General features: G+C 70.4%; 47 protein-coding genes and 2 pseudogenes. 27 read left to right on the top strand and 22 right to left on the bottom strand.

Annotated elements, in window-relative coordinates; translation table 11 throughout:
• Both ACFVW8_RS15810 and ACFVW8_RS15805 read right to left on the bottom strand, forming a co-directional pair.
• The coding region (locus tag ACFVW8_RS15810) for a heavy metal translocating P-type ATPase (protein WP_389690164.1) at positions 1–1,400 on the bottom strand (1,400 nt) is incomplete at its 3' end.
• Between the two features lie 103 nt (positions 1,401–1,503).
• Positions 1,504–1,812 carry a heavy-metal-associated domain-containing protein gene (locus ACFVW8_RS15805; RefSeq protein ID WP_389690162.1) on the bottom strand — a complete coding sequence of 103 codons (309 nt, stop codon included), beginning with the start codon at positions 1,810–1,812 and terminating at the stop codon, positions 1,504–1,506.
• A 219-nt stretch (positions 1,813–2,031) separates the two neighbouring features.
• Between ACFVW8_RS15805 and ACFVW8_RS15800 the strand changes: the two genes are divergently transcribed.
• Positions 2,032–3,078: a zinc-dependent alcohol dehydrogenase family protein gene (locus tag ACFVW8_RS15800; protein WP_389690160.1), complete on the top strand. Its 1,047-nt coding sequence runs from the start codon at positions 2,032–2,034 to the stop codon at positions 3,076–3,078.
• A 97-nt stretch (positions 3,079–3,175) separates the two neighbouring features.
• On the opposite strand, the gene ACFVW8_RS15795 is transcribed toward ACFVW8_RS15800, so the two are convergent.
• Positions 3,176–3,373 carry a helix-turn-helix transcriptional regulator gene (locus ACFVW8_RS15795; RefSeq protein WP_389690158.1) on the bottom strand — a complete coding sequence of 66 codons (198 nt, stop codon included), beginning with the start codon at positions 3,371–3,373 and terminating at the stop codon, positions 3,176–3,178.
• A 320-nt stretch (positions 3,374–3,693) separates the two neighbouring features.
• On the opposite strand from ACFVW8_RS15795, the gene ACFVW8_RS15790 reads away from it, so the two are divergent.
• Positions 3,694–4,044, top strand: coding sequence for a hypothetical protein (locus tag ACFVW8_RS15790; RefSeq protein WP_389690156.1), 351 nt, complete (start codon positions 3,694–3,696; stop codon positions 4,042–4,044).
• Positions 4,045–4,120: 76 nt separating this feature from the next.
• The gene (locus ACFVW8_RS15785; protein ID WP_389690168.1) at positions 4,121–4,996 is read left to right on the top strand and encodes a DUF3626 domain-containing protein; all 876 of its coding nucleotides are present in this window, start codon (positions 4,121–4,123) and stop codon (positions 4,994–4,996) included.
• 89 nt (positions 4,997–5,085) lie between these two features.
• Here the strand turns inward: ACFVW8_RS15785 and ACFVW8_RS15780 are convergent, their stop codons facing one another.
• Together ACFVW8_RS15780 and ACFVW8_RS15775 are read right to left on the bottom strand one after the other, a co-directional pair.
• Positions 5,086–5,457 (bottom strand): peptidoglycan-binding protein, encoded by a 372-nt coding sequence (locus ACFVW8_RS15780; RefSeq protein ID WP_389690154.1) that lies wholly within the window; start codon positions 5,455–5,457, stop codon positions 5,086–5,088.
• Between the two features lie 124 nt (positions 5,458–5,581).
• Positions 5,582–6,508, bottom strand: a complete 927-nt coding sequence (locus tag ACFVW8_RS15775; protein ID WP_389690152.1) for a sugar phosphate isomerase/epimerase family protein — start codon at positions 6,506–6,508, stop codon at positions 5,582–5,584.
• Positions 6,509–6,655: 147 nt separating this feature from the next.
• On the opposite strand from ACFVW8_RS15775, the gene iolC reads away from it, so the two are divergent.
• From iolC to ACFVW8_RS15750, 5 genes are read left to right on the top strand one after another with little or no spacing between them, the layout of a single operon-like run.
• Positions 6,656–7,771, top strand: coding sequence for a 5-dehydro-2-deoxygluconokinase (gene iolC / locus ACFVW8_RS15770; RefSeq protein ID WP_389690150.1), 1,116 nt, complete (start codon positions 6,656–6,658; stop codon positions 7,769–7,771).
• Complete coding sequence (locus ACFVW8_RS15765; RefSeq protein WP_389690148.1) at positions 7,768–8,697, top strand: deoxyribose-phosphate aldolase; 930 nt, start codon at positions 7,768–7,770, stop codon at positions 8,695–8,697. Before iolC ends, ACFVW8_RS15765 begins: the two co-directional genes overlap by 4 nt.
• Positions 8,694–9,725, top strand: coding sequence for a 5-deoxy-glucuronate isomerase (gene iolB, locus ACFVW8_RS15760; protein ID WP_389690146.1), 1,032 nt, complete (start codon positions 8,694–8,696; stop codon positions 9,723–9,725). The genes ACFVW8_RS15765 and iolB overlap by 4 nt, the downstream gene beginning before the upstream one ends.
• A 2-nt stretch (positions 9,726–9,727) precedes the next feature.
• Positions 9,728–11,620, top strand: coding sequence for a 3D-(3,5/4)-trihydroxycyclohexane-1,2-dione acylhydrolase (decyclizing) (iolD, locus tag ACFVW8_RS15755; RefSeq protein WP_389690166.1), 1,893 nt, complete (start codon positions 9,728–9,730; stop codon positions 11,618–11,620).
• A 12-nt stretch (positions 11,621–11,632) separates the two neighbouring features.
• Complete coding sequence (locus tag ACFVW8_RS15750) at positions 11,633–13,132, top strand: CoA-acylating methylmalonate-semialdehyde dehydrogenase (protein ID WP_389690144.1); 1,500 nt, start codon at positions 11,633–11,635, stop codon at positions 13,130–13,132.
• A gap of 67 nt (positions 13,133–13,199) precedes the next feature.
• On the opposite strand, the gene ACFVW8_RS15745 is transcribed toward ACFVW8_RS15750, so the two are convergent.
• Positions 13,200–13,916: a VC0807 family protein gene (locus ACFVW8_RS15745; protein ID WP_389690142.1), complete on the bottom strand. Its 717-nt coding sequence runs from the start codon at positions 13,914–13,916 to the stop codon at positions 13,200–13,202.
• A gap of 222 nt (positions 13,917–14,138) precedes the next feature.
• On the opposite strand from ACFVW8_RS15745, the gene ACFVW8_RS15740 reads away from it, so the two are divergent.
• Positions 14,139–14,759 (top strand): DUF4291 domain-containing protein, encoded by a 621-nt coding sequence (locus tag ACFVW8_RS15740; protein ID WP_389690140.1) that lies wholly within the window; start codon positions 14,139–14,141, stop codon positions 14,757–14,759.
• Positions 14,760–14,933: 174 nt separating this feature from the next.
• Here the strand turns inward: ACFVW8_RS15740 and ACFVW8_RS15735 are convergent, their stop codons facing one another.
• From ACFVW8_RS15735 to ACFVW8_RS15720, 4 genes are all read right to left on the bottom strand, one after another.
• Positions 14,934–15,923: a hypothetical protein gene (locus ACFVW8_RS15735; protein WP_389690138.1), complete on the bottom strand. Its 990-nt coding sequence runs from the start codon at positions 15,921–15,923 to the stop codon at positions 14,934–14,936.
• 2 nt (positions 15,924–15,925) lie between these two features.
• Positions 15,926–17,269, bottom strand: a complete 1,344-nt coding sequence (locus ACFVW8_RS15730) for a VWA domain-containing protein (RefSeq protein WP_389690137.1) — start codon at positions 17,267–17,269, stop codon at positions 15,926–15,928.
• 123 nt (positions 17,270–17,392) lie between these two features.
• Entirely contained in the window at positions 17,393–17,845 is a 453-nt protein-coding gene (locus ACFVW8_RS15725; RefSeq protein WP_389690135.1) for a hypothetical protein, read from the bottom strand.
• Entirely contained in the window at positions 17,835–18,149 is a 315-nt protein-coding gene (locus tag ACFVW8_RS15720; RefSeq protein WP_389690133.1) for a hypothetical protein, read from the bottom strand. The genes ACFVW8_RS15725 and ACFVW8_RS15720 overlap by 11 nt, the downstream gene beginning before the upstream one ends.
• A 1,365-nt stretch (positions 18,150–19,514) precedes the next feature.
• On the opposite strand from ACFVW8_RS15720, the gene ACFVW8_RS15715 reads away from it, so the two are divergent.
• The 6 genes and pseudogenes from ACFVW8_RS15715 (at position 19,515) to ACFVW8_RS15690 (ending at position 28,069) form a co-directional block, all read left to right on the top strand.
• Positions 19,515–19,694, top strand: a complete 180-nt coding sequence (locus tag ACFVW8_RS15715; RefSeq protein ID WP_389690131.1) for a hypothetical protein — start codon at positions 19,515–19,517, stop codon at positions 19,692–19,694.
• 233 nt (positions 19,695–19,927) lie between these two features.
• Positions 19,928–20,228 (top strand): annotated as a pseudogene (locus tag ACFVW8_RS15710) (DUF4291 family protein); the annotation flags it as partial.
• Between the two features lie 187 nt (positions 20,229–20,415).
• Entirely contained in the window at positions 20,416–25,620 is a 5,205-nt protein-coding gene (locus ACFVW8_RS15705) for a DUF6531 domain-containing protein (protein ID WP_389690129.1), read from the top strand.
• Between the two features lie 4 nt (positions 25,621–25,624).
• Positions 25,625–26,011 carry a hypothetical protein gene (locus tag ACFVW8_RS15700; RefSeq protein ID WP_389690128.1) on the top strand — a complete coding sequence of 129 codons (387 nt, stop codon included), beginning with the start codon at positions 25,625–25,627 and terminating at the stop codon, positions 26,009–26,011.
• Positions 26,012–26,364: 353 nt separating this feature from the next.
• Positions 26,365–27,081, top strand: coding sequence for a DUF6193 family natural product biosynthesis protein (locus ACFVW8_RS15695; protein ID WP_389690126.1), 717 nt, complete (start codon positions 26,365–26,367; stop codon positions 27,079–27,081).
• Between the two features lie 262 nt (positions 27,082–27,343).
• The gene (locus ACFVW8_RS15690; RefSeq protein WP_389690125.1) at positions 27,344–28,069 is read left to right on the top strand and encodes a dienelactone hydrolase family protein; all 726 of its coding nucleotides are present in this window, start codon (positions 27,344–27,346) and stop codon (positions 28,067–28,069) included.
• Positions 28,070–28,344: 275 nt separating this feature from the next.
• Here the strand turns inward: ACFVW8_RS15690 and ACFVW8_RS15685 are convergent, their stop codons facing one another.
• Complete coding sequence (locus tag ACFVW8_RS15685) at positions 28,345–28,938, bottom strand: TetR/AcrR family transcriptional regulator (RefSeq protein WP_389690123.1); 594 nt, start codon at positions 28,936–28,938, stop codon at positions 28,345–28,347.
• Positions 28,939–29,029: 91 nt separating this feature from the next.
• The gene (locus ACFVW8_RS15680; protein WP_389690121.1) at positions 29,030–30,349 is read right to left on the bottom strand and encodes an MFS transporter; all 1,320 of its coding nucleotides are present in this window, start codon (positions 30,347–30,349) and stop codon (positions 29,030–29,032) included.
• Positions 30,350–30,619: 270 nt separating this feature from the next.
• Between ACFVW8_RS15680 and ACFVW8_RS15675 the strand changes: the two genes are divergently transcribed.
• Together ACFVW8_RS15675 and ACFVW8_RS15670 are read left to right on the top strand one after the other, a co-directional pair.
• Entirely contained in the window at positions 30,620–30,871 is a 252-nt protein-coding gene (locus ACFVW8_RS15675) for a hypothetical protein (RefSeq protein WP_389690120.1), read from the top strand.
• A 173-nt stretch (positions 30,872–31,044) separates the two neighbouring features.
• A complete protein-coding gene (locus ACFVW8_RS15670; RefSeq protein WP_389690118.1) occupies positions 31,045–31,461 on the top strand; it encodes a hypothetical protein in 417 nt (138 codons plus the stop codon).
• A gap of 93 nt (positions 31,462–31,554) precedes the next feature.
• On the opposite strand, the gene ACFVW8_RS15665 is transcribed toward ACFVW8_RS15670, so the two are convergent.
• Positions 31,555–31,947, bottom strand: a complete 393-nt coding sequence (locus tag ACFVW8_RS15665; RefSeq protein ID WP_389690116.1) for a group 1 truncated hemoglobin — start codon at positions 31,945–31,947, stop codon at positions 31,555–31,557.
• A 188-nt stretch (positions 31,948–32,135) separates the two neighbouring features.
• Positions 32,136–32,425: pseudogene (locus tag ACFVW8_RS15660) on the bottom strand (hypothetical protein); the annotation flags it as partial.
• Between the two features lie 174 nt (positions 32,426–32,599).
• Here ACFVW8_RS15660 and ACFVW8_RS15655 point away from each other — a divergent pair.
• The 3 genes from ACFVW8_RS15655 to ACFVW8_RS15645 all read left to right on the top strand — a co-directional run bounded on the left by ACFVW8_RS15655 (position 32,600) and on the right by ACFVW8_RS15645 (position 37,240).
• Complete coding sequence (locus tag ACFVW8_RS15655; protein WP_389690115.1) at positions 32,600–33,376, top strand: alpha/beta fold hydrolase; 777 nt, start codon at positions 32,600–32,602, stop codon at positions 33,374–33,376.
• A 322-nt stretch (positions 33,377–33,698) separates the two neighbouring features.
• Entirely contained in the window at positions 33,699–36,365 is a 2,667-nt protein-coding gene (locus ACFVW8_RS15650; protein ID WP_389690114.1) for an alpha/beta fold hydrolase, read from the top strand.
• On the top strand, positions 36,362–37,240 hold the full coding sequence (locus tag ACFVW8_RS15645; protein ID WP_389690113.1) for an ABC transporter permease: 879 nt from the start codon (positions 36,362–36,364) through the stop codon (positions 37,238–37,240). The genes ACFVW8_RS15650 and ACFVW8_RS15645 overlap by 4 nt, the downstream gene beginning before the upstream one ends.
• 12 nt (positions 37,241–37,252) lie before the next feature.
• On the opposite strand, the gene hisG is transcribed toward ACFVW8_RS15645, so the two are convergent.
• The 7 genes from hisG to ACFVW8_RS15610 form a co-directional block, all read right to left on the bottom strand.
• On the bottom strand, positions 37,253–38,101 hold the full coding sequence (gene hisG, locus ACFVW8_RS15640; protein WP_389690112.1) for an ATP phosphoribosyltransferase: 849 nt from the start codon (positions 38,099–38,101) through the stop codon (positions 37,253–37,255).
• A gap of 5 nt (positions 38,102–38,106) precedes the next feature.
• Entirely contained in the window at positions 38,107–39,456 is a 1,350-nt protein-coding gene (locus ACFVW8_RS15635) for a hypothetical protein (RefSeq protein ID WP_389690111.1), read from the bottom strand.
• Positions 39,453–40,436, bottom strand: a complete 984-nt coding sequence (locus tag ACFVW8_RS15630; protein ID WP_389690109.1) for a RimK family alpha-L-glutamate ligase — start codon at positions 40,434–40,436, stop codon at positions 39,453–39,455. Before ACFVW8_RS15630 ends, ACFVW8_RS15635 begins: the two co-directional genes overlap by 4 nt.
• A 77-nt stretch (positions 40,437–40,513) precedes the next feature.
• Positions 40,514–41,734, bottom strand: coding sequence for an ATP-grasp domain-containing protein (locus tag ACFVW8_RS15625; protein WP_389690107.1), 1,221 nt, complete (start codon positions 41,732–41,734; stop codon positions 40,514–40,516).
• Positions 41,727–42,923: an MFS transporter gene (locus tag ACFVW8_RS15620; RefSeq protein WP_389690105.1), complete on the bottom strand. Its 1,197-nt coding sequence runs from the start codon at positions 42,921–42,923 to the stop codon at positions 41,727–41,729. Before ACFVW8_RS15620 ends, ACFVW8_RS15625 begins: the two co-directional genes overlap by 8 nt.
• A complete protein-coding gene (locus ACFVW8_RS15615) occupies positions 42,920–44,122 on the bottom strand; it encodes an acetyl-CoA carboxylase biotin carboxylase subunit family protein (protein ID WP_389690103.1) in 1,203 nt (400 codons plus the stop codon). Before ACFVW8_RS15615 ends, ACFVW8_RS15620 begins: the two co-directional genes overlap by 4 nt.
• Before the next feature lie 47 nt (positions 44,123–44,169).
• Positions 44,170–45,210: a pyridoxal-phosphate dependent enzyme gene (locus ACFVW8_RS15610; protein WP_389690101.1), complete on the bottom strand. Its 1,041-nt coding sequence runs from the start codon at positions 45,208–45,210 to the stop codon at positions 44,170–44,172.
• Between the two features lie 168 nt (positions 45,211–45,378).
• On the opposite strand from ACFVW8_RS15610, the gene ACFVW8_RS15605 reads away from it, so the two are divergent.
• The 5 genes from ACFVW8_RS15605 (at position 45,379) to ACFVW8_RS15585 (ending at position 50,476) form a co-directional block, all read left to right on the top strand.
• Positions 45,379–47,127: a non-ribosomal peptide synthetase gene (locus ACFVW8_RS15605; protein ID WP_389690099.1), complete on the top strand. Its 1,749-nt coding sequence runs from the start codon at positions 45,379–45,381 to the stop codon at positions 47,125–47,127.
• Positions 47,128–47,215: 88 nt separating this feature from the next.
• Positions 47,216–47,983 (top strand): thioesterase II family protein, encoded by a 768-nt coding sequence (locus ACFVW8_RS15600; protein WP_389690097.1) that lies wholly within the window; start codon positions 47,216–47,218, stop codon positions 47,981–47,983.
• A complete protein-coding gene (locus ACFVW8_RS15595; RefSeq protein WP_389690095.1) occupies positions 47,980–49,197 on the top strand; it encodes a cytochrome P450 in 1,218 nt (405 codons plus the stop codon). Before ACFVW8_RS15600 ends, ACFVW8_RS15595 begins: the two co-directional genes overlap by 4 nt.
• 37 nt (positions 49,198–49,234) lie before the next feature.
• Complete coding sequence (locus tag ACFVW8_RS15590) at positions 49,235–50,170, top strand: hydroxyacid dehydrogenase (RefSeq protein ID WP_389690093.1); 936 nt, start codon at positions 49,235–49,237, stop codon at positions 50,168–50,170.
• 111 nt (positions 50,171–50,281) lie between these two features.
• The gene (locus tag ACFVW8_RS15585; protein WP_389690092.1) at positions 50,282–50,476 is read left to right on the top strand and encodes a hypothetical protein; all 195 of its coding nucleotides are present in this window, start codon (positions 50,282–50,284) and stop codon (positions 50,474–50,476) included.
• Positions 50,477–50,530: 54 nt separating this feature from the next.
• Here ACFVW8_RS15585 and ACFVW8_RS15580 read toward each other — a convergent pair whose 3' ends face one another.
• A complete protein-coding gene (locus tag ACFVW8_RS15580) occupies positions 50,531–53,566 on the bottom strand; it encodes a BTAD domain-containing putative transcriptional regulator (protein WP_389690090.1) in 3,036 nt (1,011 codons plus the stop codon).
• A 250-nt stretch (positions 53,567–53,816) separates the two neighbouring features.
• Here ACFVW8_RS15580 and ACFVW8_RS15575 point away from each other — a divergent pair, with 250 nt between their 5' ends.
• A complete protein-coding gene (locus ACFVW8_RS15575; RefSeq protein ID WP_389690088.1) occupies positions 53,817–55,418 on the top strand; it encodes a von Willebrand factor type A domain-containing protein in 1,602 nt (533 codons plus the stop codon).
• 102 nt (positions 55,419–55,520) lie between these two features.
• Positions 55,521–56,036 (top strand): DUF1772 domain-containing protein, encoded by a 516-nt coding sequence (locus ACFVW8_RS15570; RefSeq protein WP_389690086.1) that lies wholly within the window; start codon positions 55,521–55,523, stop codon positions 56,034–56,036.
• The last annotated feature ends 48 nt before the right edge of the window (positions 56,037–56,084 follow it).

Here is a 56,084-nt window from a genome sequence, read left to right as displayed (position 1 = left end):
ATGCCGAGCTGGGCGCCGCGTCCGGTGCCGACCATGAGGGCGGTGGGTGTGGCGAGGCCGAGGGCGCAGGGGCAGGCGATGATCAGTACGGCGACAGCCGCGGTGAAGGCGGCCGTCACGTCGTCCGTGACCAGCAGCCAGGCGACCAGAGTGGCCAGGGCGATCAGCAGGACCACCGGGACGAACACCGCCGAGATCCGGTCGGCGAGGCGCTGCACCTCCGCCTTGCCGTTCTGTGCGTCCTCGACGAGCCGGGCCATCCGGGACAGCTGGGTGTCGGCGCCGACCCGGGTGGCCTCGACGACGAGCCGGCCGGAGGTGTTCACGGTGGCGCCGGTGACGGCGTCGCCGGCACCCACATCGACCGGGAGGGACTCGCCGGTGAGCATGGACGCGTCCAAGGCCGACGATCCCTCGACGACCCTGCCGTCGGTGGCGATCTTCTCGCCCGGCCGGACCACGAAGTGCTCGCCGACGGCGAGCCGGGCGACAGGGATACGTACTTCGGCGCCGTTCCGCAGCACCGCGACGTCCTTGGCGCCCAGATGCATCAGCGCCCGCAGGGCGGAACCGGCCTTCCGTTTGGACTTCGCCTCCAGGTAGCGGCCCAGCAGGATGAACGTGACGACTCCGGCGGCCACCTCCAGATAGATCGTGGAGGAGCCTTCCGTGCGCGAGACCGTGAGGTCGAAGCCGTGCCGCATGCCGGGCATTCCGGCGTCCCCGAGGAACAGTGCCCAGAGGGACCAGCCGAAGGCGGCGAGGGTGCCGACCGAGACGAGGGTGTCCATGGTGGCCGCACCGTGCCGGAGGTTGGTCCAGGTGGCCCGGTGGAAGGGCAGTCCGCCCCAGATGACGACGGGGGCGGCCAGGGTGAGCGAGAGCCACTGCCAGTTGTCGAACTGGAGCGCCGGGATCATCGCGAGTACGACGACGGGGGCGGCGAGGACGGCCGAGACGATGAGCCGCTGTCGCAGGGAGTCGAGGGCGGCGAGCGCGCCGGGGCTGTCCTGGCTGCTCTCCGGAGTGTCGGGGGCGGCCGGTGCGGTGGATGTGACGGGGCTGTCAGCGGTGGCATGTGCGGCCGGGGTGCCGACGGGGCCCGGGGCCTCCGTGGCCGGCACCGGCGGCACCGGTGGCGTCGGTGCGGGGCGGGGCACCGGCTCTGCCGTGTAGCCCGTCTTCTGGACGGTGGCGATCAGGTCGGCGAGGCCGGTCCCCGGGCCGAAGGCGACCCGGGCCTTCTCGGTGGCGTAGTTGACGGTGGCGGTCACCCCGTCCATCCGGTTCAGCTTCTTCTCGACGCGGGCCGCGCAGGAGGCGCAGGTCATCCCGCCGATGACGAGCTCGGCCTCCGAGCTCTCCGCTGCCGGGGTCTCGGTCTCTGTCGCGCTGTGCATGTCCGAACTCCTGAAACGCCGACCGGGCCGTACCCCACCAGTATCTGCTGGTCGGCCCGGCCCGGCGGCGAAGGGGTGGTGCGGGGGAGTGGATCCCGGGCGTTCAGGCCTGGCCGGTGAGCTCGTAACCGGCCTCGTCGACGGCGGCGCGCACGGCTTCCTCGTCCAGCGGCGCCCGGGAGGTCACCGTCACCTGTCCGGTGGACGCCACGGCCTGCACCGAGGTGACACCGTCGATCTCGGAGATCTCCGTGGACACGGCACCTTCGCAGTGGCCGCAGGTCATGCCGGTCACCTGGTAGACCGTGGTCACGCCGCCCTGCTTCGCGTCGGCGCTCGCACCGTCGTGGCAGGAGCCGCTGGGCGAGCAGCAGGAGCCGGTCGCCTGGGGAAGCTGGGTCTCGGCGGTCATCGTGTTCTCCTCTTCGACGAGCACAAATGGGTGTGAAGGCAGTGGCCCAGGAGGGTCCCGGGAAGGCCGGTGCGCCTCCACGCTCACCACACTATACCCCTAGGGGGTATAAATGCGAACGATCCCCATCCGCTGTCGGCCATTCGGGGGACCTGGAGGGGCGGGGCGTAGATTCGATCCGGCCGGAGACGGGCCGGGCGCGGGCGAAGGGCGGGGCACATGAGAGCAGTGGTGTTCGAGGAGTTCGGGAAGGAAGCCCGGGTCCAGGACGTGGCGGATCCCAGCCCCTCGCGCCGGGGAGCGGTGGTCCGGGTCGGGGCGACCGGGCTGTGCCGCAGCGACTGGCACGGCTGGATGGGCCACGACCCCGGCATCGCCCTGCCGCATGTGCCCGGTCATGAACTGGCCGGCGTGGTCGAAGCAGTCGGCAAGGACGTCATGAACCACCGCCCCGGCGACCGGGTCACCGTGCCCTTCGTCTGCGCCTGCGGCCGCTGTCCGGCCTGCGCCGCCGGGGCCCAGCAGGTGTGCGAGAGGCAGACCCAGCCGGGGTTCACCCACTGGGGATCGTTCGCCGAGCTCGTCGCGCTGGACGAGGCGGACGTCAATCTGGTCCCCGTCCCCGACGGGATGGCATTCGGTACGGCCGCCGGTCTGGGGTGCCGGTTCGCCACGGCGTTCCGCGCCGTGGTGGCCCGGGGCCGGGTGGCGCCGGGCGAATGGGTCGCGGTGCACGGCTGCGGCGGGGTCGGACTCTCGGCGGTGATGATCGCGGTGGCCTGCGGGGCCCGGGTGGTCGCGGTCGACGTCTCGCCCGAAGCCCTGCGGCTGGCCCGGACGTTCGGCGCGGTGGAGTGCGTGGACGCCTCCGCACACCCGGAAGGCGCCGGCGAGGCGGTACGTGAACTCACGGGCGGCGGGGCCCAGCTCTCCCTCGACGCCCTCGGGGCGCCGCTCACCTGCGCCGCCTCGGTCGGGAGCCTGCGCCGGCAGGGCCGCCATGTGCAGATCGGGCTGCTCCCGTCGGCGGCCGGTGACCCCGTCGTGCCGATGGCGAGGGTGATCGGTCTGGAACTGGAGCTCCTCGGCAGTCACGGCATGGCCGCGCACGCCTACCCGCAGATGATGGACATGGTCCGCTCCGGCAGCCTGCGCCCCGATCTGCTGGTGACCTCCACCATCGGACTGGACGCCGCCCCGGCGGCCCTCGCGGCGATGGGTGCGGCGCGGGGAGCCGGAGTGACGGTCATCGAGCCCGCACGCTGACCGCCCAGGGTGCCGGAAGGACGGAGCCCCGCGCCGCGACGGGTGGGACCTGTCGCAGCGCGGGGCCGGGGCCGGGGTGCGGTGGAGGCGGGGCGGGTCAGTCCCGGCGGCCCCGGTTGCCGGGACGGGCGGCGACCCAGGCCCGGATGGTGTCCGCGTACCAGTAGGGCTTGCCGCCCTCGACATGGTCCGGAGGCGGAAGGAGACCGTGTTTGCGGTAGGAGCGCACGGTGTCCGGCTGCACCCGGATGTGCGCGGCAATGTCCTTGTAGGACCAGAGCCTTCTGTCCGTCATAAGTGACACCTCTCTGCACCGCAGCGGCAGCCTGGGAGCCGTCGGGGGAGCTGCGGCACGGACGCTGACGATCACTCAGCCTTTGTCCGGTGAACGACGGCGGCGAGGTGCGGAGAGGGGCTGTCGAGCGCCTGTGACGGAAAACCCGCGTAACGGAGATATGTGTGACGAGGGGGTGATCTCTGTGACAGAAAGCATGCATTGAGGTCAAAGGGGTTGAGGTGCATACAGTGCGGACCCGTGGCGCTCGGCAGCGATCCGCACCTCAGATGTGTCTCAACTCCGGTGATACGGGCGTCGGCTCCGGGCATGATCACTTCATGACCGTTTTCGGGAAGCAGGACATGGCCGTGCTCGTACTGCGTGAGGCGGACGACATCAGCACCGCGCTCCGGCGGGCCCTGGACACCGCACCGGCAGAGGAACGCCCCGGCCTGGAAAGGGCCCTGGCGCTCACGGCCGAGGCCGGCGATGTCCCGGACGCCGAACTGCGCGGTCGCTGGGCCCTGCGGCGGATGGCGTCGGCGGGCTACGAAGGACCGGCCCGCGCCGTGGCCGGGGTCAAGGCGCTGCGCACGGCCGAGCGGGGACTGAGCCTGCTCCAGGCGGTGAACCTGTCGAAGGACGCCGAGGCGGTCCAGGATGCGGAGCCGGAGCCGGGTGCCCGGTAAACCGGGGGCGAAGACGGCGGCGTTCGGCCAGAATGCGCCGGTGACCGCCGATACGCCGCCGCCCTCGAAGCCGCCCATGTCTCCGCCGCCCTCGGCGATGGAGCGGGCGCTGAGCCACGTTGCCGCCCTCTCCTCCGGGCAGCCGCTGGACCGCTCCCTGCCGCTGACGCTGAACTTCCACCCGGACCGGGTGGTGGGCGGCCGCCCGATCCTGGACGAGCTCGCCCGGGACGGCGTCTACCGGTCGCAGTTCGTCACCGGAACCAGCAATGGCGGGCTGACGGCGCATCCGGGCGGCGACCGCTGGCGCTGGGAGAGCCGGATCTTCGGTGGCGCGTACGACGGTGTACCCGGCGAGCAGCGGCCCGTGTACGGGGCGTTGAACTTCCGGCGCCAGGAGGCCGGGGCGGCGCCGCGGTTCGGCTCGGCGCACTTCCGGCTGACCGCGCAGGCGCTGGAGCGTGCCACGTTCTGCTACCCGGACAGCGCGGCCGAGCCCTCGGACTTCGGCGTCGCCGACCGGATGGCCCTCGTCGAACTGGCGGACGCCGACACCCGGGACGCGCTCGACGACTACATCGAGGCACAGGTGCACGGACCGGTCCTGCTCGACCGCCATCTGGACGCGCTGGTCCTCGACCCGAGCTATCGCGGCACCGATGTGGAGGAGGCCGCCCGCCGGCTGCCCTGCCGCACGGAATGGCATGCCGGATTCCGGCTGACGGTGGCGGAGCTGCGCCGCCACGCGGACTACCGCGGGCAGGAGTTCGTCGACCTCGGCGCGGAGATCTCCCGGGGCGGCCTGCTGGATCCCCGGATCATCGGGGACGCCGCCCGCACGGGCCGGTACGCGACGCAGTCGCTGAAGAAGGTCTGGCACTGCCTGGCCCGCTTCGGCGCCCCGCCCCCGAGCCAGGGCTCGGCCCCCGCACGGTCCCGGGCCCGGGCGTAGCCCAGAAGCGGCTCCCACCGCGGCCCGGGGCGAGGCGGCGGCAGCGATGCGGGGCAGCGCCGGGCGCCGCCCCGCAGCACGCTCAGCTGTCAGGCGTGCCAGAGCGCCGACCAGGTGCTCGCGTCGACCACGCCGTGCGGGACGAGCGGCGGGTGGTCCGCCTGGAAGCGCTGGACGGCGGCGAGGGTTCGCGTGTCGAACGTGCCGTTCATCGCCTCCCACGGCAGGTAGCTCCGGTTGGCCAGCATGCACTGCACCTGGTAGACGCGTTCGCCCTGTTCGCCGAAGACGGTCGGACCGTCGCCGTCGTAGAAGGCGCAGACCGGGTGGGAGCCGGGCGGCGGTGCGTTGTTCTCGTCGGCCGCCGCGCCCGGGGCGAGAGCGAGCGAGGCGGCCAGGACGAGTGCGGCGAGGGCCGAGGCTCCGGCCGTCCGGCGGAACGGCAGCGTCTTGCGGATCACGGTGAGTTGCTCCTCGTGGGATGTGGGGGCGGTGCCGGGGCGTGGCGGTGGCCGCGCCCCGGCCTCTCGTCGAGCACAACACCGCGTACCGCCGTCACGTCACTTCCGGGGCCCGCTCGGCGTGTCAGGAGGTCTGCCGCGGAGTGCCGCAGGAGCGCAGGAACTCCCGGGTGCGGCGGGCGATCGGAAACGGTTTGTCGGGCGGACACGGGTACATGTCCTGCTCGACGATCGCGAACAGGTCGACGTCCAGCCGGCGCGCGGCGGCCAGCACCGGCTCCAGGGCGGGGACGCCACCCGGCGGTTCGCACATCACGCCGCGCGCCACGGCGGGCCCGAACGGCACCTCGTCGGCGACCACTTCGGCCAGGATCTCCGGGTCGACCTGCTTGAGGTGCAGATAGCCGATCCGTTCTCCGTAGGTCTCGATCAGCTTGACGCTGTCGCCGCCGCAGTAGGCGTAGTGCCCGGTGTCGAGGCAGAGGGAGACCAGGTCCGGATCGGTGGCGTCGAGGAAGCGGCTGACGTTCTCCTCGGTGTCGATATGGGTGTCCGCGTGCGGGTGGACGACGATGCGCAGTCCGTAGCGGTCCTGCACCTCACGCCCCAGCCGCTCCGTCTGGGTGGTGAGGTCCCTCCACTGCCCGGCCGTGAGCGTGCGGTCCTCGGTCACCTCGCCCGTCTTGTCGTCGCGCCAGAACGACGGGATGACCACGAGATGGTCGGCGCCCATCGCCCGGGTGAGTGCCGCGATGTCTGCGACATGCGCCCAGGTCCGTTCCCAGACGCCCGGACCATGGTGCAATCCGGTGAAAACGGTGCCCGCCGAAACGGTGAGCCCACGGCTGCGGGTCTCGTCGGCGAGGCGGGCCGGATCGGTCGGGAGGTAGCCGTACGGGCCGAGTTCGATCCACTCGTACCCCGCGGTGGAGACCTCGTCGAGGAAGCGGTGCCAGGGCACCTGCTGCGGATCGTCGGGGAACCACACCCCCCAGGAGTCGGGCGCGGAGCCGATGCGGATGCGGGCCGGAGCGGATGCGGAGGAGGTCATGCGCCAAGCGTCACCGTCCCGGGAGACGAGTGTCAAGCATTAGTCCGTATGTCCGGACCAATCATTGACAGTATTCCGGGGAGGAGTTAGACCGGGGGCGGTGGTTGCGGTCGGTCAGCTGCCGTGCCGGTCGTCGAAGGGACACAGATGCCTGAGCCGTACGACGTGATCACCATGGGACGGATCGGAGTGGATCTCTACCCGCTGCAGACGGGCCTGCCGCTCGCCCGGGTCGATACCTTCGGGAAGTTCCTCGGCGGCTCACCCACCAACGTCGCCGTCGCAGCGGCCCGTCTCGGCCGGCGCTCCGCCGTGGTGACCCGCACGGGCCAGGACGCGTTCGGGGAGTACCTGCACCAGCAGCTCACGGAGTTCGGGGTGGACGACCGCTGGGTGACGCCCGTCGACGCGTACCCGACCCCGGTCACCTTCTGCGAGATCTTCCCGCCCGACGACTTCCCGCTCTACTTCTACCGCCGGCCCAAGGCCCCGGACCTGGAGATCCACGCGTCGGAGCTGGACCTGGACGCGGTCAGGTCCGCCCGCGTCTTCTGGATGACCGGCACCGGGCTCTGCGCCGAACCCAGCTTCTCGGCGACGCTCGCCGCGCTGCGGGCCAGGAACCGTACGGGCATCACCGTCTTCGACCTCGACTGGCGCCCGATGTTCTGGGACGCGCCATCGGACGACGCGGCGGACTCCCCGCCCGACACCGCGAAGGGCTCCCCGCCCCACCCCGCAGCCTCCGCGCGCTACCGCGAGGCGCTCGCGCATGCCACCGTCGCCGTCGGCAACCTCGACGAGTGCGAGATCGCGACCGGCGAGCGCGAGCCGTATGCCGCGGCCCGTGCGCTCCTCGCCGCCGGAGTCGAACTCGCCGTCGTCAAACAGGGCCCCGGAGGCGTCCTCGCGGTCCACCGCGACGGCACGGTGGCCGACGTCCCGCCCCTTCCCGTCGAGGTGGTCAACGGCCTCGGCGCCGGTGACGCGTTCGGCGGCGCGCTCTGTCACGGACTGCTCGCCGGCTGGGAGACGGCCCGCGTCATGCGGTACGCCAACGCGGCCGGCGCCATCGTGGCCTCCAGACTCGCCTGCTCCTCCGCGATGCCGTTCCCGCACGAGGTCGAAGCCGCCCTCGCCGCCGGTGCGGTCACGGCCACGACCCCACTCGCGGCCCAGAGCCCCCGGCCCGCCGGGACCTCCCAGGACACCCCCACCGCCCCCGCCACCCCCACCCCCACCGATTCCGGAGCGGCCTCATGACAGCCCCGGCAGCCTCCCCCTCCGACCTCGTCCATCTGCGCATGCACCACCCCGAGGCCGTGGCCGAGGCCGCGGCCCGGCGTCGCAGGCGGCCGCTCGTCGGCAGCGGCGGACGGCTGATGATCATCGCCGCCGACCACCCGGCCCGCGGCTCGCTCGCCGTCGGCGAGCGTGAACTCGCCATGGCCAACCGGTTCGAGCTGCTGGACCGGCTCTGCCTGGCGCTCTCCAGACCGGGCGTCGACGGAGTCCTCGCCACCGCCGACATCCTCGACGACCTGCTGCTCCTCGGCGCGCTCGAGGACAAGGTCGTCATCGGCTCGATGAACCGGGGCGGACTGGCCGGTGCCGCCTTCGAGCTCGACGACCGGTTCACCGGCCACCGCCCCGAGGACCTCGTCCGGCTCGGCTTCGACGCGGGCAAGCTCCTGCTGCGGATCGACTACCACGACCCGGGCTCGCTCGACACGATGCACACCACCGCCCGCGCGATCGACGCCATGGCCGCGCACCGGCTGCCGGTCTTCGTCGAACCGTTCCTCTGCCGCCGCACGGGCGGAAAGGTCCGCAACGACCTGAGCGCCGCCGCGGTGAGCACGTCCATCGCCATCGCCTCGGGGCTCGCCGGCACCTCCGCGTACACCTGGCTCAAGGTCCCCGTCACCGAGAAGCCCGAGGACATGGCGCGGGTCATGGAGAGCTCCACACTGCCCGCCGTGCTGCTGGGCGGAGAGGTGGGCGATGACCAGGACAGCTCGTACGAGAGATGGCGCGCCGCGCTGCGACTGCCGACCGTGCGCGGGCTGGTGGTGGGACGGACGCTGCTCTACCCGTCCGACGGGGACGTGGCCGCCGCGGTCGACACCGCCGTAGCACTGCTCGAACCGGGCACGACGGGTGGGAAAACGGGTAGGGAAGGAGCATGACGATGCACGACGAACCGAGGTACCACCTGCCCGCGGGGAGTGCGGCGCGTGGTCCCTACGCCCTCGACGTCGGCCCGGAACAGGCCGGCTGGGAACGGTCCGGACTGCGGGTGGTGGAGCTCGGACCGGGAGGTGTTCACACACTTGTCACCGGAGAGAGCGAGTGGATCGTGCTGCCGTTGGCGGGTGCCTGTACGGTGCACATCTCAGATGAGATCTTTGAACTGCTGGGCCGGAAGAGCGTGTTCAGCGGGGTATCCGACTTCGCGTACGTACCGCGTGACGCCCATGCACAGATCGCCTCCGGCGCAGGCGGCCGCTTCGCCCTGGCAGGAGCGAAGTGCGAGCGACGACTCCCCGCTCGCTACGGCCCCGCGCCGGAGGTACCCGTCGAGCTGCGCGGCTCCGGCAACTGCTCCCGCCAGGTCAACAACTTCGCCGCCGCCGACACCTTCGAATGCGACCGGCTGATCGCCGTCGAGGTCCTCACACCCGGTGGCAACTGGTCCTCGTACCCGCCGCACAAACACGACGAGCACCGTCCGGGCGAGGAGTCCGTCCTGGAGGAGATCTACTACTTCGAGGTGGCGGACGACGGACTCGGCTACCACCGGGTGTCCCCGTCCCGGCCCGGCGGCACGGACGTCCTGGCCGAGGTCCGCAGCGGCGACGCGGTCCTCATCCCGGACGGCTGGCACGGCCCGTCCATCGCCGCGCCCGGGCGCACGCTGTACTACCTGAACGTGATGGCGGGCCCGGGGGAGGAGCGGCAGTGGCTGATCCGCGACCATCCCGACCACGGCTGGATCCGCGACACCTGGCCGTCGCAGCCCATGGACCCACGGCTGCCGTTCTACGGACCGCACGAGGACGCCGTCCACGGACGCGACGATCACCTTCGCGGACCGGGCGACGCCGTCCACCGACGCGACGATCACCTTCGCGGACCGGGCGACGGCGCCGACGGACCGGACGCCAACGCCGACGGATCACACGATCACGTCCACGGACCGGAGGCGACCCGGTGACCGTGACCCCGCCCCGCACCCGCCGGCTCACCACCGCCCAGGCCCTGGTGGCCTTCCTGGCCCGGCAGTACACCGAACGCGACGGCAGCCGGCAGCGGCTGATCGGGGCCACCTGGGGCATCTTCGGCCACGGCAACGTCGCGGGCATCGGCCAGGCGCTCCTGGAGACCGGGGCCGCCATGCCCTATCTCCAGGGCCGCAACGAGCAGGCCATGGTGCACGCCGCCGTCGGATACGCCCGCCAGTCGGGCCGGCTCTCCGCGCACGCCGTGACCACCTCCATCGGCCCCGGCGCCACCAACCTCGTCACCGGCGCCGCCCTCGCCACCATCAACCGACTCCCGGTCCTGCTGCTGCCGGGCGACACCTTCGCGACCCGCCCGGCCGACCCCGTACTCCAGCAGCTCGAAGCCCCCTCCGACGGCGATGTCTCGGTCAACGACTGTCTGCGTCCCGTCTCCCGCTACTTCGACCGGATCTCCCGCCCCGAGGCACTGATCCCGGCCGCGCTGCGGGCCATGCGGGTCCTGGCCGACCCGGCGGAGACCGGCGCGGTCACGCTCGCGCTGCCGCAGGACGTGCAGGCCGAGGCGTACGACTGGCCCGAGGAGTTCTTCGCTGAGCGGGTCTGGCATGTCCGCAGACCGGCCGCCGACCCGGACGAGCTCGACCGGGCGGTCGCGGCGGTGCGCACCGCCCGGCGGCCGCTGATCATCGCGGGCGGCGGGGTCCACCACAGTGCGGCAGAGGAGACCCTGGCCGCGTTCGCCGCAGCCACCCGGATCCCCGTCGCCTCCACCCAGGCGGGCAAGGGCTCCCTGCGTCACGACCACCCCGCCGACGTCGGGGGCATCGGCCACACCGGCACCGCGACCGCCGACGCACTGGCGCGCACCGCCGACCTGGTGATCGGGGTGGGCACCCGCTACTCGGACTTCACCACCGCGTCCGCCACCCTCTTCCAGAACCCGGCGGTCCGCTTCCTCAACCTCAACGTCACCGGGTTCGACGCCCACAAGCAGGGCGCGCTCCCGCTCGTCGCCGACGCCCGCGCCGGACTCGAAGCACTCACCACCGCACTGGCCGAAGGCGACGGCCACCGGGCGGAGGCCGCGTACGAGAGCGAGTACACCGACGCCAAGGCGGCCTGGGAGCAGCGCGTCGACGCCGCGTACGCCACCCCCGACCCGGACGCCCGTCCCACCCAGGCCCAGGTCCTGGGCCTCCTCGACGCGCTGGTCACCGACGACGACATCCTGATCAACGCAGCCGGTTCGCTCCCCGGTGACCTGCACAAACTCTGGCGGACCAGGTCCCCGCGGCAGTACCACGTCGAGTACGGCTACTCCTGCATGGGATACGAGATCCCCGCCGCGATCGGCGTCCAGCTGGCCGCCCCCGGCCGCCCGGTCTGGGCGCTCGTCGGCGACGGCACCTACCTCATGAACCCCACCGAGATCGTCACAGCGGTCCAGGAGAACCTGCCGGTCAGACTGGTCGTCCTGCAGAACCACGGATACGCGTCGATCGGCGGCCTCTCCGAGTCCACCGGCGGCGAACGCTTCGGTACGGCCTACCGCCACCGGGCCCCGGACGGCGGCTTCACCGGCCCGCCGCTGCCGGTCGACCTCGCGGCGAACGCCGCCTCCCTCGGCATGCGGGTGCTGCGCGCCGGGACCGTACGCGAACTGCGCGAAGCCCTGGCCGAGGCGCGTTCGGCGGACCGTCCCACTTGTGTCTACGTCGAGACCGAAACGGCAGACACAGTGTCGGGCCCCCCTCCGGCACAGGCGTGGTGGGATGTTCCCGTAGCCGAAACGGCCACCCGCCCGTCGGCGCTGAGAGCCCGGGAAGAGTACGAACGTCACGTCGCCGACCGACGCCGCCACCTCTGAAGGAGTCACAGGATGAAGACCGTCAACCACTGGATCGGTGGCAAGACCGTCGAGGGCGCGTCGGGCAACTACGGCCCGGTCACCGACCCGGCGACCGGCGCGGTGACGACGCAGGTCGCGCTCGCCTCCCCGGACGAGGTCGACGCGGCGGTGGCCGCAGCGAAGGACGCGTACGCGACGTGGGGCACGTCCTCGCTGTCCGCCCGCACCGCGATCCTCTTCCGCTACCGGGCGCTGCTGGACGCCCACCGGGACGAGATCGCCGCGCTGATCACCGCCGAGCACGGCAAGGTGCACTCCGACGCGCTCGGAGAGGTGGCCCGCGGTCTGGAGATCGTCGAGCTGGCCTGCGGCATCACCACCCAGCTCAAGGGCGAGCTGTCCACCCAGGTGTCCACCCGGGTCGACGTCTCCTCGATCCGCCAGTCGATCGGTGTCGTCGCCGGCATCACACCGTTCAACTTCCCGGCCATGGTGCCGATGTGGATGTTCCCGCTCGCCATCGCCTGCGGCAACACGTTCGTCCTCAAGCCGAGCGAGAAGGACCCGTCGGCCGCCAACCTCCTTGCCGAGCTGGCCTCCGAGGCCGGTCTGCCGGACGGCGTCCTGAACGTCCTGCACGGTGACAAGGTCGCCGTCGACGGGCTGCTCAACCACCCGGACGTCTCCGTCGTCTCCTTCGTCGGATCGACCCCGATCGCCCGCTACATCCACGCCACCGCCTCCGCCAACGGCAAGCGCGTCCAGGCGCTCGGCGGTGCGAAGAACCACATGCTGGTGCTGCCGGACGCGGATCTCGACGCCGCCGCCGACGCCGCGGTCTCCGCCGCGTACGGCTCTGCCGGCGAGCGCTGCATGGCGATCTCCGCGGTCGTCGCGGTCGGTTCCGTCGCCGACGACCTGGTGGCCCGGATCAAGGACCGCGCCGAGAAGATCAAGATCGGCCCCGGCAACGACCCGACGTCCGAGATGGGCCCGCTGATCACCGCCGCCCACCGCGACAAGGTCGCCTCCTACGTCACCGGCGCGGCGGCCCAGGGCGCCGACGTCGTCCTGGACGGCACCGGCCACACGGTCGAGGGCTTCGAGGACGGCCACTGGATCGGCCTCTCCCTCCTCGACAACGTCTCGACCGACTCGGACGCGTACCGGGACGAGATCTTCGGCCCGGTCCTGTGCGTGCTGCGCGTCGATACGTACGAGGAGGGCGTCGCGCTGATGAACGCCTCGCCGTACGGCAACGGCACCGCGATCTTCACCCGCGACGGCGGCGCCGCCCGCCGCTTCCAGCTGGAGATCGAGGCCGGCATGGTCGGCATCAACGTCCCGATCCCGGTGCCGGTGGGCTACCACTCCTTCGGCGGCTGGAAGGACTCGCTCTTCGGCGACCACCACATCTACGGCAACGACGGCGTGCACTTCTACACCCGAGGCAAGGTCACCACCACCCGCTGGCCGGACCCGGCCGACGCCCCGGCCGGCGTGGACCTGGGCTTCCCCAGCAACCACTGACCGCACGCGCACGCACTGCAGGGCCGCTCCCCCGGGAGGCGGCCCTGCAGTGGTCTCTGGGTGGTCGTCAGCTCTGCTGCTCGCCGGCCGCCTCCTCGATCATCCGCTCCATCGGAACGACCGCGGTCCGCCCCGAGACGACGAACGCGACCAGCATCGCCGCCACCAGGACGAGCTGGCCGCCCCACACCATCGTCTCGACCGGCACGGTGTACGCGCCCACGGCCCGCACCGCGCACTCACCGAGCAGCGCCACACCCCACACCACCGAGAATCGCGACTCGGCGCGCCGGAACGCGTCGTCCGACCCGGTGGAAAGCCGCTGCCAGGCAGCGGACTTGGCCGACTCGCCCCGGGTCAGCCACGGCCGCAGCCCGGCCGACATCATCGGCCGCCCCCGCAGCGCGGACACCAGGATCACCAGGCCGATGGTGCTGCTCACCCCGCTGTCCTTGAGCAGCATCAGCCGCGGGTCACCCGCCACCAGGCTCAGCAGCAGCCCGACCGCGTTGACCGCCACCATCAGCGCCGCAAGGGCATTGAGCCGCCGCTCCCGCGCCACGCCCCACACGGTCCGCACGGCCGGCACCACACTGCTCCAGGCCAGCGCACCGAACGTTCCCAGGCCCGCGGCCTTCAGCACGTAGTACGAGACGAGCGGCACGGCCACGTCCACGAGCAGCGGCGCCAGGCTCTCCAGCATCGCCTTGCGCGGCGAGAACGGTGCGGCGGCGGCCTGAGCGTCGGCGACAGGTGCGATGACAGCGGCGGCCGGGCTGCTCATGAGGGGGGGTCCTCCCGTATCGGCGGCGCCCTCGCGGCTCCCGCTCTCGATACGTACAGACTGGCCGCCGGGCCCCGGTGCGCGGCAGAGCCGGGTGTCCTGACCTCCGTATGACGAATGTCAGTGTCCGCGGATGACACGGACGCGGAGGCGAGGGCCGTCAACGCCGGGCAACCGGAAACCCGTTCGCCCCTCATGCCCTGTCGGTGCTGGGATGTCCGCATGACAGAACCGGCCGGACCGACCCCGCCACCGCAGAACGAGATCCGCGCGCTGCACACCGACACCACCATCACCGTCTACCAGGCGTACGCCCCGTCCCTCGGCCTCCCCGCCGCCCGCGACGGACGCTTCCCGCCCGCCTGGAAGCGCGACCGCATGACATGGATCAAGCCAAGCTTCCTGTGGATGATGTATCGCTGCGGCTGGGCGATGAAGGAGGGCCAGGAGACGGTTCTGGCAGTCGAGATCACCCGTGAGGGCTTCGACTGGGCGCTGGCGAACGCCGAACTGTCGCACTACGAACGGGGCGTGCACCCGGACCTCGCCTCCTGGCAGCGCAGCCTGCGCCGTGCCCCGGCACGCGTGCAGTGGGACCCGGAGCGCGATCTGCACCTGAACCGCCTCCCGTACCGCTCCCTCCAGCTCGGCCTGGCGGGGGAGGCTGCGCGGCGTTACGCGGACGAGTGGACGGTGTCGATCCGCGATGTCACGCCACTGGCCCGGCAGATTCATGGGCTGGTGCGGGAGGGGCGGGACGAGGCGGCCGCGCGGTTGCTGCCGGAGGAGGCGCCGTACGTGGTTCCCGGGGATTTGTCGGGCCTCCAGCACTTGTCCGGCTGATCATGGTTGGCGCACGGGTTCTGCGAGGATGCTGCGATGCAGCACCTGGCGGATGATCCTTCGTTCCTGCCCGCCCCGTGGGGTGTGCCTGATGGTGGCATGCACGGCTTCGACGGGTCCGCATCCCTTTCCACTGCGATGTGGACCCGAAATGGCCCATGTGCGGGCGGGCCGTCAGCGGGTGTGGGAGTTGCCGTCCTGCCCAGGCGGTCCGGCCTGGCCCGGTGGGACGGCGGGCGGTCCGCCGGGTACGGCGAAGGACGGTCCGGTGCGGATGGGAGGCACCCCGCCCGGTGCGTGGGTGGGCGGTGCCTCGGGAGCGAACACCGGCTCCTGGGGGGCGTAGGGCGGTGGGCCCAGGGGCACCGTGTCGGGTGCAGGGGCGGGTGTTGGCCACTGGCGGGCCGTGGCTGGGTGGGGCCTGTGGCGTGCGGCGCCGAGTGTGAGTGCGGCGATTGCGCCGCCGGCCAGTGCGCCGGGCAGCGCCCACGGCGGCAGTCCGCTGCTCGCTGTCGCGGCGGTGGGGCTGCTGTCCGTTGCCCGGCCCGAGTCCGCCTTGGTGGGCTTCTCGGCGGGGATGTGGCCGGCCGGAGTGCCGGGGTCCCAGGACTCGGCGGGCCGGGGCGCGACGCCGGTGCCGGTGCGGGCGGCGACCGTGAGAGGGAGGACGTCGCCCTTGGTCCGGGTGGCGCCGCCGATGCCGGCCTGGACGTAGTAGGTACCGGCCCGCGCGATCGCCTTGTAGTCGGCGGTCCCGATGGTGCAGTCGGCGCTGAAGGTTCCGCCGCTCTGCGCAGTGGCGTGGCCGCGGTAGATCATCTCGGTTCCGTCGGAACTGCCGTCGCACAGGAAGGGCTGGCGGGTGGGGTCGTAGATTCGGACGCCGAGCCGCTCGTAGTGGGGGCTGGGACCGGGGTCGTATCCGCCCGGCACCTGGACCGACACCTTGACGTCCAGACGCTGACCGGCCTTGAGGCTGATCTTCCAGAAGTGGAAGTCACCAACCGTCAGATCCCGCTTGACGCTCCTGTCGAGCGGGGTGCTGCTGTTGAACGAGTAGCCCCCCGCTGTCCCCGTGGTGTCGGCGGCGTGCGCGGTGCCGGTGGTGAGGAGCACGGCGAACGCCGCGGCGGTGAGAGTGAGGAGGGCGGTGGGCGCGCGCATGATCAGGCTCCCCTGCGACGGTTGCGGGTGATGGCGGATCGGATGGCCAGGGTCAGTCCGAAGGTGGCCAGGGCGGCGAGTGCGAGGGTGATGGGGCGGTCCAGGAAGGACTCGGCGGCCGCGGTCGTCTCGGTGGCATCCCCACGGTGGTGGTCGGCGGCCGGTGGTGTGGTGGGCTGTCCGTCCTCGGCGCCCTGTCCGGAGACGTTCTTGTCGGGTGTTCCGTCGGGCTTCACGGCCTGGTCGGCGATGCCGACGGCCACCTCGACCGGCTCGGCGTCGGCTGTCCGGACCTCGCTGTGGATCCGGGCGCAGACCTCGGTGCTGCCCTTCCCGGAGGGGACCTCGTCCCATTTCAGGCGGTCGGACTGGATGCCGCTGGACATGGCGTTGGACCACCGGTCCTCGACCGACGTTTCGGTCTCCCACAGTCCGGCCCGGCCGGGCAGTGACAACTGGGTGTTGACCGAGGTCGGGGTCTCCCAGGCGCTGGCCGGGATGACGGAGCCGGAGAACCGCAGCGACTGCCCCGGATGCAGCGTGACCTTGTACCAGCGGGACTCGCCGTTGCGGATCCTGTCGAGGTACTGGCCCGGGGCGAGAGTGGGGGCGCTGGGGCAGTCCTTGCCACCGCTCGTCCTGGAACCGCTCTGCGCGTACGGGGTGAGGGCTCGTTTCACGGACTGATCGAGCCGGTCGGCCAGCTCGTCCGCATCGCCCGCGTCCACATACGTGCCCTTGGTGGCGTTCGCGATGCACGTCAGCTCGCGTTTGGTGGCCGCGCCGACTTTCAGCCCGACGGTGTCGATGACCAGGTCGACGCCCGCGCCCTTGAGCTCACGGGCGACCTGGCACGGGCTCGGCGGGGCGCAGGTGTCCTCACCATCACTGACCAGGATGATGCGGCGCGGTCCGGTGTCGCCGAGGTCGGCGGCTGCGGCCTGGAGGCTTCGGCCGATCGGCGTCATCCCGACCGGCTTCAGGGCCTGCACCCGGGCCAGCGCGGACGTCTTCGCGGCGGAGTCCATCGGCCCGACGGAGGCGAGGAGTTTGGTGTCCTTACAGCCGGGGCCCATGGCCTCACCGGCGTAGTCGGACCCGTACACGCGCAGCCCCATGGTCGTGCCGTCAGGTGTGCCGTCCAGGAGGCTGCCGACTGCGGTCTTGGCGGCCGCGAGCCTGCTCTGCCCGCCCGCATCCTGCTCGGCCATCGAGCCGGACACATCGAGCACGGTCTCGATGCGGGGCGCAGTCTCCCCGCCGGCGGGTGCGGCCGCGGCCGGTGCTGCCACCGGTACGACAGCGGCGAGAACCAGGGCGAATCCAGCGTAGAAGCGTGGGGTCATCGGGCGTCCCCTTCCCGGGGTCCGCGTGCTCGGTGCAGTAGCGGTGATCACGAGCTCTCCATGGGCTGAGTAGGTCGGGGACCAGCGGCCGTCGCGACGGACGCGGGGCAATGAGCTGAGCGGTCATTCCCCGGGGTGCAGCTGAGTGGGATCGACCGTGGTGGGCCAGATGGTGACGGTGTCGCCGTCGTGGCTGACGTGCTGATCGGGGTGGGCCGCGCGCAGGGCACCCACGGACCAGGTGTCGAAGGCCCCACCGCGCAGGATCACCAGACCGTGACGGTGAGCGGTGACCTGACGGGCGGCGGCAGGCCAGACAGTGATGGCACCGCCGTCGCGGGTCACCTGACGCCCCGGCAGCGACGCCTTGACGGCGGCGAGGTCACCGTCGGCGAAGGGCCCGGTCAGACGGATGAGGGTGCCGAAGCGGCGGACGTCCTGGGTGCGGGGCGGCCAGGCGACACCCGAGGTTGCGGTGGCCGGGGGACCGGCACTGCCGGGCGCAGTCCTGTCCTGGGTGGCATCGCCGAGTGCGGGGCGGTCCGCGTCCGTGGCGCGGGGGCGGTCAGCCCGCATGGGCCATTCCCGTGATGGCCCATACCGCCCAGGCCAAGGGGATGAGCGCCACGTACGACCACGGCCGGCGGTACAGCGGTGCACCCTCCGGCCGCGCCTGCCGCCCCGGTGCGGGCGTGGAGGCGGGCAGCTTGCTGAACTTCCGGTGCGCGACCAGATTCCACACCAGGGTGAAGGGGGTCACGCCTACGAGCGAGAAGGGGCTCCACCACCCCAGGGCCAGGGTCCTGGCCGTCATCTGACGGACCACCGCCCGCCCGCAGGTACGGCAGAACGGGCCGTCCACCTTCTCGAACTGCATCATGACGAGCACGCCCACGTGAGCGCGGACGCAGATGTCGGCCGCGGGAAGGGAACGGCAGACCCTGCACCCTGACACCCGTGGAGCCGGAGCCCACCCCGGGTATCCGGACCAGGCCGGTGCTTGCTGCGGAACACCCGTGTACGCAGTCGGCGGACTGTGCTGGGTGCTGTGGGCCGGGTGGGGCTGGCTGTCGTAGGGCGGCGTGGTCATGACTGGTTCTCCAGGTTGGGGGCCGGCATGCGGGCGGACGAGAGACCGTTCGGCAGGGGAGTGCAGCCCGGCCGCGAACAAGGCCGGCCGTTTACGATGCGTTGCGCATTGCTAATCACTGCTCGGAATCAAGGCGCGCAGGATCCCCATATCGCATACAACTGGGGTCACTTGCGCTGGTGGCGTGCTCGCGTGAGAAAGCTATAACGTTGCTCTTGCAAATGCAAGTGCAGCTTTGCGCCCTCCTCCCGGCCAGTCCGGACTGCGAGCGCGGGGGCTGATCGATGCCGCAGCTGGTCGAGACGAGCGTCATTTCGGAGCGCAGTGCTGTGCCGTGCCACACGCACCTCCTCTTCAGGGCGGCCCTGTTGTCGCCTCTCACCCACACCAGGAGTCCGCCGGATCGAAACGTGACAGCGAAGAGGCTGCCAATTCCGGTCCACCGGTGCGCTCGCATCCGCAGCGATGAAGCCCGCGCTGTCTTGCGTTCCGGGCGTGCGGTGCCCCTGAGGCTCGGAAGGCCTTGTCGTTCCGGGTGTGATTGACGTGTTTCGGCTGGTCACGGATGGGTGCGATGGGCCGACCACACCATGCGCCCCGGCGTCGGATGACGGAGTGATCTGGCGAGTCCGAACCCGGGCACCCGCTGACCAGCGCTTGCCCGGCAGCACGGCAGGCGTATATTCGCGCGTCTCCTCCGGGGTCTCCGTGTAGAGCTCGTGCCCGCCGGCCAGAAGCAGGCGGGCACTCCCGAGTGTGACCGTCGCCGTCGCTCGGCTGCGACTACACCGGGGCGGCTACACCTGCCTGGTCGCTCACTCCGAGTGACTTCAACGCGAGGTGGCAGCCAAGGGGCTGCAGATCACGACGACCCAGGCCGGGGTTCCTCGCCGTCGTAGGCGGCCGGCGCAGCTTGGCGGCATTCCAGCAGGTCGCCAAGGTCCTGGTCGGGCACGTGCTCCTGGGCCAGTGCCCACATGGCCCTGGCCTCGGCGCTTGGTGTCGCTGCGCAGAAGAGTCGCGAGTCCCCAGACGAAAGTCGGGGATCCGGCGACCACTGCGGCATAACGCCCCCAGTGCGTACCTCTGTTCACGTCCACCGCACACGCGCAGCAGCGACAGCAGGCCAAGCTGTGCGACCGCTACTGCGAGCCGATGCAGATGGCAGTGAGCGACAAGTCCTGCGAAGACTCCCTGGCGACGGCGACCTGCTTGGCATGGCAGGTACAGACCGACGCGATGCTCAACGAGGTCAAGCGGTCCGCCCTGAGCAAGACACTGTCCACCGGCGGGCGCAAGGACCTCACCGACGCTGTCCGATACCTCGGAAACTAGGACCGCTACGACTGTCAGGCGCCCATCCCGCCGGCGACCACCCCGCTCGGTGATCAGGACCACGCGCGGATGATCCAGCGCCCGGGCACGATTCCCCAGGCCCAGTCAGCCATCTACAGCCTGGAGTCGAGGCTGGAAGACAGCGACTCCTGAGCGCGCCACCTGACCTCCCCGGTGACCGGTTCGGAGCGCCCGGACCTCGTGCTCAGGGCGGGTGGTTGCAGTCATGGCGTCATGACGAACGGTGCGTGCGCCCCTACCTCGCCACCTGGCAGCGCAGTCTGCGCCGTGCCCCGGCACGCGTCCAGTGGACCGGAGCGCGATCTGTACCTGAACCGCCTCCCGTGCTGCTCCCTCCAGCTCGGCCTGGCAGGGGAGGCGGCGCGGCGTCACGCGGACGAGTGGACGGTGCCGGTCCGGATGTCACGCCGCTGGCCCGGGAGATCCATGAGCTGGTGCGGCCGGGGCGGGACGAGGGTGCCCGCGCGGTTGCTGCCGGAGGAGGCGGTGTACGCGGCTCCCAGGCCCTTGCCGGGGCTGCAGGCGGGGCGGGGTCCGTGTTCGTACATTCAGGAATGCGAATCATGTCGCCGATCGCGTCCTGTTACGGGAGGCAGATTTTCGCCGTATTTACTCAGGGGTCTTGAGTTCGAACAGTCGCTCGCTCTAGTCTGCCCAGACATTTATATGTGCGCATGCAAATATGTGGCGAGGGTGGGGCGTGGCGTTCTGGATGGCGGCGGCGTCGGTGTGGGGTGTGCTGCAGTTGCTGCTGCTCTCCTGGCCGGTTCGTACGGTGCGGTGGCCGACGGTGCTGCTGGCTCTTGGTGTCGGCGCCTATGGCAGCGGTGTTGCCTCGGTGTTGGTGGAGTTGTTCGTGGCCCGGCGGCTGGCGGATTCCGAGGGGAGTTCGCTCCACGATGTGCTGGGCACGGTGATGTGGACGACGGCTCCGGTGGCTGAGGAGCTACTGAAGATCGCTCCTCTTCTGCTGGCCGGTTGGGCGTTGCGTGGGCGAATGCAGTGGGGGATGGCTGACTTCGCAGTGCTGGGCGGTGCTGTCGGGGCGGGGTTCGGGTTGCTGGAGGCGGTGGCTCAGTACGCGCTGGCGCCGGATGCGGTAGTGCGCCCGGTGGAGGGCGGCTGGATGGTGGGCAGTGGCTTCTCGGCGCCGTTCGTCGCGGGATTCCCTGAGCTGCTGGGGCATTGGTTTCCTGCGCCGGTGGGCACGGTGGCGCTGGGCAGCTTCGATGTGAGCAGCACGGCTGAGCAGCACGTGGTGTGGTCGGTGCTCGGAGGGCTGGGGGTGGGGCTGTTTCTGCTCGGGCGGACGTGGTGGGTGCGGTTTGCCGGGCTGGTGCCGCTTGCGTTGGCGATCGCGCAGCACATGGTGGTGAATTACGCTGCGGACCAGCAGGGTTCGGACGGCTGGCAGCCGGCTTGGTACGACCGGCTGGCGGCAGCCGGATGGTGGACGGTACTGGTGTGCCTGGCTCTGGCCGTGCTCTGGGACATCCGTGCCGGGCGGCGGGGCAAGCGCCTGGAGCCGGGCGTCCTGCTCGCCGCGGAGCGCGACGGGACCCCGGCGGGCGCTGCACTGCTGAACTTCGCTCTCCTTCGACTGCCCTGGACCGCTGTGGCGGTGCTGGGTTACGCCCGGCAGCGGCGCGCGCTGCTGTACGCCGCGGTCCACCCCCGTATCCGCCCTGAACGTCTTTCGGCTTTGCGCGAGTTGGTCGCCCGGCAGACGCAGCAGATGAATGCGGCAACGAGTGATGCGGCCTGGAAGGGTATCGGGGTCCGGCAGGTCTGGCAGCAGCTCCGTGCTCGTCGCGGGCGATGGCCGTGGTGGGAGAAGGTGCTGCTGGTCGTCGGCGTGCTGCTGCTGATACCGGCCGGTGTCCTGATGGCGGTGCGAGCCTTCCCCTGGGCCAAGGACTGGGAAGAATCCTTTACCACGGGCACCGGCTGGCATCTGTTGGTCGCCGCGGGTCTGACAGGGCTGCTGCTGGGATTCGTCCGCCTCGTGCTCGCGGTATGTGGACTGCGTGCGGCTCGCCTTGAGGTGCTGGCCGAGCGGCACGCGGCGTCGATGCTCCGCGTGGTGTCGCTGACGGGAGCCCTCCTGGCCGGTGCCTGGCTGTGGTCGCGTTCAGGCCATTTCCCCCCGGAAGGAGGAGTGTTCGACGAATACCACTCGGCCACCTTCCTCCTGGAGAAGATTGTCCAGCTGGCCCCGGTCCTGCTGATGGCGCTGCTGATGTTCTCCGGCCCGTTCGGGATGCCACTCGAACTGCTGCTGGGCGAATCGATCATGGGCGATCTGTTGATGATGGCCGGCTCAAGGTTGCTGGCTCCGGTCGCGGAGCGGGTCGCGGTCAGGATCGCCGAACGCGAGGCCATGGCCTGGGCGCGCAATGCGGCCCGGCGCGGACACGGCCTGTTCAGCCGCACCTGGGAGCGGATACGCCACGGCCGGACCGACCCGGTCGACCTGGCCACCGGACGCATGTTCCTCCCTCAGGCCGACATAGAACTGCCAGGGGTGTTGCCCCTGGTGTTCGCCCGGCGCGCCGACTCCGGCTATCGGGGTGGCCGCTGGTTCGGACCCGGCTGGGCCTCCACCGCTGACCAGCGCCTGGAGTTCGACGAGCAAGGCGTCATCTTCTTCACAGAGAACGGCCTGCTCCTCGCCTACCCGCATCCGGCGCCTGGCAGGGAGGTGCTGCCCGAGGACGGCCCGCGCCTGCCTCTGCTGCGGGCAGCCGATGGGACCTACACCGTCACCGATCGCGAAACAGGCCACGTTCGCACCTTCGCCCCGCACAGCGAGGGGCCGGCACTGCTCACGGAGCTGGCCGACCGCAACGGCAACCGCATCACCTTCAGCTACGCCGCCGACGGCACCCCGCTGGAAATACGTCACAGCGGCGGCTACTGCCTGCGGCTGACCACCGCGGACGGCCGGATCACCGCCCTGCAGCTCGACGACATTCCGGTCATGGGCTACGGCTACGCCGCCGGGCACCTCAGCGAGACCACCAACTCGACCGGCCTCCCGCTCCGCTTCACCAACGACCCCGCAGGCCGGATCACCGCCTGGACCGACACCAACAACCGCTCGTACACCTACACGTACGACGAGCAGGACCGCGTGGTTGCGGAGGGAGGCGAAGGCGGCCACTTCACCCTCCACCTCGCTTATGACGGCACGCACCCGGACTTTCCCGGCCTGAAGACCACCACCCTCACCTCGGCGAACGGGGCCGTCTCCCACTCCCTGATCGACCACCGGCACCTGGTAGTGGCCGAGATCGACCCCAACGGTGCCATCACCCGCACCAGCTATGACGAGGCAGGGCGAACGGTCTCCGAGACCGATGCGCTGGGACGTACCACCCACGTGGCCTATGACTCGGACGGCCGCCTGAGCCACCTCGTCCGCCCGGACGGCAGCAGCTTCTCCGTCTTCCGCGACGCCCAAGGCAACCCGGTGGAGACAACCTCACCGGACGGTTCGGTCTGGCAGCAGAAGTTCGACGTCCGGGGGAACCTGACCGCAATAACCGATCCGCTCGGCGCCACCAGCCGATACTTCTATGACGCCCGCGGCGGGCTGATCGCCGTCACCAACCCGCTGGGCGCCACAACCAGGGTCCGCTGCGATGCCGCAGGACTCCCCGCAGAGATCACCGACGCACTCGGCGCCACCACGCATCTTCACCGGGACGCCTTCGGCCGCATCGCGGCCGAGACGGACCCCTTGGGGGCGACCACCCGCTACCGATGGTCGGTGGAAGGCCACCTTCTAGGCCGAACGGCTGCGGACGGCACGGGGGAGAGTTGGGCCTACGACGGCGAAGGTAACTGCCTCACGCACACCGACGCCAACGGAGGCGTGACCAGCCACGAGTACACCCACTTCGACCTGCTCACCGCCCGCACCGACCCTGACGGCGTCCGCTACACCTTCGCCTACGACGCCGAGGCCCGGCTGACCCGGGTCACCAACCCGCAAGGCCTGACGTGGGACTACAGGCACGACCCGGCAGGACGCCTGATATCGGAGACAGACTTCGACGGCCGGACCATCACGTACGCCCACGACCTGGTGGGCCAACTCGTCACGCTGACCAACGCCTTGGGGCAACAGACCACCTACACACACGACGAGCTGGGGCACCTGACCGAACAGAAGTCAGCCGGACGAACCTCCGTGTTCCGCTGGACAGAGTCGGGACAGCTCCACCGGGCAACCGGCCCGGACACCGAACTGGTCAGGCATTACGACCCAGCCGGTCGCATGACGTCGGAAACGGTCGAGGGCCACACACTCAACCTCACGTATGACATCGCCGGACAGCTCATTACCCGTCGTACCCCGGCAGGTGTGGAGACCAGCTACACCTACGATGCGGCCGGTGGGCGATCCTCCCTGCAGACACTCGACGGAGAGGTCGCAGCAGACCACGACGCAGCGGGACGAACCTCTCACCGCCGTTGGAGCAACGGCCTGTCCATGGTCCGGTCTCGTGACGCGGCCGGCCGCACGATCGGGGACTCGTACTCCGTCCCTGAGCACCACACACCCCTCTTGGAACGCGCCTACAGCTGGCGTCCCGACGGCTACCTCGCCGGCATCAACGACAGCATCTCCGGCCCCCGCAGACACACGTTGACCGCGTCCGGCCGGGTTACCCGCATCGACGCGAACAATTGGACGGAGTCCTACGCCTACGACCCGGCCGGGAACCAGACGTACGGCAACTGGCCGTCTGGTCATGCCTATGCCGAAGCCATCGGTGAACGCACCTACTCGGGCACCCGCATCCAGAGCGCGGGCAAGATCCGGTACGAACACGACGCTGCAGGCCGTACCACTCTCCGCCAGAAGCCCCGCCTGTCGGCGAAGCCGGACACCTGGCATTACACCTGGGATACCGAGGACCGCCTGAGTCAGGCAGTCACCCCTGATGGTGCCACTTGGCGCTACGGCTATGACCCCCTCGGCCGCCGTATCACCAAGCAACGACTCGGCGCCGAGGGAATGGTGGCCGAGGAAACCCGCTTCACCTGGCACGGCACAAGCCTGATTGAACAGACAGCCACCTCAACGGTTTGGCCCGGCACAGAGACCGTCACCTGGGATCACGATGAGTCAGGCCTGACACCACTCACTCAGACTCGGCGCTACACCCCTGCGGAGGGGGTGCCTCAGTCCGAGGTCGACCACCGCTTCTACGCGATCGTCACTGATCTCGTCGGCACGCCGACCCACCTGATCGACGAAGACGGGGAGATTGCATGGGAACAGCGTTCCACCGTTTGGGGCACAACCACTTGGCCACTCGAAGCAAGTGCGTACACCCCGCTGCGTTTCCCAGGGCAATACCACGACCTCGAGACAGGGCACCACTACAATCTCCATCGCTACTACGACCCGGAATCAGCTCGATATCTGAACCCGGATCCGCTGGGACTGAGTCCCGCACCGAACCCCATCACATATGTTGCCAACCCGCATACTTGGTCCGATCCGCGGGGCCTGGCTCCCTACCTCAATTCCCATCTGAGTGATCTTCCGGTCCACCGGAACCCTAATAGATTCTACGCCCGAGCCGGAGAGCTCGTTAATAACCGAATCGCTAGCCATCCCCTCACCGACGCCCAGATGTACGGTGGGGATTTGGTAGGGCATGGTGGTGTGCGCAATCTTCCGACCCGAGACATACTGAGGTACGGGGGCCCGAGGGGCGACGATCCAATCAGCGGCTACAGAGATTGGGCATTGAACGATACGCGCCTATTCCCGGGGTCGAGGATTCATATTACGGGTGGGCATCACCGCACGGCCGAGATAGTCCGACGCCTGAACCGGGGGGATATCGCCCCGGAAACGCTCATTGAATTTTTCATCAGGAGGTAAAAGAATGAACATAGTGAAATTGGATGGAAAAACGCAATTGCTCGCCTATGTATTTCCTGACGACAGTAATGTCACCCGAAAGGCGTGGGTGTGCGTTGGTGTCGGTGACGGGCACGGTGCTCCGCAATGGGTAGGCTTTTGGAGTAGCGGTTCCCAAATTCCGTCCAAGGTGGCAGTGGAAAAGTTCCTTCGCGCTCTCGCGCCACGCGTCGTTGAGGGAGTTTCCGTCGGCGTAATGGGCCCGTTTCTGGATGACTATCTATTCTTTGACGGCTGGGATACCTGGGGGCCCGGCGTGCCTGCTGAGTTGGCGAACTTCTCCCCAAGGCCCCCGGAGGGCGGCGCGGAAGTATCCAGCATCACCGACCTGAGGCTTCAGTGGCCGGAATAAAATGCTGAAATGGTCGATAGAATGGCGGCAGCTCAACCCATCGGGTTGTGGTGCAGCGGGGTGCTCCTCCAGGGATTTCGTGACCAATTTCCGTTCATCGTGTATACCGAACTTGCGCAGAGAGTGTGGGGACCCTGCCGCAACTCGGTGGGAAAATCCTCCCACTGCGCCACAAGGCCTATACATGTGGACATGACAGAATTTTCTGGCGGCTTCGAGGGAATGGGAAAGAGGGGTCTTGGGCACACGAAGGGGATTTCGGTTCACGCCACAGAAGAGGAGATGGGGTGGATAGCGAGAGCAGTTGCTCACGGTCGACGCGACTGGGGCAGTATTACGTTCTGCGACCATGTATGTCGGACAGCAGTAAGCTCAATGGTTCCGATGCCTCAAGCTTCATTAGCTCTGAATTGTATCCTGATCTGGTTGAATTTGGCGGACTCGCTCCGGCGATTCGGAGCATCGCCGAGAGGGACGGAATTGGCGTGGGCTGCATCTCGCCACAGTCCGGGCGTGGCTATTCTCGGTTTGGCACGGCTGAGGCTACGTCCGACAGAGGGGGGATTACTGTCTTGCTGACGGCTGAAGTGCGGAGCTTTTCTATTATCTTCGAGGGGAAGGTGATGCCGTGGGCGTATGGAAGCACTGACAATATTCTCGCTGCAGCTCAATCCATTGGGTTGTGGCGCAGTGGGGTATCCCTCAAGCAACTGCATGACCAATTTTCGTTCGTGGTGTATACCGAACTTGCGCAGGCGTTGGAGTGTGGGGACCCTGTTGCCACTCAGTGGGAAATTCTCCTGAATGATGAGATGTACGTTGAGTGCGCGTCAATGCTTCGCAAGATACATGGAAATAGTCAACTGCGCGCTCTGTTCCCGTTTTTGAGTCACGGTGTCTTCCGCCTGGCGAGAGACTGTTCTGACAGAACCGCAGGAGAGATCTGGATTACCCCGCTGCGCCACAAGGGTTATCTAGTAAAATCTACCAGTGCCGTAAGCGAGGAACGAGAAGTGGCGACACTCGATCATGCGATCGAGTACGCGGTGTCACTTTTGAAGCAGCCGTAGAGTGAGGTCCGGTGGAGTCCGAGGAACTGTGATCGAGATGCGTGCGTTAACGACACGTTGGAGATTGCTTAATTCCCGGCGCTGGGTGGTCCACTCGATTTGTATAATGAAGGGACTGCGTGGCGCGATCGGATTTATCCCTGGCTGGGTGGGCTTGAGGTTGGTGAGCCGGCTGGCGAAGCAGCGTCGCTGCCATAGGCGCTGTTCTGCCGGCGGTGAACCCCGGCCCGACCGTGCCCGTCGATCACTACCGTCCAGTCCCATGACGACGATTACCACGCGCACGGTCGAGTACCCGGCCGACGGTCTGACGATGCTCGGGCACCTCGCGCTTCCGGCCGGTACCGGCCGCCGGCCCGCAGTGCTGCTTGGACCGGAAGGCACGGGGCTCAGCGACGTCGAGCGCCGTCGGGCCGACACCCTCGCGGGACTGGGGTACGTGGCGCTTGCCTTCGACATCCACGGCGGACGTTATTTGGGCGACCCCGAGGAGATGCTGGCCCGTTGCATGCCGTTGCTCGCCGACCCCGACCGGATGCGGGGCATCGGCCACGCGGCGCTCGACGTGCTGCGCGCCGAACCGCGGATCGACCCCGACCGGATCGCCGCCGTCGGCTACGGCACCGGCGGCGCGATCGCGCTGGAACTCGGGCGCGACGGTGTCAACCTGCGCGCGATCGCGACCGTCAACGGACTGACCACCGGCCGATCGGACGAGGCGGCGCGCATCCGCTGCCCGGTATGGGCCGGGGTCGGGTCGGAAGACCCGATCATGTCACCCGCGCAACGGGAGGCATTCACGGCCGAGATGCAGGCCGCGGGCGTCGACTGGCGCCTCGTGGTCTACGGCGGCGCCTTGCATGCCTTCCACCACCCGTCGGTCGACCACACCGTGCGCCCCGGCGTCGGATACCACCCGCGGCATGCGCAGCGCGCCTGGCATGACGTCGTCGACCTGCTCGCCGAGTGCCTGCCCGTGACGGAGTGATCTGGCGAGTCCGAACCCGGGCACCCACTGACCAGCGCTCACCGGTCGGCACAGCAGGATTCTGACGTATGCGGTCCCACCGCTTCAGCGGCGCAGGACACTGACGACGCGTTTTCTGCCCAGGGCCGGGACGCCCACGTGCTCTTCCGCCGGTCCGGCCGAAGAGTGCGTAGCGGATGTTCGTCGAGCCCCGAGGCCAAGAGGGGCCGAGGGAGGTCCGCTTGGCCGGGGGCGCACTGAATGGTTCACGCTTGCGGCCCCGGCCCGCGCGCCGCTCATGCTTCGGCGGATGCGCCCGTCGCCGCCGCGATCAGGGTGGTCGCCGCCGCGTGGGTGGCCGCGGCGACCGTGGGGGCGTGGTCCATCAGTGCGGAGATGCCGGCGCCGTCGTAGAGGAGCTGGAGCTGGCGGCCCAGGATTTCGGGGTCCGTGGCGCCGGCCTCGGTGGCGAGTCGGGTGAAGAGTTCGCGCATCCAGCTGCGGAAGGCGTCCGCCGCCTCCTGGACCAGCCCGCCGGGGCTGGCCTCGGCGCCGGCGCGGATGAAGGCGCAGCCGTGGTAGTCGGGCCGGTCGAACTGCCGCCCCTGGGACTCGAAGACGGCCAGCATCTGCTCGCGGGGCGTGTCGCGCTCCGCGACGGCCCGGGTGATCCGGTCGGCGGTGGCCGCGTGCCGGGTGTCGAGGTAGGCCCGGACGAGCTGCTCCTTGCCGCCGAAGGTGTTGTACAGCGACGCCTTGGCCACGCCCGCGTGCTCGATGACCCGGTCGATCCCGACGCTCTGCACGCCCTCGGCGTAGAACAGCTCGTTGGCGGCGGCGAGCAGGCGCTCGCGCGCCGACGGCTTCGCGGTGCTCCGGACACTCGCCATGACGGTCACTCCTTCAGACAGATCTGTCTACATTATGCCCCGGCGGCGCCTCTTCGGCCGAGTCCCGGCCGGGTTCCGGTCGGAGGCCGCCTCAGGTGTTGCCGCCGATCCGCTCGCCCGGCAGGACCGCCACGCGCCGGCCGCCACGCAGTAGGCCGACCAGTGCGAACGCTGCGAGGACGATCACGGCCACGCCGTACTCCTGCGCGGTGGCGGCCAGTCCGCCCGCGTGCACGACGAGGAACCCGGCGATCACGGCGGGCACCCCCATGCCCAGGTAGGAGACGACGAAGAGCAGTGACAGCACTCCGGAACTCTCGTGCGGCCGGGCCAACGGCATCACCGTACGGATGCCGCCCTGAAAACCGCTGCCGAATCCGACCCCCGCGATGGCGGTGCCGACGAAGAAGCCGGCGGGGGAGGAATCGCGGATCGAGACGAGGGTGAGGGTCACCCCGGCGATCAGCGCGAGGATGCCGGTGAGCATCACCGTCCGGGTCGCCGCCTTCCGGAGGACCAGCACCGAGACGGCGGCCACCCCGGCGAGCACGAACAGGCTCATCCCGCCCAGGACTTCGGACCTGGAACCGGTCAACTGCCGGGCGAGGGACGGGCCGAGCGATCCGTACAGCCCGGCAAGCGCCCAGACGGCGAACAGCACCGGTGCGGCCACCAGCATCGGGCGGCGCACGGCGTGCGGCAGCTTGATCTCCGGCGCCAGGCTGGCCAGCGCGCCCGGCTTGCGGTTCACCGTCTCCGCCATCAGCGCGACGGCCACGGCTTGGAGGACGAAGATCGCCAGCAGCCCGAGGTAGACCAGATGTGTGGGGGCGGGCAGGAACTGGACGACGAGGCCGGAGACCAGCGCCCCGGTCGCCGTGCCGATGCCCGGGACGACCGCGTTGGTGATCGTGCCGCGCGGCCGGTCGATGTCCATCATCCCTGCCCCGATCGCGCCGAGGGCGGCGCCGGCCGACAGCCCCTGGACGATCCGGGCGACCATCAGTCCCGGCACACCGTCGGCCGTGGCGAACACGATCATCGAGGTGGCCTGCGCCGCCAGCGCGGCCAGCAGCACCGGCCGCCTGCCGACGTGGTCGGACAGCTTGCCCATGACGAGCAGCCCGAGCAGCACGGCCACCGCGTAGACGCCGAAGACCACGGTGGTGGTGATCGGGTCGAAGCCCCATTCGGCCTGGTAGACCGCGTAGAGCGGGGTCGGCGCGCTGGAGGCGGCCAGGAACGAGATGGTGATCGAGGCGAGCACATACAGCGCCACGTTCGGAGGCAGCCGCCGGCCCCGTGCGGATACGGCAGTGGAGTCGGATCCGGCAGTGGTTCCGGTGGCGGCGGGCGCCGCATTCGAGGTGCGTGCTGGGCCGGACGCCGGAACGACCGAGTGATTCGTCATGACCATTCCCGTCCGAAGCATGAGTAGACCTGTCTGTCTAGTGCGCATTCATATTAGACAGACAGGTCTACTCAGGTCAACGGGAGAGGTGAGCGTCGCTCGGGGGTGCGCTCACGGGCTCGCGGGTCCAGCTCGCACAAATCAACACGAGGGGATAAGGCTGTGGCCATGAGGGAGAAGATCGAAGACCCGGTGGCCGCGGCGGTCGTGACCTGGCGTGCGGCTGACGCAGGGGGGAGACGGTCGGGGCCTCCAACGGCCCTCGTGTATATGGCGACGGCTGTGTTCGTCCGGGGCGACGACCGTGAACTCCGGCCTGGATGGCCCGCTTCCGCCGACCACCTGAGCATTTTGTTGGAGGAGACCGCCGTCCACGAGGATGGCTCCAGGACATGCCGGGTCGACTTCCTCGTACGCGACCTCGCGCTTCCGTACCTGGTCCCGGGTGGCGAGATCCTGATCCTGGAGGGCCCCCGAGTCGTCGCATCGGCTCGTGTCAGCACCGTCCACTCAGGGGACTGAGCCCGATCCGGCGCCCCGGGGGCCCCGGGCGCGAGTCCTCCATACCGCGGGCACGCGGTGGAGGCCCTGCGGAATGCCCCTGGCCGGTCCGGGCTCGTCCGGTCGCCGCGTAGGAAGATCACGGCGGGCGCAACGCGGCGCCCGCAAAGATCTTTGAGCACGGAGGGAACCGCATGAAGAAGCATGTTCTCGTACGCACGGTCGCCACGGTGGGGACGGCTGTGGGGCTCGCCCTCACCGTCGGTGTCGGCACGTCCAGTGCTGCGGCCAAGCCCAATACCGTCGACTATTTCTACGCGGGCGGCAAGAAGGTGGCTTCGATCGTCTTCGAGCCGCGTGACTCGGCGAAGGATGCCGAGCGGGTGGACGTCGACGACCTCCGTGCGGACAACCACTACATCTGGACCGAGGTCTACGACGTCACGGCGGGGAAGAAGAAGGGCACGTGCCAGACGAGCAGCTTCAAGTCCTGCGCGTTCAGCATCCCTGAGGGGCACAAGGTCCGGATCAACGTGTACCGGATGAACTCGAAGGACGTCGAGTTCCTCGACGAAGTGCACACGAAGAGCGGCAAGCTGCCAACGGCCTGAGGGCTGTCCGGGGCGGTTCGTCGTGGCCGGGACGGCTTGGGGTCCTGCGGCGTGCGGGCCGCCCGGTCCGGCATCCGATCCGGGCGGCCATTGTCACGCGGTGACGATGTCGGCTTTCAGTGGCAGCAGCGTCTGCGCGATCGTGCCGATGGTGGCGTCGTCCAGGCCTGCCTCCTTCAGCGCCCCGGCCAGGTGACCGACGACGCGGTCGAAGGCCTCGCTCGTGATGGCGAGGTCGCTGTGTGCGCGCTCCATCGTCCGCCCCGGGTACGGTGCTTTTGCGCCCAACGCCTGTCCGACGAAGAGGCGTTGGTGCCGCTTCAGCCGTTCCATGTCCCGGCCCTCGAAATACCCGGTCAGTTCGGGGTCGGCGAGGACGCGCCCGTAGAAGATGTCGACCACGGCTTCCACCGCCTCCGCTCCGCCGATGCTCTCGAAGAGTGTGGGCGCAGCAGCCTCTGTGGGTTCTTCAGCGATGCCTGTCATGCGAACAGGGTCTGCCCGCCACCTTGCGGTCCGGTGATGGTGCAGTTGCACATCGGTAACTTCCACCCGCGTACAGGGCGACGCGCGGCGTGAACAGCCGTACATGCATTGGTTACTTGGGGAGTCCCCGCCTGCGTCGAGGTCGCCTGCGGAGGGCCGTGCCGGGGCCGTCGGGCGCACCCCCGCTCCCACCCCGTTGCCGACACGATCTCTTCGGCGATGTCCACCACCGTCCGCCCGTCCGTCGCCACCCTGACCGTGTCCGCCGGGGCCCGTTCGTCGAGCAGGCGGGCCTTGCGGTGATCCGCGCGCAGTGCGGGTCGTCCTCCGGCGCCGGGTGGACCTGCCCCATGAAGTCGCCCTCGATGACCGTGTGCGGGGTCCCGGCCTTCCGCAGCCGCGCCGACACCTCCCAGGCGACGGTCGACTTCCCCACGCCCGCGCCTCCACCGATGAGCAGTACCTTCGGATGAGTCATGGCGGCAGGGTGCCGGCCAAGTCCGGGGCAGCGCGAGGGAAATACTCGTTCTGCGTATGGGCGTTGAGCGCAAGGGTGAGTTGCCGTTGCCTGGACCGGCGGATCAACGGCGGCGCCCGGCTACGGCGGCTACTCTCGTCCACTCATGGGCCTTGATGTGAAGCGGAGCAGACTGTGCGCAACGCCGTTGTGACGCCCGAAGGCGATCGGATTCGCTGGGTCGAGCTGCCCGGGCAGGAGCCGCCACGTGTCTACGTGCACGGGCTGGGCGCCAGTTCCCCCGCCTACTTCACGGAGACTGCGGTCCATCCCCTGCTGGCCGGCCGCCGTTCGCTGCTGATCGACCTGCTGGGCCACGGCATCAGCGACCGGCCGACAGGCTTCGGCTACACGCTGGAAGCACATGCCGATGCGCTCGCCGCGGCCCTGACCGACGCGGGTGTCACCGGCGCGGAGCTGATCGCGCACAGCATGGGCGGCTCCGTGGCCATCGTCCTGGCCGTCCGGCACCCGCGGCTGGTCTCCCGGCTGGTCCTGGTCGATGCCAACCTCGACCCGATCCAGCCCGCGCGCGCCTGCGGAGGCAGCAGCGACATCGCCTCCTATTCCGAGCAGGAGTTCCTGGCGGGCGGGTGGGAAGAGGTGCGTGACCGGGCCGGCGCCCACTGGTGGTCCACGATGCGCCTGGCCGGGCGTGAGGCCCTGCACCGCAGTGCGGTTCACCTCACGCGCGGCAGGGTTCCCACCATGCGGGAGCTGTTGCTGGACCTGAGGATTCCCCGCGCTTTTCTGCTGCCGGAGGAGGGCGGTCCGCTTCCTGGCGCCCGAGCTCTCAGCGATGCCGGGGTGTCCGTGGTCGCGATCCCGGACTGCGGGCACAACATCATGCTGGACAATCCGGAGGCCTTCGCGAGTGCCGTCGCGGCAGCCCTGACGGACCGGGACCAGTAGACGTACACCGGACTACCGGGACGGGCCGAACCGCCACGTCAGCATCGCGAATCCGCCGTCGTCCCCGGCCCCCGCCGAGCGGTACGTCGCCAGGGCGCCGAGGGGTGCTGGGCGGCTTCGAGCTCGGCGACGGTCGTGGCGCGGCGAATTTCCACCGGGTTGTCCATGCGGGCCTCTCGCAGGTCAGGTCGAGCCGGGGTGGCCCGGGGCGGGGCATACCGCAGGCGGAGTACGCCCGGGGAACGCCGTACGCCCTGAGGAGGCCGGTCACCTCACCCCACCGGCAGCGTAGACGGGGCGGCGTCCCGCTTAGGCTCGACACATGGAGATCCCTCACGCGCGTACGTCCCGGTGGCGACGCCTGCTGCCCCGCGCCCGCGCCCGCGGCCGGTGGGCGGCCGGCATCGCCGCGCTCGTCGTGCTGGCCGGGGCGGGCACCTGGACCGCCACCGCCGACGACAGCGCGCCGGCCGTGCACCGCCAGGACCGGATGATGCGCATCGACGGCGTGTCCATCGACACCTCGTACTTCACCACCGGTGGCACACAGCGCCGGCCCGCCGTGCTGATCGGGCACGGGTTCGGCGGCAACAAGGGCGACAACCGGTCGCAGGCGCAGAATCTGGCCGCCGACGGGTACGCCGTGCTGACCTGGTCGGCCCGCGGCTTCGGCAAGTCCGGCGGGAAGACCTCGATCAACGCGCCCGACGCCGAGATCAAGGACGTCTCCAAGCTGATCGACTGGCTGGCGGCCCGCCCCGAGGTACAGCTCGACGCCGCAGGTGACCCGAGGGTCGGGGTCACCGGCGCCTCCTACGGTGGCGCGCTCTCGCTCCTCGCCGCCGGGTACGACCGGCGCGTCGACGCCATCGCCCCGGAGATGACCTACTGGAACCTCGCCGAAGCCCTCTTCCCCAACGGGGTGTTCAAGAAGCTCTGGGCCAGCCTCTTCGTCACCACCGGCGGTGGCTGCCGGAATCTCGAGAAGCAGCTCTGCGACATGTACGAACGGGTCGCCGTCAGCGGGAAGCCGGACGCCGCCGCCCGTGCGCTGCTCACCGAGCGCTCGCCCAGCGCCGTGGCCGACCGCATCAAGGTGCCGACGCTGATCATGCAGGGACAGACCGACTCCCTCTTCACGCTCGGCCAGGCCGACGACATGGCGAAGGCCATCAAGGCGAACGGCGAGCCCGTCTCCGTCGACTGGGTCACCGGCGGCCACGACGGCGGCGACAAGGAGTCCCACCGCGTGCGGCAGCGCGTCAACAGCTGGTTCGACCGCTATCTGAAGGACGACAAGGGCACCGACACCGGACCCGCGTTCCGCGTCACCAGGACCGGCGGCGTCGACTCCACCGACGGGGCGGCTCTCACGCGCGGTGCGAGCAGTGACACCTATCCGGGGCTGAACGGCGGGGGAGAGCGGATCGAGCTGCGGGGGCGGACCCAGACGTTCGCCAACCCCGCCGGGGCCACCCCGCCGTCCATCTCGGCCGTTCCCGGCACCGGCGGCCAGTTCGCCCGGCTGTCCACCCTCGGCGTCGGGCTCTCCGTCGACTTTGCCGGCCAGTACGCCCGCTTCGAATCCGCCCCGCTCAAGACCTCGCGCCGTATCACCGGCTCGCCGACCGTCCGCGTGAACGTGAAGGCGGCGAAGGGCGACGCCGTGTTGTTCGGCAAGGTGTACGACGTATCGCCCGACGGCAAGCAGCAGGTGCTGCCGTCCCAGCTCGTCACCCCCTACCGGATCACCCCCGACCAGCAGGGCAAGCCCCTGGACCTGACGCTGCCCGCCGTCGACCACGAAGTCGACTCGGGACACCGGCTCCGGCTCGTGCTGTCCGCCACCGACCTCGGCTACGCCTCCCCGGCCGCGCCGACCGCGTACACCGTCTCCCTCGACGGCCCGCTGACCATCCCCACCGCCCCCGGCCTCGCGACCGCATCGGCCGCCCTGCCCTGGTGGACCTGGGGGCTCCCGGCCGCCGCCGTCGTGATCGCGGCCGCCCTGCTGCTCACCATGCGGCGCCGCACCGCCACTCCCGCCCCGGACCCCGCACTCGCCGACGTACCGCTCCAGATCACCGGACTGTCGAAGAAGTACGCCAAGTCCGCCGACCGGTATGCCGTGCGGGAGCTGTCCTTCCGCGTGGAGAAGGGGCAGGTGCTCGGGCTCCTCGGGCCGAACGGCGCCGGGAAGACGACCACCCTGCGCATGCTGATGGGACTCATCACCCCCGACGACGGGGAGATCCGGGTCTTCGGACGCGCCATCCGCCCCGGCGCGCCCGTGCTGTCGCGGGTCGGCTCCTTCGTCGAAGGGGCCGGATTCCTGCCGCACCTGTCCGGCCGCGCCAACCTGGAGCTGTACTGGCAGGCCACCGGGCGGCCGGCCGAGGACTCCCGGATCGAGGAGGCCCTGGAGATTGCCGGGCTCGGCGACGCACTGGCCCGGGCGGTCCGCACGTACTCCCAGGGCATGCGGCAGCGGCTCGCCATCGCCCAGGCCATGCTGGGCATGCCGGACCTCCTCATCCTCGACGAACCGACCAACGGCCTCGACCCGCCCCAGATCCGTGAGATGCGGGACGTGATGATCCGGTACGCGGCCGGCGGCCGGACCGTCATCGTCTCCAGCCACCTCCTGTCCGAGGTCGAACAGTCCTGCACCCACCTGGTGGTCATGGACCGCGGCCGGCTCGTCCAGGCGGGCCCGGTCGCCGAGATCACCGGCTCGGGCGACATGCTGCTCGTCACCTCGGCCGATGCGCTCGCCGAACCCCTCGTGGAGAAGATCGCCGCACTGCCGGGCATCGGCTCCGCCGTCCGCACGGACGACGGCCACGGGCTCCTGGTCCGGCTCGACGGAGCGACCTCCCCGCAGCTGGTTGCCGAACTGGTCCGGCTGGACGTGCCGCTGACCGGCGTCGGGCCGCACCGCCGCCTGGAGGACGCGTTCCTCACCCTGATCTCCGGAGGCTCCGCATGAGTACCGCAGCCGAAGTCACCACGGCCCCCGAAGCTCCCGGATACCGCGCCCGGCGCACCCTTCCGCTGCGGGTCGAGGCCGTACGGCAGCTGCGCAGGCGGCGCACCATGCTCATGGGCGGGGTGCTGGGCGCGCTGCCGTTCATCCTCATCATCGCGTTCGCGATCGGCGGCACGCCGAGCGGCGGACCCGGGGGCGGCGACCGGCTCACCCTGATGGACACCGCGACACAGTCCGCCGCGAACTTCGCCGCGACCTGCCTGTTCGTCTCGGCCGGCTTTCTGCTCGTGGTCCCGGTCGCGCTGTTCTGCGGCGACACAGTGGCCTCCGAGGCCAGCTGGTCCTCGCTGCGCTATCTGCTGGCGGCGCCCGTGCCCAGGGCACGGCTGCTGTGGAGCAAGCTCGTCGTGGCGCTCGGCTTCAGCCTCGCCGCGATGGTGCTGCTGCCGCTCGTCGCACTGGCCGCGGGAGCTGCCGCGTACGGCTGGGGTCCGCTCGAACTCCCCACCGGCGGTGCGCTCGCGACGGGGGACACCGTGCCCCGGCTCGCGCTCGTCGTGGCGTTCATCTTCGTCTCCCAACTCGTCACCGCCGGGCTGGCGTTCTGGCTGTCGACCAGGACGGACGCCCCGCTGGGCGCGGTCGGCGGCGCGGTCGGGCTGACCATCGTCGGCAATGTGCTGGACGCGGTCACCGCGCTCGGCTCCTGGCGCGACTTCCTGCCCGCCCACTGGCAGTTCGCCTGGGCCGACGCACTCCAGCCCGACCTGGAGTGGGGCGGCATGGTGAAGGGCGCGGCCGTCTCGGTGACGTATGCCCTGATCCTGTTCGCCCTCGCCTTCCGCGGGTTCAGCCGCAAGGACATCGTGTCCTGAGCCCGGCCGGCGTCAGAGCCGGCAGGCGTGGATCGACGTCGTCAGGATCGCTCGCGCGCCCAGGCCGTACAGATCGTCCATGATCGGCTGCGCCTGCGCCGCCGGCACCATGGCGCGCACCGCCACCCAGCCCTCGTTGTGCAGCGGGGAGACCGTCGGGGACTCCAGGCCGGGGGTCAGCCGGATGGCCTGTTCCAGGTGCTCGGCGCGGCAGTCGTAATCCATCATCACGTACGTCCTGGCCACCAGGACACCCTGTAGGCGGCGCAGGAACTGTTCCGCCTTCGGGGCGAGTCCGGTGTCCGCGTTGCGGCCGATGACCACGGCCTCGGACCGCAGGATCGGCTTGCCGACCACTTCGAGTCCGGCGTTGAGCAGGCTCGTACCGGTCTCCACGACGTCCGCGATCACGTCGGCCACCCCGAGCTCCACCGCGGTCTCCACCGCGCCGTCCAGATGGACGACCCGGGCCTCGACGCCGGCCTCGGCCAGATGCCGGGCGACGATGCCCTCGTACGATGTGGCGATGGTGCGGCCGGCGAAGTCCGCCGTGTCGCTGACCGTGCCCGGTTTCGCCGCGTACTGGAACGTGGAGCGGGCGAAGCCGAGCGGGAGTATCTCCTCGGCCGACGCCCCGGAGTCGAGCAGCAGATCGCGGCCCGTGATGCCGATGTCGAGGCGACCGGCACTGACGTAGAGCGCGATGTCACGCGGGCGGAGGTAGAAGAACTCCACCTCGTTCTCCGGGTCGACGAGCACCAGCTTCTTCGTGTGCCGGCGCTGCTGGTAACCGGCCTCGCGCAGCATCTCGGAGGCCGGTCCGGCCAGGGAGCCCTTGTTGGGAATCGCTATGCGCAGCACGGCAGTCAGGCCCCTTCCGTGGAGATGGTGAGGACTCCGGCGGACTCCGCGCCGTTCGACGCGTTGATCACCGACTCCTCCCTGGGCGGTGCCTGGCGGAGGAACGTGCCGGCGAAGCGGCCGCCGAACACCAGGGGTGCCAGGACGACTTCGCGGGCGGAGGGGCTCGCACCCGGCAGGTCCACGAGAGCCGGGGGGACGCGGTACTGCAGCACGTAACGCTCGGCAGGCTCCCGCAGGTACTCCGTGAGGAGCGAGCGCCACGCGTCGTCGTCGAGGGAGAAGCCGTACGTCATGTCCTTGCCGCCGTACGCGGCCGTGGGTTTGCAGAGCAGCCGCTCGCGGGCGGCGACGGCCCGCTCCAGGGTTTCCTCGCTCAGCCGGAACGTCCCGGGCACGTGGCGCTCGATCAGGGACCGCTCCTCGTCGTCGAGCAGGTGCGCGTACGCCTCGTCGAAGAGGAGTGCCAGGTTGGCCTTGTTGTCGTACAGCGCCGCGGCGGGGGAGCCGATGAAGTCGACCACGCGTGCGGCGTCCAGCTCCATCAGACGGCGCGTGAGCGCCGGCGGAACGAAGCGCCTGGTCTCGTACCAGGTGTATGCGGTGAACACCGCGTCGATCCGCCGGCCGCCGAAGTACACGCCCTGGTCGGTGAGTTCCAGGTCGTGCACAAGACCGCAGCTGACCTCGTGCCCGGCCGAGCCCACCATGTCGACGAAGAACCGCCGGCCGGAGTCGATGTCCGAGGGGTCCGCGACGGCTTCGAAGACATGCAGCGGTCCGTCGGTGTGCCGCTCGGTCAGGCCGCCGAACGCCTCCAGCCAGGCCCGGGAGGTGTCGGGTGCCTCCACGCGCAGACCGCGGGCGCCCAGGAAGCGGCCATACGCGGAGCCGAGGGCCGCCCCGGTGTAGGGCGCGCAGGTGCTGAGGCCGCCGAGCGAGGCCGCCACGTTCAGCTCGACCAGCTTCAGGCCCTGGTCGGTGACCACCAGATCAGGGCGCATGAAGGCCTTGGCGGCCCGGGCCAGACGGGGGCTCGCGAGGGCCTCGCAGATCAGCTCGGCGTCTTCGGCACACACACCCAGGTACCGCGCCCAGGCGCCGTGATCGTTCCCGAACACCCGGCGCGGGAAGCCGGAGATCAGCTCGGACAGGCGAACGCCGACCGTCCCGGTCTCCTCGGCCGCCTCGGCCGTCAGCATCTGGGGCGGGTACGGGTGGGTCCAGCCGGCCCGGTGGATGCGCGCGGTGAACTCCTCGCGGTCGAGGTCCGCCTCACCCGTGGCCTCGAAGTCGGCCCATGCGGTGACGGCGCGCCGGTCGAGGGCGGGCCACACCTCTCGTGCCGCGCTCACTTCAGCTTCCCGGCGGTGCGCAGCGCGGCGAGGACGATGTTGACCGCATCGGAGGACTTGTCCTCGCCGGTGGCCAGCTGGTGGTAGCCGAGGCCGCCGGGGTTCACCATGTTGATCTCGACGACGTACGGGAACGCCAGGTCGATGCCCGTGTAGAAGATGCCGAGATCCATCATCCGCTTGCCGAGTGCGGTGATGAACTCCTGCTCCTCCAGCGTCAGTTCAAGGGCCTGGAAGTCGCCCCCGATCGCCGTGTTGGAGCGGTTGTCGTCCTCCGGGTGGAAGCGCAGGAAGCCGGCGACGGGCTGGTCGCCCGCGATGATCACACGCTTCTCGTTGGTGCGGATATTGGGGATGTACTCCTGGACGGCGGTGTGCCGCTTCGCCATGCCGATGATGTCCCGGCCGTAGCGGCCCTCGCGGGACACCGCGTTGCCGGTGGCGGAGCCGATGATCGCGGAACGGTTGCGGTCGTTCTTGTTGACCACGTACACATCGGCGCCGCAGCCGTCGTTGGTGGGCTTGATGACCCAGGAGCGGTCGCCGTCGGACTCGACGAGGCCGTTCAGGAAGGCGACGTCGTTGGAGACGTAGGAGACCGGCAGGTTCTCGGCAGGCACGATCGCGCCGAGGTTCGACTTGGTGTTGAGGAAGAAGAGCCCGGCGGCGTCGTTGACGAACGGCACGCGCTGGTTCAGCAGCCACAGGAGCTGGAAGGAGTCGGTGTCGGACTCGGGATGGGTGCCCGCGAGTACCCACACCAGGTCGAAGTCCTCGGCGGACGCGCAGGGCTCGCTCAGTGCGGGGAAGTCGCCGCCGGCCACGAACTCCTCGGACAGCCTGACCCGGTCGCAGACCACGACGGATTCGTGTACGGACAGGGTGTCGATGTCACCGATGTACACGTCATGGCCCTCGCGGTGCAACGCACTCGGGATGATCGAGTGGTTGTCCAGCTCGAACTTTGACGCCTCGGACACCAGAATCAGGATCTTGTACGGCAAGGGGTACCTCTCAGCAGGGGAGTTTCGACAAGTGGCGCGGTGGGTGGCGCTGTTCAGCTGCCGGCGGTCAGGGTGCGGACGGCGACCTCCAGGTGGTGGTCGAGCTCGTCCCGTGTGTCGGCGACGGCCAGCACGAAGCCGTGCCGGTCACCCGACTGGGCGATGGAGGAAGGCGGTTGTCCGGCCGGGACGGTGATCTGTACCTCTTCGACCCCGGGCAGCGAGACCGCGAGCGAGACCGCCATGGCGCGGGCCACCGGCCGGTCGAAGGTGACGTAGCGGATGCCGGACACCCGGGAGCGGTTCGCCGGCTGCTCGTCGGGCAGCCCGAGCACGGCGGCCATCGTCTGCGCGAACACGTCCTCGCCGAGGGCGAGCAGGAGCATGTCGCTGATCCGGTCGCCGCCGGGCCGGCCGTGCGACTCGATGAGGCGTGGGCCCAGGCCGGTGACCATGACCTCGGTGTGCGAGGGGCCGTAGCGGTGGCCGGCCGCGACCAGGGTCGCGCGCACCAGGTCGGCGACCGCTTCCTCGACGGTGGGATCCAGCCGTACCGGAAGCGTGTGCCCGGTCTCCACGAAGTGCGGGGCGCCCGTGGTCGTCTTCTCGGTGATTGCGAGGATCCGGTGGCCGGCGGCCGTGCTGATCGCCTCGACGCTGTACTCCGTGCCGTCCAGGAACTCCTCGACGAGCAGCGGGCCGGACCAGTCGGCGGCGGCAGCGTACCGCTCGGCCGATGCCCGGTCCGCGAGGTAGCGCACACCCGCACTCCCGGTTCCGTCCACGGGCTTGACCACGCAGGGGAAACCGGTCCGGTCGGTCGCCGGCAACAGTTCGCCGGCCACGGTGCACAGCACGTGCCGCACGGGAAGGCCCGCCCTGTCGCCGACCAGTGCCCGCAGTCCGGCCTTGTTCCTGAACGCGGCGGGAGCCTCGGGCGGGTTGCCCGGCCAGCCGAGCTCCCGGTTGACCACCGCCGAGACGGCGGCGCCGATCTCGCCGAAGCCGAAGCAGCTCACCGGGCCGGGAAAGGCGAACGTGCGCAGCCTTGCGATGAGTTCGTCGCTGGACGTGGTCCATGAGGTCTCGATCTCGGGTGCGCCGGTGTCCGGCGGCCGGGGCTGGTCCGGATCGACGACCAGGACCAGGTCGAGGCCGAGGCGCTCGGCCGCCGCGACCACGGTGTCGCGTGCACCCAGGAGTACGGCGGTCGGCCGGTCCCCGGACGGGGCGGGGTCCGGCGCGCCGGAGGTGTCACGTACCGCATCAGACATGCTGCGGGCTGCCTTTCGGGAGAAGGAAACAGAAGGCGGCAGCCGCCACGGACAGGCAGCTGATCAGCAGCCACAAGCCGGTGCCGCCGTGCATGGTCTGCAGGAGATAGCCGCCGAGCCCGGAGCCGAGGAAGCTGCCCAGCGCTCCGGCGGCACTCATCGTGCCGAGCGCGAGGCCGGTCCGGCGCAGTGAACTCGCGTGGATGGCCTGCTCGTCGAGGCTCGGCGCGATCAGCATCTCGGCCAGCGTGATCGGCAGCACGAAGACGAGGAGTGCCCCCCAGCCGCTGAACGCGATGAGCAGGGCATAGCCGCCGCCGAAGGCGAGGAAGCCGAGGGCGAGCAGGCTGCGGGTGCCCGCCTTGCCGAACACATGGCGCAGCAGGCTGTACTGGAACAGCACCACGAGCGTGCCATTGAGTGTGAAGACGACCGAGATGGCCGACGCGCTGCCGGTCAGGTCCTTGGCCGCGATGGGCAGAACGACGTTGAGCTGGCTGTAGATCGCCCAGAACGCGACGCCGAGCAGCGCCAGGGGTGCCCACTGCCAGCGGGCCCAGGCGGCCCTGCCGTCCGCGGAGTCCTGCTCGCCCTTGCCGGAGGCCGGAGGCGGTCCTGGAGCGGCCGCGGGCGGCCGTAGCGTGAGGCGCAGCCCGAGCACCAGATGCGAGGCCACACACGCGGCGAGCACGTAGCCGAAGCCGAGTGGATAGATCAGTGCGCCCAGCGCGGGACCGACGATCACGCCGATGTTCACGAAGGTCGAGCGCAGGGCCAGCATCTCGCGTGCGGGCAGGCCGTCCTCACGTACGAGCAGCGTCTTGACGGACAGACCCAGCAGCGAGCCGCCCACGCCGATGCCCACGATCCCGCCGACCAGCGCCGCCGGGTGCGTGCCGGCGGCCAGCCCGTGGCCGAGCAGGAGGTAGCCGGCGATCCGCAGCGCGAACCCGGCGGAGAGCACCACCCGGGTCCCGAACCGGTCCACGATCAGACCGCAGATCAGCGAGAAGCCCTGGCCGCAGAAGGCGAGCAACCCCACGAGGAAGCCCGCACGGCCCGCCCCGATCCCCTGCTCGGTCAGCTGAAGAGCGAGCAGCGGCAGGAACATGAACGTGGTCAGTCCGGTGAACAGGACCGCGAGCAGCAGCACCCGTCCGGTGGGGGAGGACTTGCGCCAGGTGTTCACGGCGCCGGGGCCGTCTCGGTTGCGTCCTCCAGGTTCGCCATGAGCCAGGCCTCGACCTCGTACAGGCGCTCCTCGACCTCGACGGGGCCGGAGCCCTCCACGATCACGAAGCACAGATGCGATGTGCTGTTCTGCGTCGTGGCGCCGGGCGCGATCTTCTCGTTGACCTCGTAGTGCGCGACCCAGCCGAACGGCGGCCGTGCGGGTGCCCGCACGGCCCGGCCCTGCGGCAGGACCGAGACGGAGCCGTGCACCTTGGCGGGGGCTTCTGCCGGCGCCGGGGGCACGGGCAGCCCGCAGGACATGCGCAGCCAGGCGGAGCGCAGATCGACGCCGTACGTGAGCTGTGTGAGGGCCGGGATGCGGTCGCCGCCCACCCGTGAGGCGACCTCGCACAGCACGAGCTCGTCGTCCGGGGTGTGGAAGACCTCCAGGTGGTACGCGCTGCTCGCGGGGGCGTCGAACGCGTCGAGGGTCCGGTCGAAGAACTCCTCGAGCCGTAGCGCCAGCTTGTCCTGTGGGTGCAGCTGCACCGATCCGTTGTTCTGTCCGTCGAAGACGCCGAGACAGCTGCGCAGGTAGCGGGAGGAGGCCACGAAGCGGTAGCCCGGGGCGATCACCGCGTCCACGTGGTACATCTGCCCGTCGATGAACTCCTCGGCCATCAGGTCCTCGCGCCAGTGCCGGCGGCTGAACTCCACCAGGTCGTCGTCGGAGCGCAGCACGACGATGTCCCTCGAACCACCCTGTTTGACCGGCTTGACCACGACCGGGAAGCCGGCCTCGTCGATGAAGTCCGTGAGGTCGACGATCGTCTCCAGCCGGGCGAAGCGCGCGGTGCGCACCGCGCGGCCCGCGACCTCCTTCATGACCGCCTTGTCGCGGAACGACAGCGCGCTCGCGGCGGACTGGCCCGCTATCCCGAGGTCCGCACGGATCCGGGCGACGCGCTCCAGGTCGTACTCGTTGTCCGTGATGATGTGCGTGAACGGCTGCTCGCGGGCCGTGCGGCGGATCATCAGCTCCGCGTAGGGCACGAACTCGCAGTCGGGGACGTACTCGTAGCGCGCGTAACCATCGGTGTTCCGCAGGTCGTTGTGGGTGTACACCTCGAGCGCGCCGGCCAGCTCGGGGAGCATGGCGGCGTAGTCGCTCCCGGGGCCGTAGTTGATGACGGCGACATGGGGGGTGGGGCTCATGGCGGGGCCTCGCTGAGATCGGATCGGGGGAGTCGGGTCGGGGAGGTTCAGGACGCAGGGGTGTACACCGGCAGGTCGTCCTGAACGCTGTACGCGCGGCGGCCCCAGTCCATGACGCTCCAGGGGCCGGTCATGTCCGCGAAGTCGGTGATGACCGACGGCGCGAACTCCGGGTCCTCACCGACGGGCCCGTCCGGCGGGAAGACCCGCTCGACGTAGCGGTGGCCGGGGTCGGCGGCGAGGAAGACGATCGGCCCGCCGTCCGGCGCGTTCCTGCGCAGATGGCGTGCGACCTGCCAGCCGGCGCCCGAGGAGAGGCCGGCGAACACCCCCGTGGTGGACAGCAGATGACGGCAGCCGGCCGCCGACACACCGAAGTCGAGCCAGTGCATCTCGTCGTACGCGCTGTAGTCGATGTTGTCGAAGCGGATGCCGCTGCCGATGCCCGCGATGATGAATCCGTCCAGCGCAATGGCCTCGGATCCGAAGGAGCGGCTGCCGAAGGGCTGGATGCCGACGACCCGCACGTCCGGTGACCGGTCGCGCAGATAGCGGCTCATCGCGCTGGTCGACGCGCCGGTGCCGACACCGCCGACGACCGTGACGCCGCTGGAGCCGAGCTCCTTCACGACGGTGTCCGCGACGCTCTCGTAGCCGATGTAGTGCACGTCGTCGTGGTACTGCTGCATCCAGTACGCGTCCGGGTTCTCCTTCATGTACGCGTGCACGAGGCGTACGCGGGTCTCCTGGTCGTGCTGGAGACCCGGGTCGTCGGAGGACGGCACCTGCGTGTAGGTCGCGCCGAGGTACTTGAGCTGCGTACGGATCGCCGCGTCCACCGCGACCGAGGCGAAGACATGGCACTTGAGCCCGAGATTGCGGCAGACCAGCGCGAGCGCGTGGCCGTAGATGCCGCTGGAGCTGTCCACGAGCGTCTGCCCCGGGTGGATCACCCCGCGGTCGAGGAGGTCCCTGACCGCCGCGTACACCGAGGTGACCTTCATGACCTCGAAGCGCAGGACGTAGACCTCGTTGCCCAGGTCGATGAGGTCCGGTACGGAGAGTTTCTCCGCGTATGACTTGTACACCGCGTGCCTTCCGGTGAGTTCGGTGTCGTGGGGTGCGGGGCGCGTCCGCCGGGGCGGCGCCGTCCGCTGACATCCGAAGTCCAGAGGGTGCGGGTACCGGCCCGGTCCCGTTCGCTTCCCGGAGTGGGCCGGGAGCCCGCCGGGAACCCCGTCCGCAGGATCAGAGGCATGACCAATCCCCAGCCTCCCCGTCCGGCCCGAGCCGTCTCGGGGCCCCCGTTGCCCACGCCCGTGCGGCGGGTCTGCGACCTCGTGGCCGAGCGGGCCCGTGCTCACCCCGACCGGGCCGCGGTCGTCTGCGGCGACGTCGTGCTCGACTACCGGGAGCTCGCCGAGCAGGCCGCCGACGTCGCCCGCGCGCTGGCCGCCACGGACGCGCGGCGCATCGGCATCACCGCGCACCGCACGGCCGGCGCGGTCGCGCACGCGCTCGGGGTCGCGCTGAGCGGCCGGTCGTACGTGTTCCTCAACCCGGAGGCGCCAAAGAGCACGCTCGCGCACATCCGGGAGACGGCCGGGGTGACGACGGTGCTCGACCCCCGGGTCCCGCCGGGTGTCCCGGCTGCCGATTCCGGTGACGCCGTCGTTCCCGGTGATCTCGGCGACGAGGCGTACGTCCTCTACACCTCAGGCAGCAGCGGCATACCCAAGGGCGTCTCCGTCACCCACGCCAACCTGGCGAGTTCCACACAGGCCCGGCTCGCCGTGTACGAGCCGTTCGGCAGACCGGTCTTCCTGCTCCTGTCCCCGTTCCATTTCGACTCCTCCGCGGCCGGTGTCTGGGGCACCCTCGCCGCCGGCGGCACGCTCGTCGTGGCCGGCGAGGACGAACGGCGCGACCCCGCGGCACTGCTCGGCCTGATCGCCCGCCACCGGGTGGGCCAGCTCCTGACCGTGCCCAGCTTCTACGCCGAACTGCTGCCCGCGCTCGCCGCCGACTCCGCGGCCGCGGCCTCGCTGCGGATAGCCGTCTGCGCGGGCGAGTCCCTGCCGCAGCAGGTCGTCGAGCAGCACTTCGCGCAACTGCCCGGAGTCGCGCTCGGAAACGAGTACGGCCCCACCGAGTGCACCGTCTGGGCCACCTGCCGCCTGTACGACAAGCCCGGCCGTTCCACGATCGGCTTCCCGGTCCCGGGCACGACCGTCCATCTCCTCGACGACCTGCTGCGGCCGGTGCCGGCCGGCGAAAAGGGCCAGATCGCACTGTCCGGGCCCGGCGTCGCCGCCGGATACGTGGCGGACCCGCAGCGCACGGCCGCCGCCTTCGTCGAACTGACGGACCCGGTGGGCGCGGTCGTGCGGGCGTATCTCACCGGTGACCTCGGGAAATGGTCGGAGCAGGACGGTCTGGAGTTCGCGGGCCGCATCGACAACGAGATCAAGGTGCGCGGCGTACGCGTCACGCTCGAGGCCGTCGAGGACGTCGTCGCCGCACACCCCGGCGTGCGGGCCGCGGCCGTGGCGTACGACACCACGAGCTCGACCTGTTTCGCCTTCGTCGCCCTGCAGCCGGGCGCCGCCGTCGACGCGGCGATGGTCCGCGCCCATGTGGCGGACGCGCTCGGCCCCGCGCTCCAGCCGGACCGGGTGCTCTTCCCCGACGTCCTGCCGCGCACCGCACACGACAAGATCGACCGGGCGGCGCTGCTCGCCGACGCGCTGCGCGTCCAGGAGACCGTGCCCCCGGCCGCGGGCGACGACCCGGCCGCCCGGGTCGCCGGCGTCTGGTCGGAACTGCTCGGCATACCCGTGCAGGCCACGTCCGGCGCCACGTTCTTCGAACTCGGCGGCAACTCCCTGACGGTGCTGCGCCTGACCCGCGCCCTCGGCAAAGCCGCGGGCCGCTCCATCGGGGTCAAAGACGTGTACCGCCGGGCCACGCTCGCCGAACAGGCGGAACTGCTCACGGGGCCGTGAACCGTACAGAGGGGCGACTTCAGCACCGCTGTCCCCTTCCTTGCCCTTCTTCCCCTCTTTGCCCTTCCCCTCTCCTGATCGGCGGCCCATGCCCCACACATTCCCCGCGCTCACGGAGGCCTCCGTCTCCCTGCGCAGGCTCACTCCGGACCACGACTCCGGCTCCGGGCCCGCCGTGCTGTGTTTCCCGCACGCCGGCGGCTGTGCCTCCTTCTTCCGCTCCTGGCCGTCCCTGCTGCCCGCTGCCCGCGTGGACGCCGTGCAGTACCCGTGCCGTGAGGACCGCATCGCCGAGGACGCCCCCGGGAGCCTTGTCGCCCTGGCCGCGTCCGTAGCCGAGGAGATCCTTCGGACCGGGGAGCGCTACTGCGTCCTGTTCGGGCACAGCATGGGCGCCTACGTCGCCTTCGAAGTCGCCCACCGGCTCGAACAGGCCGGCGCCCCGGTGCCCGCGCTCGTGCTCTCCTCGTCCGCCGCTCCCGCCGAACGGCCTGCCGTCCCGTTCGAGGACACCGCCGACGTCCTGGCGTATCTGGAGCAGTACGAGCCGGTCAGCCCCGAGATCCGGGCGGAGCCCGAACTGCTCGATCTGATCCTCGACTACATCAAGGGCGACCTGCGGCTCGTGGCTCAGTACGCCGAGCACTCAGGCAAGCGGCTCACCTCCCGCATCACCGCCGTCGTGGGCGAGCAGGACGTCCCGGGGATACGGGAGCACTTCACGGGCTGGTCCCGGCACACCACAGAGGACTTCACGCCCCTCGTCGTCCCGGGCGGCCACTTCTATCTGCGCGAACAGCCGCCCGCCGCGCTCCTGCGCGTGGAACTGGACCGCCTTCGGAGGGAGACCAGGTGAGCCCCGAACTGCTTGCACGCTCCGGCCTCGGCTCGCTGCTCGACGGCGCGACCTACCGCACCGGCAACCCGTTCGCCCAGTGGCGACGGATGCGCGAATACGCACCCGTCGTATGGAACGAGCCGGACGTCTTCCCCGGTTTCTGGTCCCTGACCAGGTACGACGAGATCAACGAGGTGCTGCGTGACGGCGGCACCTTCAGCTCGTCCTCCGGCATCCTGCTCCGCCCGCTCGCCCAGGGCGACGACCCGGGCAGCGACCGCACACTCGCCCTGGCGGACGCGCCCCGGCACACCGCACTGCGCGGGGCCATCGCCGGCTGGTTCGCGCCGCGGAATCTGCGGATGCTCGGCGACTTCCTGGACCGGACGGCGCAGGACACGGTCCGCGCCGCCGTCGCCGCGGGCCGTACCGAGTTCGTCACGGAGATCGCGGCCCGGCTGCCGCTCGACGTGGTGTGCGCGTTCCTCGGCATCCCCGATGAGGACCGGCCGTCGATCGTCGAGTGGTCCACCGACGCGTTCTGTGCGGGGACCGCCGGGGAACGCAGCCTCGCGCATCTGGAGATCCTCGACTACTTCGCCGGACTGGTCGAGGAGCGCCGCGCACGACCGGGTGACGACCTGGTGAGCGTGCTCGCGGGCGTACGGCACGAGGGGGAGCTGCTGCCCCTGGACGACGTCGTGCTCAACTGCGACAACCTCCTCGTCGGCGGCACCGAGAACGTCCGCCTCGCGATGTCCGGCGGACTGCTCGCCCTGCTTGAGCACCCGCACCAATGGGCGCTGCTCCAGGACGACTTCGATGCGACGGTGAACACCACGATCGAGGAGATGCTGCGCTGGACGTCCAGCGCCACGCACCTCATGCGCCGGGCCACGGCCGATGTGGAGATCGGCGGGCAGCGCATCCGCCGCGGCGACCTGGTGGTGTGCTGGCTGCCCTCCGCCAACCGGGACCCCGGCCATTTCACGGACCCCGACACATTCGACGTACGACGCACCCCGAACCGCCATCTCGCCCTTGGCGCCGGCCCCCACTACTGCGTCGGCACGCAGCTGGCCAAGCTCGAAATCAAGGCGGTGCTGAGGGAGTTCACGGCCCAGGTCGGCGAGATGGCACTCGACGGCAGACCCGAACATCTGGACTCGATCGTCGTCAACGGCCTGCGCGCGCTCCCGCTGCGCCTCACCCCGGCGGCCCCTCGTGACTGACCTCCGCCCCTCCTTTCCCACGGAGACCTCACACCCCATGATCACCCCCACCGTCGTCGTCGCCGACCCGCTGCCCGACCGGGTGCTCGCCGGACTCGGCAGCCGGTTCACGGTTCGCCGATGCGACGGCACCGACCGCGCCGCGCTGCTCGCCGCCGTGGCGGACGCCGAAGCGCTGATCGTCCGCAGCGCCACTCGCGTCGACCGCGCGGTGCTCGCGGCAGCGCCCCGGCTGCGTATCGTCGCCAGGGCCGGGGTCGGCCTCGACAACGTCGACGTCGAGGCGGCGGCAGAAGCCGGCGTCCTGGTCGCCAACGCACCCGAGTCCAATGTCGTGAGCGTCGCCGAACTCACCGTCGGCCTGATCATCTCGGCCCTGCGGCACATCCCCGCGGCCGCCGCCTCCGTGCGCGCCGGACAGTGGCGGCGCGCCGACTTCCAGGGCACCGAGCTGTACGGCAGGACCGTCGGCATCCTCGGCTTCGGACGGGTCGGACGCCTGGTCGCCAAGCGGCTCGCGGCCTTCGAGATGAAGATCGAGTACTACGACCCGTACGTGCCCCAGGAGGCGGCCGCTCCCTGGGGCGCCCGCGCGGTGGGACTCGGCGAACTCCTGCGCGGTGCCGACGTCCTCACCGTGCATCTGCCGCTCACCGCCGAGACCCGCGAGCTGATCGGCGAGAACGAACTGCGGCTCGCCAAGCGGGATCTGCTTCTGGTCAACACGGCACGCGGCGGCATCGTCGACGAGGAGGCCGTGGCCCGGGCCCTGGCCGAAGGCCGGATCGCGGGCGCCTGCCTCGACGTCTTCGCCACGGAGCCGTCCGTGCCCCGCGACCTGCTCGCCCTTCCCTCGCTCCTGCCCACCCCGCACATAGGCGCGGGCACGGCACAGGCCCAGCTCAGGGCCGGTGAGGACGCGGTGTCCGCAGTGCGGGAGGTCCTGCTCCCGGCGGCCCGTGCGGTCCTATGAGCACCGGTACGGTTCCGGGAACCGTTCGGGAACGGGTGGGGCGAAGTTCTGTGGTGCCGGACCGAAACGGGGCCGGAGCACCACACACTGCGTACCAGCGAAGGACATGAGATGCGTTCGACAAAGGCAGGAATCACGGGCGTCGCGGCACTGGCTCTGGCGTTGGCACTGGGCGCGGCGGTCGGCACGGCTCAGGCCGAGCCGCCGACGCAGCCGCCCCATGTGTCGGCCTCCGGTGAGCTCTCGGCGCCTGCCCCGGACTCCGGCCCGACCCCTGCCCCGCAGTCGGAGAACGGCCCTTCCTGAGCACCCTCGACGCGGTGCCGCCCGGTCCGGGGACACCTCGACCGCACCGGTCACTCACATGGTGTGACGTTCGAGCGGGATTCCCATCCCCTCGAAGAGCTCGTCGGCCTGTTCCCGGTGGGCGCGGGCCGACGAGGCATCGCCCAGGGCGGCCTCCGCCGTGGCCAGGCCACGCAGCGCGCGGGCCGTCTCCACCTGGAATCCGATGACCTGGGCATGATGGTGGGCGTCCTGGTGCAGATCGAGGGCGCGGCTGTGGTCGCCCCGGCGGGAGTGGACCCTGCCCAGGATGTTCTCCACCGCAGGCCGACGGGAGGCCGTGCCCTTGGAGCGGATCAGCTCCAGCGAGCGTTCGGCGCAGTCCGTGCTCTGCCCACGGTCGCCCAGGCGCTCGTGGATGTCCGAGGCCACGGCGAGCGCCAGGGCGAGGTCCTCCGGTGTATGCCTCTCGTCCCCGAGGTGCAGCGCCCGGGAGATGCTGGCGTGCGCCTGTGCGGTCTCGTCGAGCGAGAGTTGGGCGATGGCCAGATCGGTCAGCGCCGTCACTCCTTCGCTCTCCGCCCCGTAGCGGTAGCTGAGCTGGACCGCCCGCTCCGCGGCCGACGCCGCGTCCCGGTGCCGCCCGAGATAGGAGTGGACGGTGCTGAGATTGCTGTGGGCATAGCCCTCCTGGCGGCCCGCGGCAGTGCCGTGGAACAGCTTCACCGCACGTTCGAGGCACTCCTGGGCCGCTGCGAGACGGCCCACGGAACTGTTCAGCAGACCCAGTGAATTGAGGCTGACCGCCATGTCGAGCCGCTCGTCAAGCTCCTCGGCGATGGCGAGTGCCTCGGTGACCGAGGCGATTCCCGCGCCGAACCTGCCTGCCTTCCACTGCACGACCGACAGATTGTTCAGGCAGTTGCGCAGGGTCGGCGGGTCGTTCAGCCGACGTGCGGCGGTGACAGCCAGGGACGCGGCCTCGTCGTACGGCTGCAGATAGCTGCGCATATTGAGGTAGAACACAAGATTTCGGGCGAGCGGGATGGCCTGCTCGTCAAATCCCCCCTCCTCCACCGCGTGCCGCACGAGCGCGAGCAATGTGCCGTGATCCTGGTCGAACACCCTCATCGCACGCTCGGGAGTCATGGCAGTCGACGGCTGCGCGGACGCAGAACCCTGCAGTGGATGAGAGCCCCGTGACGGGAACAGGACCCCGCAGGCCTCGTCGGTCACGGCCAGGTAGTGCTTGAGCAGCCGGCCGAACGCGGCCGTCTCGCCCCCCTCCGGCGGCAGCCGCCGGGCGAACCGGCGCACCAGATCGTGGAAGGCGTACCGGTCCATCTCGTGCTGCTCCAGGAGGTGGACGTCGAGGAACTGCTCCAGTACGTCCTCGGCCCTCGCCCGGTCCAGGCCGAGCAGAGCCGCCGTGGCGGGCACGTCGAAGTCCGTACCGGGATGCATTCCGAGCAGCCGCAGCGCTGTGCGCTGACCGGCGTCCATGGCCTGGTAGGAGAGCCGCAGCGTGGCCTCGACGCTGCGGTCGCCCGAGCGCAGCTCGTCCAGGCGCCGCGACTCGTCGGCAAGCCGGTCCACCAGGTAGCGGACCGTCCAGCGTGGCCGGCTGCGCAGACGGGCGGCCGCGACCCGCAGGGCGAGCGGCAGATGTCCGCAGAGGCCGGCGAGCTGCGCCGTCGCCTCGGGTTCGTCCCCGGTGCGCTGCTCGCCGAGCGCGGCGCGGAGCAGGGCGACGGAGTCCGCCGGGGGCAGGATGTCCAGGGTCACGGACTCCGTACCGTCGAGGCCGCTCATGCGATTGCGGCTCGTGATCAGTACGAGGCAGCCCGCCGACGCCGGAAGCAGCGGTCTGACCTGCGACGCGTCCGCCGCGTTGTCGAGGACGAGCAGGACCCGGCGGCCGGACAGGGTGGCCCGCCACAGGGCGGTGCGGCCGTCCGGGTCCTCGGGGATCCGCTCGTCGGGCACGCCCAGGGTCCGCAGGAGCGCGGCGATCACGGTGCCGGGGTCGCGGGGCTCCTGGCCCGGTGAGAAGCCGCGCAGGTCGGTGTGGAGCTGCCCGTCCGGATACGCGTCGACGAGGCGGTGCGCGGCACGGACCGCCAGAGAGGTCTTGCCGCTGCCGCCCATGCCGTCGACGGCGACAATCCGCAGCCGACGGGTGTCGTCCGCCGTGCCGAGCAGCAGGGCCAGCTCGCGCTCCCGGCCCGTGAAGTCGGTGAGGTCGTGGGGCAGCGTGCGGGGGGCCGCGGTCTCCCCGGGTGGCAGCGGTGCCGGTTCCGGCTCGGGCGGCGCGGCGGGCCCCGGGGGCTCCGCCCCGGTCGTGGGCGGTGCGGCCTGCAGCTCGGGGCTCCCGCGCAGGATCGCCTCGTACAGACTGCCCAGCCGGTGGCCCGGATCGACGCCGAGCTCCTCCACGAGGAGTGCACGCAGCGCGGTGTACTCGCCGAGCGCCTCGGCCTGCCGGCCCGAGCGGTACAGGGCGAGCATCAGCTGCCCGCGAAATCCCTCCCGCAGCGGGTACTGCGTCGTCAGTTCCCGCAGATCGCCGACCAGTTCCTCGTTCTCGCCCAGCCCGAGGCGCAGATCGATGAGCTGGCCCACGGAGACGAGCCGGCGCTCCTCCAGTACGGCGAAACCGGCCGCGATCAGCGGCCCGCTGGCAGCCGCGTCGGGAGCCGGACCGCGCCACAGGGCGAGCGCCGCCCGCAGCTCCTCGACGGCCCGGGCCGTCCGGCGGGTGTCGAGGGCCTCACGCGCCTGCTGCAACCGGGCGGAGAACTCGCTCAGGTCCAGCCCGCCGGGCGGGACCTCGGCGCGGTAACCAGGACCGTCCGTGACGATCAGCGCCGAGCCGTCCGGAATCCGCTGGCGCAGATCACCGATCGCCTTGCGCACCTGGTGGGTGGCCGTGGCCGGCGGCTCCTCGTCCCAGACCGCCTCGACCAGGCGGGACACCGGCAGCATCTGCCCGGGGTTGAGCAGCAGCGTCGTCAGGATCCGGGTCGGCACGGTCCCGCCGAGGCGCAACCGCCGCCCATCGGCCAGGACCTCCAGCGGCCCGAGGACACCGAACCTCACGCTCTCCGACACTGCTTTCCTTTCCTGTCCGGGTTTCTCACCGAAAGTGATCTTATGGGCGGGGTCCGGAAAGGAACAGCGGGGTGCTCCCCGTGAGCACGCACCCGGTCGCCCGGTCCTCCGCGCTCTCCCGCGGACCCGCTCTTCGTTGCCGCATCGAGACCCATCCGCAACGTCGTCGCCGGCTCCCGTGCCCTCGCTCGCACGTCACATTCACACGTGGGGACACCGCGTGGCGAACCGACAACACAGGGGGCACTGGATGGAACGCCGGACACGGATGTACCGAGGGGCGCTGGGGCTGCTCCTGGCGGGCGGAGTGCTGCTGACGGGCTGCTCGGGGGAGGACGGCAGCAGTAAGAGCACCACCTCGGACCGCCGGGGGGCGCCCGCCCCCGCACCGGCCGCGACCGGCGGAGCCGCCGGGGACGGTGCGCAGAGGGCCGACGGTTCGAAGGCGGCGGGCGGAGGCGGTGAGGCGGACCGGCTGAAGGAGTCCGCACGGCCCGACTACCTGTCCACCTTCGCCCTGGACGTGGACACCGCCTCCTACGGCTATGCGCGCCGCACGCTCGCCGACGGGAGACTGCCGGAGCCGGGGACCGTACGGCCGGAGGAGTTCGTCAACAGCTTCCGCCAGGGCTACCACCGCCCGAAGGGCAACGGCTTCGCGGTCTCCGTCGACGGGGCACGGGCCGGCGGCGAGGGCGGGGACTGGTCGCTGGTGCGGGTCGGTCTGGCGACCCGGGCCGCGCCGAACAGCGCCGAACGGCCGCCCGCAGCACTCACCTTCGTCGTCGACATCTCCGGCTCGATGGACTCGGACGACCGTCTCGGTCTGGTGAAGAAATCACTCGGCGTCCTCACGGACGAGCTGCGCGACGACGATTCCGTCTCCCTGGTCACCTTCAGCGACGAGGCGGAGACCGTGCTGCCGATGACCCGGCTGAGGGGCCACCGGGGGAAGATCCACGACGCGGTCGACTCCATGGAGGCCACCGACTCCACCAATGTGGAGGCAGGCGTCCGGCGCGGCTACGAGGAGGCGGTGGACGGCCACCGCAAGGGCGTCAACAACCGGGTGGTCCTGCTCTCCGACGCCCTCGCCAACACCGGTGAGACCGACGCCGACGCGATCCTCGAACGCATCGACTCCGCCCGCCGCGAGTACGGCATCACGCTCTTCGGGGTCGGTGTCGGCAGTGACTACGGCGACGCCCTGATGGAGCGGCTCACCGACAAGGGCGACGGCCACACCACGTACATCGCCGACGAGGAGCAGGCGCGCAAGGTCTTCGTCGACCAGCTGCCCGCGCACCTCGAACTGACGGCGCGCGACGCCAAGGCACAAGTGGCCTTCGACCCGAAGACCGTCGAGAAGTTCAAGCTGATCGGCTACGAGAACCGCAAGGTCGCCGACGACGACTTCCGCGACGACGGCGTGGACGGCGGAGAGATCGGCCCGGGGCACACGGTGACGGCGCTCTACGCCGTGCGTCTGCGGGACGGTGCGTCGGGTCACGTGGCGACCGCGACCGTGCGCTGGCAGGACCCCAAGTCCCGTGCGGCGCACGAGGAGACGGGATCCGTGGAGACCGGAGCGGTCAAGGGCAGGCTGTGGGGAGGCGGCAGCGCACGACTCCAAGTAGCGGCGGTCGCCGCCTACTTCGCCGACACCCTGCGCAACGGCGAACTACCGGGCGCGCCCGGTCTCGGTGAACTCGCCTCCAGGGCAAAGGAGCTGGCCGCGGAGACCGAGGACGACTCGGTGGCGAAGCTGGCCACCGCGATCGGCAGCGCGGACCGGCTCAGGGGCGGCCACGAGAACACCGGAAGCGACTCGGGCGAAGGCGAGATGGACTGACACCGGCCCCCCGCGCGGAGAGGGAGCCGGCGGAGAGCACTCGGTCGTACAGCTGTACGGAATTGGGCTGTGCGGCCGAAGCCGCTGCGCCAAGATGACCCCATGGCCTCCTTGATTCTCGATCTCGCCGTGATCACGACCGGTCTCTACGCCGGCTTCATGCTGACGTTCCTCATCGCGGTGATGCCCGGTCTGTCCGCACTGCCGGACGTCCAGTTCACGGCCGCGATGCGCCGCATCAACGAGACGGTCCCCCGGCCCGTGTTCCTGATCCTCTTTCTCGGCGCGATCGTCTTCCCGGCCATCGCGGTGTTCACGGAAAACGGCGAGAAGTGGTGGGGGCTGGTGGCCGTGGCACTGGCCTGCGCCGTCGTCTCCCACCTGGTCACGATCTGCGGCAACATCCCGCTGAACAAGGCGCTCGCCGAAGCCGAAGCCGAAGCCGAAGGTGAATCCGAAGCCGGGTCCGGGGCCGGGGCCGAAGGTGAGGGCGAGGGCGACCGCGGCGGTGACAGTGCGGCCCGTACCGCGTTCGAGGCCCGTTGGAACGCCTTCCACCGCTTCCGGACCGTGCTCTCGCTCATCGCCTTCGTGCTGCTGGCCTTCGCCGCGCACTAAGGGCTGTCCGGAGCTGCGGCCGGCCCGGACCCCCTGAGGGAATCCGGG

Origin of the sequence: Streptomyces sp. NPDC058221 (assembly GCF_042882365.1) — a bacterium.
In the GTDB taxonomy this organism is placed as follows: Bacteria; Actinomycetota; Actinomycetes; order Streptomycetales; family Streptomycetaceae; genus Streptomyces.
This window is presented reverse-complemented; position numbering and strand designations above follow the sequence as displayed.

Bases quoted from the DNA above. Each gene is read 5' to 3' on its own strand.
- ACFVW8_RS15665 (WP_389690116.1), bottom strand. From the start codon at position 31,947: ATGACAGGCATCGCTGAAGAACCCACAGAGGCTGCTGCGCCCACACTC.
- ACFVW8_RS15685 (WP_389690123.1), bottom strand. From the start codon at position 28,938: ATGGCGAGTGTCCGGAGCACCGCGAAGCCGTCGGCGCGCGAGCGCCTG.
- ACFVW8_RS15625 (WP_389690107.1), bottom strand. From the start codon at position 41,734: ATGTCTGATGCGGTACGTGACACCTCCGGCGCGCCGGACCCCGCCCCG.
- ACFVW8_RS15695 (WP_389690126.1), top strand. From the start codon at position 26,365: ATGTCGGACAGCAGTAAGCTCAATGGTTCCGATGCCTCAAGCTTCATT.
- ACFVW8_RS15725 (WP_389690135.1), bottom strand. From the start codon at position 17,845: ATGCGGGCTGACCGCCCCCGCGCCACGGACGCGGACCGCCCCGCACTC.
- ACFVW8_RS15675 (WP_389690120.1), top strand. From the start codon at position 30,620: ATGGCGACGGCTGTGTTCGTCCGGGGCGACGACCGTGAACTCCGGCCT.
- ACFVW8_RS15800 (WP_389690160.1), top strand. From the start codon at position 2,032: ATGAGAGCAGTGGTGTTCGAGGAGTTCGGGAAGGAAGCCCGGGTCCAG.
- ACFVW8_RS15805 (WP_389690162.1), bottom strand. From the start codon at position 1,812: ATGACCGCCGAGACCCAGCTTCCCCAGGCGACCGGCTCCTGCTGCTCG.
- ACFVW8_RS15745 (WP_389690142.1), bottom strand. From the start codon at position 13,916: ATGAGCAGCCCGGCCGCCGCTGTCATCGCACCTGTCGCCGACGCTCAG.
- ACFVW8_RS15775 (WP_389690152.1), bottom strand. From the start codon at position 6,508: ATGACCTCCTCCGCATCCGCTCCGGCCCGCATCCGCATCGGCTCCGCG.
- ACFVW8_RS15605 (WP_389690099.1), top strand. From the start codon at position 45,379: ATGACCAATCCCCAGCCTCCCCGTCCGGCCCGAGCCGTCTCGGGGCCC.
- ACFVW8_RS15700 (WP_389690128.1), top strand. From the start codon at position 25,625: ATGAACATAGTGAAATTGGATGGAAAAACGCAATTGCTCGCCTATGTA.
- ACFVW8_RS15790 (WP_389690156.1), top strand. From the start codon at position 3,694: ATGACCGTTTTCGGGAAGCAGGACATGGCCGTGCTCGTACTGCGTGAG.
- ACFVW8_RS15795 (WP_389690158.1), bottom strand. From the start codon at position 3,373: ATGACGGACAGAAGGCTCTGGTCCTACAAGGACATTGCCGCGCACATC.
- ACFVW8_RS15735 (WP_389690138.1), bottom strand. From the start codon at position 15,923: ATGCGCGCGCCCACCGCCCTCCTCACTCTCACCGCCGCGGCGTTCGCC.
- ACFVW8_RS15650 (WP_389690114.1), top strand. From the start codon at position 33,699: ATGGAGATCCCTCACGCGCGTACGTCCCGGTGGCGACGCCTGCTGCCC.
- ACFVW8_RS15720 (WP_389690133.1), bottom strand. From the start codon at position 18,149: ATGATGCAGTTCGAGAAGGTGGACGGCCCGTTCTGCCGTACCTGCGGG.
- ACFVW8_RS15730 (WP_389690137.1), bottom strand. From the start codon at position 17,269: ATGACCCCACGCTTCTACGCTGGATTCGCCCTGGTTCTCGCCGCTGTC.
- ACFVW8_RS15765 (WP_389690148.1), top strand. From the start codon at position 7,768: ATGACAGCCCCGGCAGCCTCCCCCTCCGACCTCGTCCATCTGCGCATG.
- ACFVW8_RS15570 (WP_389690086.1), top strand. From the start codon at position 55,521: ATGGCCTCCTTGATTCTCGATCTCGCCGTGATCACGACCGGTCTCTAC.
- ACFVW8_RS15585 (WP_389690092.1), top strand. From the start codon at position 50,282: ATGCGTTCGACAAAGGCAGGAATCACGGGCGTCGCGGCACTGGCTCTG.
- ACFVW8_RS15590 (WP_389690093.1), top strand. From the start codon at position 49,235: ATGATCACCCCCACCGTCGTCGTCGCCGACCCGCTGCCCGACCGGGTG.
- ACFVW8_RS15690 (WP_389690125.1), top strand. From the start codon at position 27,344: ATGACGACGATTACCACGCGCACGGTCGAGTACCCGGCCGACGGTCTG.
- ACFVW8_RS15670 (WP_389690118.1), top strand. From the start codon at position 31,045: ATGAAGAAGCATGTTCTCGTACGCACGGTCGCCACGGTGGGGACGGCT.
- ACFVW8_RS15750 (WP_389690144.1), top strand. From the start codon at position 11,633: ATGAAGACCGTCAACCACTGGATCGGTGGCAAGACCGTCGAGGGCGCG.
- ACFVW8_RS15680 (WP_389690121.1), bottom strand. From the start codon at position 30,349: ATGACGAATCACTCGGTCGTTCCGGCGTCCGGCCCAGCACGCACCTCG.
- iolB (WP_389690146.1), top strand. From the start codon at position 8,694: ATGACGATGCACGACGAACCGAGGTACCACCTGCCCGCGGGGAGTGCG.
- ACFVW8_RS15615 (WP_389690103.1), bottom strand. From the start codon at position 44,122: ATGAGCCCCACCCCCCATGTCGCCGTCATCAACTACGGCCCCGGGAGC.
- ACFVW8_RS15600 (WP_389690097.1), top strand. From the start codon at position 47,216: ATGCCCCACACATTCCCCGCGCTCACGGAGGCCTCCGTCTCCCTGCGC.
- iolC (WP_389690150.1), top strand. From the start codon at position 6,656: ATGCCTGAGCCGTACGACGTGATCACCATGGGACGGATCGGAGTGGAT.
- ACFVW8_RS15645 (WP_389690113.1), top strand. From the start codon at position 36,362: ATGAGTACCGCAGCCGAAGTCACCACGGCCCCCGAAGCTCCCGGATAC.
- ACFVW8_RS15715 (WP_389690131.1), top strand. From the start codon at position 19,515: ATGCAGATGGCAGTGAGCGACAAGTCCTGCGAAGACTCCCTGGCGACG.
- ACFVW8_RS15740 (WP_389690140.1), top strand. From the start codon at position 14,139: ATGACAGAACCGGCCGGACCGACCCCGCCACCGCAGAACGAGATCCGC.
- ACFVW8_RS15785 (WP_389690168.1), top strand. From the start codon at position 4,121: ATGTCTCCGCCGCCCTCGGCGATGGAGCGGGCGCTGAGCCACGTTGCC.
- ACFVW8_RS15575 (WP_389690088.1), top strand. From the start codon at position 53,817: ATGGAACGCCGGACACGGATGTACCGAGGGGCGCTGGGGCTGCTCCTG.